This is a genomic window from Burkholderia sp. MSMB1459WGS (assembly GCF_001534535.1).
In the GTDB taxonomy this organism is placed as follows: Bacteria; Pseudomonadota; Gammaproteobacteria; order Burkholderiales; family Burkholderiaceae; genus Burkholderia.
Genome location: NZ_LPMU01000014.1, coordinates 1 through 57,330, shown reverse-complemented (window position 1 = coordinate 57,330; position 57,330 = coordinate 1). Strand labels below are relative to the sequence as shown.

Below are 57,330 nucleotides of genomic sequence, written 5' to 3'. Positions count from 1 at the left end.
CGCTCGACACGAAGCGGTCGCCGCTGATGATCAACCCGCCGTGTAGCGTCGCGCCGGCCAGCCCGAAGCGCTCGGCGAACTGCGCGCCCTCTTCTTCGACGAACAGCGCGCACGCAGCCCGCAAGCGGGCCGTCAGCGCCGGGTCGGTCGCGAAGCGCGTGATGCCGAGCAGCGGCACCTCGTAGCGCGGAAACAGCGGCGACGCATCGAGATCGTGCTGCAGCAGCGCATCGGCCACGACGACGTCGCCGACCCGCACCGTGCGCGACACCCCGCCCGCGACGCCGGTGAACACGACGCCCGACACGCCGAACACGTGGATCAGCGCGCTGACCGTCGCGGCGGCCGCGACCTTGCCGACCCGCGCGAGCGTGACGACGCAGGCCGCACCGTGCACGGTGCCGACGTGATAATCGCGGCGGCCGAGCGTGACCGTCTTCATCGCGCCGTCGGCGCGCATCGCGGCGATCAGGTCGCCGAGTTCCTCGGGCAGCGCGGCCAGAATGCCGAGCGGCCGGGCGGCAGGCGTAACGGCCATGTCGACGTCCATCATTCCACCGCCTGCAGTTTCGCGACCGCGAGCGCGAGCCATTTCTCGCCGTGGCGCTTGAACTTCACCTGCGCCTTCGCATCGGTGCCGTTGCCTTCGAGCGCGGTCACCGTGCCTTCGCCGAATTTCGTATGGAACACCTGCTGGCCGACCCGGAAGCCGGTGTCGGCCGCGCGCTGCTTGTCCGCGAACGCCGGCAGCGGCGCGGACACGGCCGCATCGACGAACTGCTCGCGGCTGCCGCCGCCCGGCCGCGCGAACCAGTCGCGCCCGTAACCGGCATTGTCCGAACGGCCGCCCCAACGCGACCCGGCCTCGACCTTCGGCGTCAACCACTTCAGCACGTGCTCCGGCAGTTCGTCGAAGAAGCGCGAGCGCACGTTGTAGCGGGTCTGGCCGTGCAGCATCCGGCTTTGTGCGAACGACAGGTAGAGCCGCTCCTTCGCGCGCGTGATCGCGACGTACATCAGCCGGCGCTCTTCCTCGAGGCCGTCCGATTCGAGCACGCTGTTCTCGTGCGGGAACAGCCCCTCCTCGAGCCCCGTGATGAACACGGCCGAGAACTCGAGCCCCTTCGCCGCGTGCACCGTCATCAGCTGCACGGCGTCCTGGCCGGCCTGCGCCTGGTTGTCGCCGGCCTCCAGCGACGCGTGCGACAGGAAGCCCGCGAGCGGCGTCATCGTGTCGGGGTTCTGCGCGGGGTCGGCGGGCGAAGTCGGATCGAGCACGTCGAGCGCCGGATCGTCCGTCGCGGCGCTCAGCTCGGGCGCCGCGATCGCGCCCGCGCGCAGCGGAATCGAGCGGGCCGGCGTGTCGAGTCCGTAACCTTCCTCGGCGATGAACGCGGTGGCCGCGTTCACGAGTTCCTGCAGGTTTTCGAGGCGATCCTGGCCTTCGCGCTCGCCCTGGTAGAAATCGGCGAGGCCGCTCGCGCGCACGATGTGCTCGACGGTGTCGGGCAGGTTCATGTGCTGCGTGTCGGCGCGCATCTTCGCGATCAGGTTCGCGAACCCGCCGAGGCTCGTGCCGGCCTTGCCGGTCACGTACGGAATCGCGGCGGCCATCGAGCAGCCGTACAGGCGCGCGGCGTCGGCCAGTTGCTCGACCGAGCGCGCGCCGATCCCGCGGGTCGGAAAATTGACGACGCGCGCGAATGCCGTGTCGTCGTTCGGGTTGTCGATCAGGCGCAGGTAGGCGAGCGCGTGCTTCACTTCCTGCCGCTCGAAAAAGCGCAGGCCACCGTACACGCGATACGGAATGCCCGACGACATCAACGTGTGCTCGATCGAGCGCGACTGCGCGTTGCTGCGGTACAGGACGGCCACTTCGCTGCGCGCCATCCCGGTGTTGATCAGCGAACGGATCTCCTCGACGATCCAGCCGGCCTCCTGCGAATCGGTGCTGGCTTCGTACACGCGCACGGGCTCGCCGTGGCCCGCATCGGTGCGCAGGTTCTTGCCGAGGCGGTGCGCGTTGTTCGAGATCAGCTGGTTCGCCGCGTCGAGGATGTTGCCGTGCGACCGGTAGTTCTGCTCGAGCTTGATCAGGTTGCGCACGCGGAATTCATCTTCGAAGTCGCGCATGTTGCCGACGTTCGCGCCGCGGAATGCGTAGATCGATTGATCGTCGTCGCCGACCGCGAAGATCGCGTTCTCGCCGCCGGCGAGCATCTTGAGCCACGCGTACTGCAGCTTGTTGGTGTCCTGGAACTCGTCGACGAGAATGTGCCGGAAGCGCGCCTGATAGTGCGCGCGCAACGGCGCGTTGTACGCAAGCAGCTCGTAGCAACGCAGCAGCAGCTCGGGGAAATCGACGACGCCTTCGCGCTGGCACTGCTGGTCGTACGCCTGGTACAGCTCGACGAACTTGCGGTTGAAGTTGTCGGTCGCGTCGACCTTGTCCGGGCGCAGCCCCTGCTCCTTCGCGTTGTTGATGAAGTACTGGACGTTTTTCGGCGGGTACTTTTCGTCGTCGACGTTCGCCGCCTTCATCAGCCGCTTGATCGCGGACAGCTGGTCGGCCGTGTCGAGGATCTGGAAGGTCTGCGGCAGGCCGGCATCGCGCCAGTGCGTGCGCAGCATCCGGTTGCACAGGCCGTGGAACGTGCCGATCCACATCCCGCGCGTGTCGATCGGCATCATCGCCGACAGGCGCGCCATCATCTCGCGCGCGGCCTTGTTCGTGAAGGTGACGGCGAGCACGGTGGGCGGCGACGCATAGCCCTGCTGGATCAGCCATGCGATGCGCGTGATCAGCACGCGGGTCTTGCCGCTGCCCGCCCCTGCGAGGATCAGCGCCGGTTCGTTCGGCAACGTGACGGCGGCGAGTTGTTCGGGGTTCAGATTGGCGAGCAGATCGGGCATGGAGCGGCAGCTGACGGGCGAGAAAAATGCGGACCCGCCATTATAAGTCGGCCGCGCGATACCGTTTCCGATCCGTTCGGCCGCACGTCGCACGCGCATCGCAGGCCCGTTGCGGCCGCGCCCCGACGGGCCTGCACCGGCTGCGCGATGGCTGGCCGATGGGCATCCATTTATAATTGTCAGATTCGGCATCCAATTCACGCATTTTTCGGCAGATTTCCAACATGAGCGACAACACGCTTGCGAAGAGCTTCGAGCCCCATACCATCGAGTCCCAATGGGGGCCGGAGTGGGAAAAACGCGGCTATGCCGCCCCGGCATTCGATCCGTCCCGCCCCGATTTCGCGATCCAGTTGCCGCCGCCGAACGTGACGGGCACGCTGCACATGGGCCACGCGTTCAACCAGACGATCATGGATGGCCTCGCGCGCTATCACCGGATGCTCGGCGAGAACACGCTGTGGGTGCCCGGCACCGACCACGCGGGCATCGCCACCCAGATCGTCGTCGAACGCCAGCTCGACGCGCAGGGCGTGTCGCGCCACGACCTCGGCCGCGAGAAATTCGTCGAGCGCGTGTGGGAATGGAAGCAGAAATCCGGTTCGACGATCACCGGCCAGGTCCGCCGCCTCGGCGCGTCGACCGACTGGTCGCGCGAATATTTCACGATGGACGACAAGATGTCGGCCGCCGTGCGCGACGTGTTCGTCACGCTCTACGAACAGGGCCTGATCTACCGCGGCAAGCGCCTCGTCAACTGGGATCCGGTGCTGCTCACCGCGGTGTCGGATCTCGAAGTCGCGAGCGAAGAGGAAAACGGCCACCTGTGGCACATCCGCTACCCGCTCGTCGACGGGTCGGGCTCGCTCACGGTCGCCACCACGCGCCCCGAGACGATGCTCGGCGACGTCGCCGTGATGGTGCACCCGGAAGACGAGCGCTACGCGCACCTGATCGGCAAGCTCGTCACGCTGCCGCTGACGGGCCGCGAGATCCCGGTGATCGCCGACGACTACGTCGATCGCGAGTTCGGCACCGGCGTCGTGAAGGTCACGCCCGCGCACGATTTCAACGACTACCAGGTCGGCCTGCGCCACCAGCTCGCGCCGATCGAGATCCTGACGCTCGACGCGAAGATCAACGACAACGGCCCCGAGCAGTATCGCGGCCTCGACCGCTTCGACGCGCGCAAGGCAATCGTCGCCGACCTCGACGCGCAGGGCTTCCTCGACTCGGTGAAGCCGCACAAGCTGATGGTGCCGCGCGGCGACCGCACGGGCGTCGTGATCGAGCCGATGCTGACCGACCAGTGGTTCGTCGCGATGACGAAGCCGGCGCCGGAAGGCACGTTCAATCCGGGCAAGTCGATCACCGAGACGTCGCTCGACGTGGTGCGCGACGGCCGGATCAAGTTCGTGCCGGAGAACTGGACGACCACCTACTACCAGTGGCTCGAGAACATCCAGGACTGGTGCATCTCGCGCCAGCTGTGGTGGGGCCACCAGATTCCGGCGTGGTACGGCGAAAACGGCGAGGTGTTCGTCGCGCGCAACGAGGAAGACGCACGCGCGCAGGCTGCCGCGAAGGGTTACACGGGCGCGCTGAAGCGCGACGAAGACGTGCTCGACACGTGGTTCTCGTCGGCGCTCGTGCCGTTCTCGTCGCTCGGCTGGCCGAACGAAACGCCCGAACTGCAGCACTTCCTGCCGTCGTCGGTGCTCGTCACCGGCTTCGACATCATCTTCTTCTGGGTCGCCCGGATGGTGATGATGACCACGCACTTCACGGGCAAGGTGCCGTTCCATACCGTCTACGTGCACGGCCTCGTGCGCGACGCGGAAGGCCAGAAGATGTCGAAGAGCAAGGGCAACACGCTCGACCCGATCGACATCGTCGACGGCATCGACCTCGAAGCGCTGGTCGCGAAGCGCACGACGGGCCTGATGAACCCGAAGCAGGCCGCGACCATCGAGAAGAAGACGCGCAAGGAATTCCCGGACGGCATCCCCGCGTTCGGCACCGACGCACTGCGCTTCACGATGGCGTCGATGGCGACGCTCGGCCGCAACGTGAACTTCGACCTCGCGCGCTGCGAAGGCTATCGCAACTTCTGCAACAAGCTGTGGAACGCGACGCGCTTCGTGCTGATGAACTGCGAAGGCCACGACTGCGGCAACGACAAGCCGGACGTGTGCGGCGCGGGCGACTGCGGCCCCGGCGGCTATCTCGACTTCTCGGCGGCCGACCGCTGGATCGTGTCGCTGCTGCAGCGCACCGAGGCCGACATCGCGAAGGGCTTCGCCGATTACCGCTTCGACAACATCGCGACGAGCATCTACAAATTCGTGTGGGACGAGTACTGCGACTGGTATCTCGAACTCGCGAAGGTCCAGATCCAGAACGGCACGCCGGAACAGCAGCGCGCGACGCGCCGCACGCTGCTGCGCGTGCTCGAAACGGTGCTGCGCCTCGCGCACCCGGTCATCCCGTTCATCACCGAAGCGCTCTGGCAGAAGGTCGCGCCGCTCGCCGGCCGCTATCCGCAAGGCAAGGCCGACGGCGAGGCGTCGCTGATGACGCAGGCGTATCCGGTCGCGAACCTGCAGAAGATCGACGAGGCGTCCGAGCAGTGGGCGGCCGACCTGAAGGCGATCGTCGACGCATGCCGCAACCTGCGCGGCGAGATGAACCTGTCGCCGGCCACCAAGGTGCCGCTGCTGGCCGCCGGCGACGCCGAGCGCCTGCGCTCGTTCGCGCCGTACGTGCAGGCGCTCGCGCGCCTGTCGGAAGTACAGATCCTCGCCGACGAAGCGGCGCTCGACCAGCAAGCGCACGGCGCGCCGATCGCGATCGTCGGCCCGAACAAGCTGGTGCTGAAGGTGGAAATCGACGTCGCGGCCGAACGCGAGCGCCTGTCGAAGGAAATCGCGCGCCTGACGGGCGAGATCGCGAAATGCAACGCGAAGCTCGGCAACGAGGCTTTCGTCGCGAAAGCGCCGCCGGCCGTGGTCGAACAGGAGCAGAAACGCGTCGCGGAATTCCAGAGCACGCTCGAAAAACTGCGCGCGCAGCTCGATCGGTTGCCTGCGTAACAAACGGTAAGGTCGTTTGCGTTCACTATAATGCGAACGTGAACATAGACCGTCTGACAAGTCGATTACAGGAATAAAGGTTCGATCATGTTGAAAGTCACCAAGGCGGTATTCCCCGTTGCCGGCCTCGGCACGCGGTTCCTGCCGGCAACGAAGGCGAGCCCGAAGGAAATGCTGCCGGTCGTCGACAAGCCGCTGATCCAGTACGCGGTCGAGGAAGCGATCGCCGCGGGCATCACCGAGATGATCTTCGTGACCGGGCGCAGCAAGCGCGCGATCGAGGATCACTTCGACAAGTCGTACGAAGTCGAGGCCGAACTCGAGGCACGCGGCAAGGAAAAGCTGCTCGAACTCGTGCGCAGCATCAAGCCGAGCCATGTCGACTGCTTCTACGTGCGCCAGCCGGAAGCGCTCGGCCTCGGCCACGCGGTGTTGTGCGCGGAAAAGCTGGTCGCCGACAATCCGTTCGCGGTGATCCTCGCCGACGACCTGCTCGACGGCAATCCGCCGGTGATGAAGCAGATGGTCGACGTGTTCGACCACTATCACAGCTCGGTGATCGGCGTCGAAGAGATCCCGCCGTCGGAGACGAAGTCGTACGGGATCGTCGACGGCAAGGAATGGGAGGAATCGATCGTCAAGATGTCGGCGATCGTCGAGAAGCCGGCGCCGGAAGTCGCGCCGTCGAACCTCGGCGTGGTCGGCCGCTACATCCTGAAGCCGCGGATCTTCGAGCACCTGCGCGCGCTGAAGCCCGGCGCGGGCGGCGAACTGCAGCTCACCGACGCGATCCAGGCACTGCTCGCCGACGAACAGGTGCTGGCCTACAAGTACCAGGGCACGCGCTACGACTGCGGCAGCAAGCTCGGCTACCTGAAGGCGACGGTCGAATTCGCGCTGCGCCACCCGGAAGTCGGTGCGGAATTCGATGCGTACCTGCGCACGCGCAACGGCGCCCAACCCGCCGTCTGAATGCGGCAAGGGCGTGCCCCGGCGGGCTCGCCCTCACCTTCCGGCCACCGCTCAGCGCGCGTCGGCCGGCTTCACCGAGACGACGCCCGGCATCCCGCCCGCGTCGTCTTTTTTCGTCTTGACGAGCCAGCCGCCGCCGTCGCCGAACGGCAGCTTCGCCAGCGCGCTCTTGACGAGCGCCGGTGCGGCCTGCTGCGTGCCCGGATCGCGATCGCGCAGCGACGCCGACACGCGATAGACGTCGGCGCCCGATTGCGCATCGACGAAACGCAGCGTCAGCACGTGGCGGTATACCTTGCCGGCGAACGGCAGCGCGAACGGCGCCGGCCCGTCGACCGTCACGCATGCGCTGCTGGCCGCGCCGCACCGGTCGGCGCTCGTCGCGACCGCCGCCGGCTGCGTCGCATACGCGATCGACAGCCGGTAACGCGCGTCCTTGAGCGGCTGCGCATCGAAGCCGCGGCGCGCGAGTTCGTCGCGTACGAGCGACTCGATCTGCCGGTACTCGGCGTCGTCCCGCTGCGCGGCCGTCCGTACGAAATCGTAGCCGTGCGCGCCGGATGCAAATGCATTCGGCTGCCCGACCGCACTCACGCCGCTCGTCACGCCGGCGCAACCCGTCAACAGCGACGCCGCCAGCGCGATCGCCGCCCATTGCTTTCTCATGACTTTCCCCAAATGCCTGCCGCCGCGCCCGGCCCTGTCAGGCGGACGGCTCGTCGATCGCAGGCAGCGACACCGTCACCGCGGTGCCGACACCCACTTCGCTGTCGACCGACACGCTGCCCCCATGGCGCGTGACGACCGTCTTCACGAAAGCCATGCCGAGCCCGGAACCCGGGATGTCGGGCCGCTCGCCGGCATGGAATCGCTTGAAACGCTCGAACAGATGCCGCTGATCTTCCGGCGCAATGCCGTACCCCTGATCGCGAATCGTACAGAACATCCGCTTCGATGCGTGCTCGACCGTCAGCGTACACGTGATCACCGTGTCGGACGGACTGTATTTGACCGCATTGTTCAACAGGTTCACGAATGCGCGCGTAATCAGCGAGCGATCCGCGCGCACCCAGCACATGTCGGCGCCCACGTCGGACTCGATGCGAATGTGCTTCGCCTGCGCCTGCGGCCACACCTCGTCGCTCGCATCGATCAGCACGTCGACGAGGCTCGTCACCTCGAGCTGGTACGCCTGCGACTCGGCGCGCGCCAGTTGCACGAACTCGTCGGCAAGTGACAGCGCGCGGTGCGCATAGCGCTCGATCCGCGCGAGCAGGCTGCGCATCGCGTCGCTCTCGACGCGATCGCGCTCGATCTCGACGAGCGCAAGGATCGACGACTGCGGCGAACGCATGTCGTGCGACAGGAGGTGCAGCGCCTCCTCGCGATGCCGTTCGGCCGCATGCAGGTCGGTCACGTCGACGAGGCCGGCGATCCAGCCCGTCACGCGCCCTTGCGCGTTCGTACATGCCGCGTAGCGTAGCAGATGGTCGAGCCCGTCGCGATCGCGCACTTCGATGCCGCGCGCCATCGCGTCGTGCTCGGCCTCGAGCGTCGGGTCGAGCGCGGCCGGCCAGCGCTCGCGGATCGCCGCGTCGTGCTCGGCGTTGCCGTCGACGGTCTTCATGAACGTCAGCTCGCCGAGCGCGGTGCGCAGCGGCCGCCCTTCTGGCAACGGCAGCGCGAGCCGCGACCCGTAGCGTTTTGCCGCGTGGTTCGCGATCAGCACGGTGCCGGCGAGGTCGGTCACGAAGATCGGCTCGGGCATGCTGTCGAGGCTGTCCCACACGAAGCGCTTCATGTCCTGCACGCGCTGCGCGGCCTGCGCCATCAGCGCCATCTGCCGCTCCAGCACGTCGCCGCCGACGCTGCGCGTGCGCGGCGCCTCGGGCAACAGGTGCGGCTCGTCGGCGAGCCGCTGCAGCTCGCGGCGCAGATACGACATCGTCATTTCCAGCCGCCGCCAGTTCCAGATCGGGTAGACGGCGATCAGCCCGAAGATCGCGGGCGCCGGCGTCAGCCAGATGCGCGCCTCGAACAGCAGCGCCATGCTCGCGACCACGGCGAGCGCGGCAAGGCTCAGCGTCAGCAGCAGCGCGCGCCACGGCGACAGCATCAGGAAGCCGCCCAGCAACACGGCGAGCGGCAGCAGCGACGCGACGAACAATCCCGCGCGCGACGCGGGCGAGATCGCGCTGCCGGTCGCCAGCATGTCGAGCACGTTCGCATGGATATACACGCCGGCCAGCGGGCCGAACTCGCCGGACACCGGCGTCGCGAAGCGATCGTACAGCCCCGATGCCGTCACGCCGACGACGACGATCTTGCCGCGCAGCGCGTCGGGCTTCACGCGCCCTTCGAGCACGTCGTCGAATGACAGCGTCGGATACGCGGGCGTGTTGCGGCTGAACGGAATCAGGTAGCGGCCGTCGCCCGCCGCATCGCGCGACAGGTCGTGCGCGTTCGCACCGGGCACGCCGCCGACCGGGTGCAGCCGGCCGGCCTGGATCGCGCGGTACACGGGCACCATCAGTTGCGGCCAGCGCACGCGGCCGTCGCTTTCGAACAGCGCGACGCTGCGCACGATGCCGTCGCGATCGACCTCGAGATTGATATGGCCGAGCCCCGTCGCGCGCGCGGCGAGCGCGGCGACCGGCGGATCGACCGACCGCGTGCCGTCCGCCTGCTCGGGGCTCAGCAGCACCGGCAGGAAAGTCGGCACGCGGCTCATCGCGTTCGCGAACGTGCGATCCTCGGGCGACGGTTCGGTAAACAGCACGTCGTAGACGACGGCGGCCGGCTGCGCGCGCGCGAGCGTGTCGAGCAGCCGCGCATGCACGTCGCGCGGCCACGGCCAGCGGCCGAGCGCGGACACGCTCTGGTTGTCGATGTCGACCACCACCACGTCGGGCGACAGCGGCAGGCTGCGCAGCATCAGCAGCCGGTCGTAGATCAACCCGTCGACGCTCGACGACAGGCGGCCGAGCGCGCACGCAAGGATCACCGCGATCCCGAGGCAGCCGATCGCGATCCATTCGATCAGGAAGCGGCGGCCGAGGCGCCGCCGCGGGGAAACGGAGTCGAGTTTCATGCGCCGCGGGTCAGCGCGACAACGTGAACGCGCTGACCGGACTGGTCTTCTCGTAGAACTTGCCGCCTTCGAATTCCTCGACGGTCACGGCCCAGAAATACTCGCCCGCCGGCAGGTGCGCGACGGTGATCTGGCGCGCGTGCAGGCCGACCTGGTCGACGACCGGCGCGCTCAGGTCCTTCGAACGCGACAGCACGAACCGGTAACGGGCATTCTTGCCCGACCCGTTCGGCGACCAGCGGAACTCGTAACCGCCCGCGCCCTGCGACGCGCTCGCGTCGAGCCCCATCACGCGGCGTTCGAACGCATAGGTGCGCGGCTGCCCCTCGAGGCCGTTCGCATCGATCGCGGCGATCCGCACGAAGTAATTCCCGTTCGGCACGTCGCGGAATACCGCGCGCGGCGAATCGGTGCGCGTTTCGCGGAACAGGTCGAGCAGCCCCGCGTCGTGCGCGAGCTGCACGCGATACGCATGCGCCTGCGCGAGCGGCGTGACGTCGAATGCGACGTCGGGCTCGTCCTGCACCTTGTCGGGATGCGCGAGCGTGGGCGCGCCCAGCAGTTCGACCGGTGCGCCGACCGCGCCGGACGATGTCGCGACACTGCCGAAGTTCGCATGCACGAGCGTCGCGCCGGCCGGCTGCCGGGCGCCCGCGACGCCGACGGTGCCGTCGAGCACTTCGACGCGCGTCGACGCGGTGCCGGCCGCGTCGTAGTTCACGCGAAAGCGTGTGCCGCGCACGCCGGCGACGACCGACGGCGAGCGGATCTGGAAGCGATCGTCGCGTTTCTTCAGGTGGGTGACTTCGCTGTCGACCGAGCCGCGCGTGAGTTCGAACTCGCGATCGAGCGTGCCGGTCAGCACCGTGCGACGCAGCGACTTCAGGTCGAGCTGGCTGTCGGGCGGCAGGCTCATGTGCGTGCCGTCGGCCAGCTCGATCGTCACGAAGCCGTTCGGGCCGGTGCGCACGCGGTCGCCCTCGGCGAGCGTCGCATCGTTCGCGAGCGGCGCGAACGGGGTGCCGGACGTGGCGCCCGACGCGCGCTCGGCCGTGCCCTGCACCGCGATCACGCGTGCGGTGAGCTTTTCCTTGCGCAGCCGCGCGACCGGCAGCTTCAGCGCGACGCCGGGCTGCAGGCGCTTCGGCGCCGGCACGCCGTTGATCTGCTGGAGCAGTTGCCAGTCGTCCGCGCCTTGCAGGTAACGCGCGGCGACGTCGTACAGCGTGTCGCCCGCCTGCGTGCGATAGACGACCGTCTTGCCCGCGGCGGCGGGCGGCTGCGCCGTGGCCTGCTGCGCGGCGAACGCGAACGCGACCGCGCAGGCCGCGCGCAGTGCCGCCGTGCACAGGCTGGCCGTGCGCTGCGTGATTCGCGCGGTCACTCCGGTTCCCCCTGGCCGACCCGTTCGAGCCGGTAGCCGTACCCGTAGATCGGCGCGAGACGGTAGCCGTTTTCGGGCCGCAGGCCGAGCTTCGTGCGCAGCATCGAAATGTGCGTATCCATCGTGCGCGACGGAATGTCGGTCGCCTGCTTCCACACGAGGTCGAGAATGTGCGCGCGCGACAGCGGCCGGTCGAGATGCTGGAACAGCAGCAGCGCGAGCTCGAATTCCTTTTGCGTGAGGCTCACGGCCTTGTCGCCGACGTACGCCTGCTTCAGGTTCACGTCGAAACGGAACTGATCGAATTCGCGGACGGTCGCCTCGGCGTTGACCGGATACGCGCGGCGCAGCAGCGAGCCGATGCGCGCGCGCAGGATCGGGCCCGACACGGGCTTGACCACGTAATCGTCGGCGCCGGCGTTGAGGATCTGCGTGATCCCCGCCTCGTCGTCGCGGCTCGTCATGAAGATGATCGGCAGGCTGTGCTCGGTCTGGTTGGCGCGCACCCACTTGAGCACTTCCTCGCCGGACATGTCGGGCACGTTCCAGTCGAGCACCAGCAGGTCGAACGTCTCGCGCTGCAGGCGCTTCTTCAGGGCCTTGCCTTCCTTGAACGCATAGCACGTGTGGCCGACGGCCGTCAGCGTTTGACTGACGAAATCCGTCTGGGCCGGATCGTCATCCAGTACAGCAATTCTCATAGCACCCCGCAAATCGAAGTCGATCCGTCCATTCGGCTCCCGCACCTGCCCCGGCCGCGCAGCCTGCGCGCGGCGCCGGATACCGGCCGGCGAGCCGTCGTTCGCCGCTCGCGCCTCCTGCGCAAATTGGCGACCCCGGCCAAATATCTCAAAAACGGGGCACGGACGAACCGGCGATTTCATCATAGTAGTATGAAATTCGCCAAGAAATTGCGCGGACTATCGCCCTTTCTTCGAATAATCCTTTCTGCTGCGCAACCGGACGCCTATTTGGCGCCCGCGATGCCGGCCACCGGCTCGGCAAAATCGCCTGTCGGCACGCCCGGCGAGGGCCGCTCCGACAGCGGCCGTTGCGCAAGCATCCGCTGCAACTGGTCGCGCACGCGCTCCCATGCGCCGGCCGCATAGTCGGGCTGGCCTGCCGCCCATGCCTGCGCCAGATCGAACACGCGTTCGATCGTCGCACCGCAGTAGGTCGGGCCCGCGCCGTCGTCCCGCGCGGCATCGCGCAGCCGTTCGTCGAGCCACTCGGCCAGCCACGGCATCTCGGCCGCTGCCGAATCCGCATAGGCTTCCAGCGCGGCACGCGCGTGGCGGTCCTGTTGCGGATCGAGCTCGATCCGGTTCAATTCCGAGGTGCGCACGGGCGCAATGCTTTCCGCTCCGGACGGACTTCGAAGGGTCCCTGGTCTGAAGGACATGTCCTCTCCCCGTTGTACGACGGTAGCGTCAGGCATGGCCCCCGAGCCCGCCGTGCGACGTACCGTGGCCGGCGCCTCCGCTGGGAGCGGACGACCGGCCGCGTCAGTATACGCAGCCGGTCACGCAACGAGGTTTAAGAATTGTCAGACAGGCGCGGCAAGCGCTTTCCAATGGACCAGGAGCCTGAGCGAGGGCCTGCGCCGGCTCCGGTGTTGCGCTTTTGGCGCGTTTCCAATGCAAATGAGCCCGTTGTCGGCCCTGGCCGGCCAGACGCGGCCGGCCGGGAGCGTGGCGCGGCGGAACGTGCGATGCGCGCCTTCAGCGGCGGCGCATCAGGAACACGAAGATCTTGTCCTGGGTCGTCGACTCGACGATCTCGTTGCCCGTCTGCTTCGCGAACGCGGCGAAATCGCGCTGCGAGCCCGGATCGGTCGCGAGCACCTTGAGGATCTGCCCGCTTTCCATATCGGCAAGCGCTTTCTTGGCACGCAGGATCGGCAACGGGCAATTGAGCCCGCGCGCGTCCACTTCCTTGTGAATCTGCATCGGCTGTCGACCTTCGAATGACGCGCCGCACACGGCGCGGATGGAAGCCGCGATTTTACCGCAGCGCCGCCGCGCCTGCCCGGCCCGCCCGCCGCCCGGCTCACGCGCCGGAGAAACCGCCCGCGAGCCGCTCGCGCAGGTGCCGCACGAGCGCGCGCACCGCGCTCGGCACGACCGGGCTGTACGGGCGGATCGCGAAAATGTGGTCGCCGAACGCGCCCGACGGCCGCCAGCCGTCGAGCAGCGTGACGAGCCGGCCGGCGTCGAGGTCGCGCCGCGCGCTGAAATCGGGCAGCAGCGCGATGCCGAGCCCGCCGAGCGCGGCTTCGCGCATCGCCTCGCTGTTGTTCGCCGCGAAACTGCCGCGCACCGGCACGCTCACGCGCTGGCGCCGGCGGCCGTCCGGCTCGAAGCTCCACGCGGCCGGCTCGTGCTCGCGCAGGTAGCACAGGCAGCTGTGATCGACGAGTTCGCTCGGGTGGCGCGGCGCGCCCCGCGCGTCCAGATAGTCGCGGCTCGCGACCAGCAGCGAACGCGTGTCGCACAGCTTCCATGCGACATGGGTCTGCGGCGCGGTGGTCGTATGGCGGATCGCGAGATCGAAGCCCTCCTGCGTCAGCGAATGCAGGCGGTCGGACAGGTCGAGCTCGATCTGTACGCCCGGATGCTGGCGCAGAAAATCGGGCAGATGCGGCACGATCTGCTGGCGCCCGAGCGCGACCGGCACCGTCAGGCGGAGCAGCCCGCGCGGCTCGCCGGCGAGATCCTTCACCCGTGCGAAATGCTGACCGATCGACTCGAACGCGTCGCGCGTGCTGTCGACGAGCGTCTGGCCCGCATCGGTGAGCCGCACGCTGCGCGTGGTGCGCCGCACGAGCGGCACGCCGGCCGCCTTTTCGAGATCGGCGATGCGCTGGCTCATCGCGGCCTTGCTGATGCCGAGCCGCTGCGCGGCAGCCGTGAAACTGCCCGCCGCGGCCAGCACCGTCAGCGAATGGATGTGCGGCCAGAGCGCCTGGACATTTTGCTGATTCATTCATTGATTATTCAGAATTCTGAACAGTGAATCAAGTTTCGCGGCCTTCTCCGGCCCTGCCGGTTTCCCTAGACTAGGCGCTGTTCCCCCTCATCCTCAGGAGACACGATGAATCCGGTTCCCGCGTACACGTCCGACGCAGACGTCGGCCACTATGTCGACGGCGCGCCCGTCGCCGGCCGCAGCGGCCGTTTCCAGGACGTCCTCAATCCGGCGCTCGGTCGCGCGGTGCGCCGCGTGGCGCTGGCCGACGACGGCGAAGTGCGGCAGGCCGTCGCCTCCGCCCACGCCGCGTTCCCGGCCTGGGCCGCGACGCCGCCGATCCGCCGTGCGCGCGTGCTGCACCGCTTCCTGCAACTGATGAACGAGCACCGCGACACGCTGGCGGCGATCATCACGGCCGAACACGGCAAGGTGTTCTCGGACGCGCAGGGCGAAGTCGCGCGCGGCATCGACATCATCGAATTCGCGTGCGGCGTGCCGCAACTGCTGAAGGGCGACTTCACCGACCAGGTCAGCACCGGCATCGACAACTGGACGATGCGCCAGCCGCTCGGCGTCGTCGCGGGCATCACGCCGTTCAACTTCCCGTGCATGGTGCCGTGCTGGATGTTCCCGGTGGCGATCGCGACGGGCAACACGTTCGTGCTGAAGCCGAGCGAGCGCGACCCGTCGGCCGCGCTGTTCATCGCCGACCTGCTCACGCAGGCTGGCCTGCCCGCCGGCGTGTTCAACGTCGTCCAGGGCGACAAGGGCGCGGTCGATGCCCTCCTCGACCACCCGGACGTGCAGGCCGTCAGCTTCGTCGGCTCGACGCCGATCGCAGCCTACGTGCAGCAGCGCGCGGTGCAGTCGGGCAAGCGCGTACAGGCGCTCGGCGGCGCGAAGAACCACCTCGTCGTGATGCCCGATGCGGACATCGAGCAGGCCGTCGACGCGCTGATCGGCGCCGCATACGGTTCCGCCGGCGAGCGCTGCATGGCGATCAGCATCGCGGTGCTGGTCGGCGACGTGGCCGACAAGATCGTGCCGGCGCTCGCCGAGCGCGCGCGCAAGCTGGTGATCGGCGACGGGATGTCGCCGGAAGTCGAGATGGGGCCGATCGTCACCGGCGAAGCGCTCAAGCGCATCGAAGGCTATATCGAGCAAGGCGTAAACGAAGGCGCGCAACTGGTGGTCGACGGCCGCGGTCTGCGCGTGCCGGGCCGCGAAGCCGGCTTCTTCACCGGCGGCACGCTGTTCGATCACGTGCGCCCCGACATGCGGATCTACAAGGAAGAGATCTTCGGGCCGGTGCTCGGCTGCGTGCGCGTGAAGGATTTCGGCGAAGCGGTCGACCTGATCAACGCGCACGAGTTCGGCAACGGCGTGTCGTGCTTCACGAGCGACGGCGGCATCGCGCGCGAATTCGCGCGGCGCATCCAGGTCGGCATGGTCGGTATCAACGTGCCGATCCCGGTGCCGATGGCATGGCACGGCTTCGGCGGCTGGAAGAAGAGCCTGTTCGGCGACATGCACGCGTACGGCGAGGAAGGCGTGCGCTTCTACACGCGCCAGAAGTCGGTGATGCAGCGCTGGTCGTCGAGCATCGGCAAGGGCGCCGAATTCGCGATGCCGACCGCGAAGTAAGCCGGCCGGTGCGCCATCCGCCGATCCGTCCGGCGGGCGGCGCACCGGCAGTCGGCATCAACCGGCTTTCGTGCCGTGCGCGCCGTCGGCGGTCGGCATATAGGACAACTCGAGCCGGTACGCGAGCGCGACGAACAGGCTCTGCGCGAGGCCCATCGTGGCGGTCAGCGCACGAAAGCCGAACGTCGCGCTCTCCTGCACCATCAGCGTCACTTCCGCCTCCCGCGCGAGCGGGCTCATCCGGCTGTCGGTGATCGCGATCAGCCGCGCGCCGCGCTGCGCGGCCTGCTGCGCGACCTGCACGGTCTCGTCCGCATACGGCATGAACGAGATCGCGATCATCACGTCGCCCGCGCGCACCGACCGGATCTGGCCGAGATGCATGCTGCCGAGCGCGCTGAACAGGCCGATCCGCTTGTCGGTGTGCTGCAGCGCATAGTCGAGGTATGCGGCGATCGGAAACGCGCGCCGCGACCCTGCGATCCAGATCGCCTGCGTATCGGCGAGCAAATCCACGGCCTGCGCGAGCGCCTGCGAATCGAGCGTCTGCCGCAACTGCTGCATCCCGGCAATGCTGCCCTTGATGAATTCGTCGGCGATCTGCTCGGGCTGCAGGCTCGACGAGCCGGCTTCGATCACGTCGCGCAGCCGCAAGCTGTACGCGCGCCCCGGCGCGATCTGCTGCGCGAGCCCCTCGCGGAACAGCCGCTGCATCTCGGAGAACCCGGAGAAGCCGAAGTGCTTCGCGAAGCGCACGACGGCCGACGGCTGGACGCCGCAAGCCTCCGCGAGCGACTGGATGCCTTCCAGCCCAAGCTGGTCCCGATGCGTTTCCACGTGACGCGCAATCACCTTCAGGCGATTGCTGAGACCGTCGTACTCCTGCGTCAGATGCTGCAGGAACTGCTCGACGGTGGCGGGAGGTTTCTCGGATGAACTCATCGGATAGCGCGAAGTTGACGGCCCCGATGCGCGCGCGATGCTGGCGGACACGGCCCGGGGCTCGACTGGATACATGCATGAAGGGCGAATTTAATCACGTTTGCGGCGCGGCCCGCGCCGCCTGCTCGCTCCCACGCGCTCGATCATCGCTTGCATACGCTCCACGGCAAGACTGGGAGCGATTGTCCAACGCACTCGCGGCGTCGTAAAGATCAGGGTGTCTACCAAGCCGGCCGTCGCGACCGAGCGCGACGATCCGCGGCGCAGCCGGCCCGCCCCCTCGCTCAACGATAGTCGACCCACACGCCGCCCGCATCGGCGGACCGCACGCAGTTCTCGACCCACCGCACGCCTTCGACGCCCGCATGGACGTCCGGAAAGCGGATCTGCTTCAACGTCTGCACGTCGCCGCGATCGGCCGCATCCATCGCGAGCGCGAAGCGCGCGTACAGGTTCGACCACGCTTCGAACAGCCCTTCCGGATGCCCGGCGCCGATGCGGTCTTCGCGCGTCGCGTTCGGGTGCAGGTACGGCATCCCGCGATCGAGCACCTGCGCGGGCTGCCCCTGGATCTCGTAGCGCAACTGGTTCGGATGTTCGTCCCACCATTCGACGCTCGCCTTCGAGCCGATCACGCGCACCTTCTGCCCGTGCATCGAGCCGGCGTTCACCGCGCTCGACCACACGTAGCCGATCGCACCCGTGTCGTATTCCATGATCGTGAACGCGTTGTCCTCGAGCGGCGCGCGGCTCTTCACGAAGCTCTGCCGCGAACACATCAGCCGTTTGATCTTCAGGTCCGGCGCCATCACTTCGGAGATGTACAGCGGGTGCGTGCCGATATCGCCGAGCACGTAGCTCGGCCCCGCGAATTTCGGGTCGACGCGCCAGCGCGCGGCGGCGCTCGCGGCTTCGACGCCGTCACTGTGAAAGCCGTGCGCGAACTGCATCTGCACGATGCGAATTTCGCCGAGATCGCCGCGCGCGATCATTTCGCGCGCCTGCTCGATCATCTGGTGTCCCGAATAGCCGTACGCGACGCCGACGATGCGGTTCTTCTCGACCGACAGACGCTGCAGCGCCTCGGCCTCCTCGGTCGTGAAGCACAGCGGCTTCTCGCAGACCACGTGCAGCCCCGCGTTCAGCGCCGCGCGGCAGATCTCGAAGTGCGTGTTGTTCGGCGTCGCGATCGACACCGCGCGGATGCCGTCGGCACGCTTCGCCTCGGCGTCGAACATCGTCCGGTAGTCGGGATAGCAGCGGTCCGCCGCGACGCCGAGCTTCACGCCGAACTGCCGCCCGCGCTCGGCATCGATGTCGAACGCGCCGGCAACCAGCTGGAAGCTGCCGTCGCGCAACGCGGCCGACCGGTGGCTGTAGCCGATCTGGCTGCCGAGCCCGCCGCCGACCATGCCCCAGCGAATCGAATGTCCGAGCAGAATCTGTCCGTCGATCATGATTGTCGTGTTCCTGTCCGTGTTCAGTGTTCAGAGTGTGTGCAAGGGGTCGGGCCGACGGCCGATCACGCGAACCCGGCCGATGCGAGAAACGCGCGGCTCGCGGCAACGTCGCGCAGGCTCGTGCCGGCATTGCGCGGGTCGCGCTCCTGCTCGATCGTGATGTAGCCGGCGTAGCCGATCTCGTCGAGCGCGTGGCGAATCGCGCGGTAGTCGAGCACGCCGGTGCCGATCGGGCACATCACGCCGCGCGCGCAGGCCGCGAAGAATGCGATGTGCTCGCCCATCACCGCGTCGTACACGGCCGCGTCGATATCCTTGAAATGCACGTAGTCGAGCCGCGCCGCATGGCGGCGCAGCCACGTTTGCGGGTCCATGCCCGAGTAATGCAGGTGGCCGGTGTCGAGACACAGGCCCGCCGTCTCGGCCGGAATGTCGGCGACGATCCGGTCGATCTCGTCCGCGAATTCGATGTAGCCGCCCGCATGCGGATGGATCACCGCGCGCACGCCGAACTCGTCGCGCGCGAGCGTCGCGATCTGCCGGATATGGTCCACCATCCGCGCCCAGCGCTCGTCGGACAGCCGCGGCGCGCGATCGCCGTGACCGGCCGCATAGTCGCGCTCCTCGTGGCCCCAGTCCATCACGACCAGGTACGGCGCCGCATGGCGCTGGCCCGGCTGCGTCGGCAGCTTCGGCAAGCGCGTGATCAGCGCGCAGATGTCGCGCGTCTGGCGCAGCAGGTTCGGCAGGTTCTCCGGCGACACCAGGTCGTCGAAGATCGTGCCGGCAGTGATGCTCAAGCGCTGACGCTCGAGCTCCGCGCTCACCACGTCGAGCTCGAGCGGGATATAGCCGTACGGGCCGAGCTCGATGCCCGAATAGCCGGCCAGTGCGGCTTCGGCGAGCACGTGCCGCCACGGCGGCAGGTGCGGATTCTTCACGTCGTCGACGCCCCAGCAGCACGGCGCGCAGCCAATCTTCATCGTCATGTCGGTCAGTCCATCAGGAAAGCGGTGCGTGGCCGCGTGGTCACGCGGCCCGATGTCAACGTGTCCGGCCTGTTCAGCCGCGATAGAACGCCGGGCGTTCGGCCATCGCGATCGGCTCGACCGCCCCGCTCTTCTGCGCGCGCACGCACGCATCGGCCGCGACCGCCGCCGCATAGCCGTCCCACGCGGACGGGCCGGTCAGCGCGCCCTGCCGCACGCCGTCGACGAACGCCTGCAGCTCGACGTCGTACGACGCGATGAAGCGCTCCTTCCAGTCGGTCATGATCTCGACCGACTGCCGCGCCGCATGCTTGAGCCCGACCGCGGGCGGATCGGGCAGCTTCGCGATGCCGTTCTCGCCGACCACCTCGCACTGGATGTCGTAGCCGTACTGGCAGTTCACGAAGATCTCGACGTCGATGCGCACGCCGCTCGCGGTTTCGAGCAGCACGATCTGCGGATCGGCGAGATGCGCGCTCGCATGGCGCGTCTTCTTCGGGTAGACGACCTGCGCGCTCGTGTAGTCCTCGCCGAGCAGCCAGCGCAGCACGTCGAGCTCGTGAATCAGCGTGTCGGTGATCGCCATGTCGGTGGTATAGCGCTCGCCGACCGACTGGTTGCGGTGCGCGCAATGCAGCATCAGCGGCGCACCGATTTCGCCGCTGTCGATCACGCGCTTGAGCGCACGATAGCCTTCGTCGTACGGACGCATGAAGCCGACCTGCACGAGCCGCTTGCCGTGCGCGATCTCGGCCTCGACGATGCGCATGCAGCCGTCAGCGGTGACCGCCAGCGGCTTCTCGCAGAACACCGGCTTGCCGTGCGCGATCGCGTCGAGCACGAACGCTTCGTGCGTCGGCCCCCACGACGTGACGAGCACGGCCTGCACGTCGACGGCCGCGACCACGTCGTGACCGTCGCCGTAGATTTCCGCGTCGAGCCCGTACTTCGTCACCGCATCGCGCGCCTGCTGCGGGTCGATGTCGTTGACGGCTACCACGCGTGCGCCGGACAGCGTGCGCGTAAGCCTGCGGATATGGTCCTGGCCGATCGCGCCGCAGCCGATCACACCGATTTGCAACGTCATCCGAATATCTCCAGTCGTTCGTTCATCAGCGGCGCGGCCCGTGCCGCGCCGGTCAACAATGGTTCCCAAACGGCTCAGCGCGCGGCCGCCCGCTCGAAATGGCGTTCGACGTAGCGCTGGATCGTGTCGCGCATGTAGCGCGACGACGCTTCCGCGCGGTCCTCCCACGCGAACACGCACGACGACATCACGCCGTCGAAGCCGGCGCTGCCGAGCGCGCCGAAAAACACGTCCCAGTCGATCTCGCCCTGCCCGATGTCGAGATGCTGGTGCACGCGGATCTGGTTCGAGCCCGGCGGGTTCACGATGTAGCGCAACTGGCTGCTCTTGCGGTGGTCGAAGGTGTCGGCCACGCGCACGTGCGCGAGAATCGGCGCGGCGGCCGCGATCATCGCGGCCATGTCGTCGCCGTAGTAGAACGTGTGCGGCGCGATGTACGACAGCTTCAGCGACGGCGAGCCGATGTTCGTGACGATGTCGATCGCCGGCTGCAGCTGCTCGATCCAGTCTTCCGGATGCGGCTCGACCGACAGCACGATGCGTTCGCGCTCGAGGATCGGCAGCAGCGTGTCCATCGAACGGAACCACGCGGCTTCGCACAGCTCCTTCGGGTTCGCGCCCGGCCGCTCGCCGACCGAACGCTCCGGCGACGCGCCGCGCCCGAACTCGGACACCATCAGCGGGCACTCCATCTCCACTGCGACCTCGATCGCCTTCTGCCAGCAGCGCACGGCCCATTGCCGCTCGTCCTCGAACGGGCTCGCCCAGCGGTACATCGGCTGCAGCGACGCGAGACCGACGCCGCTCGCGCGCATCGCCTGGCGGAACGCGGCCATGCGCTCGCGCGTCGCGCGCGGCATCACCCACCAGTCGAGAAAGTCGCTGCGCGGCGACAGCTCGATCTGGTCGTAGCCGAGTTCGGCGACCGCGTGCGGCAGCCGGTCGAGCGGCAGGTGGCGAATCATGTAGGGATCCAGAGCGATCTTCATCTTCTTCCTGGAAAGTTGCGTGGTGTCGGCCGCGTCGGAATCGGTCAGCGACGCGACTTCTTGTTGCGGTACTGATCGGCGATCACGGCCGCGACGATGATCGCGCCCTTCACCATCTCCTGGTAATACGCGTCGATGCGGATGAACGTGAAGCCCGACGTCATCACGCCGAGGATCAGCACGCCGATCACGGTGCCCGTCACGCGCCCGAGGCCGCCCGACAGCGACGTGCCGCCGATCACGACGGCCGCGATCGCATCGAGCTCGTACATCACGCCCATGCCCGACTGGCCGGAAATCGCGCGCGCGGCCGTCACGGTGCCGGCGATCCCGCTCAGGAGGCCCGCGATCGCATAGACGAAGATCAGGTGTCGCGTGACGTTGATGCCCGATACGACGGCCGCGTGGCGGTTCGCGCCGATCGCATACGTGTACTTGCCGAAGCGTGTGTAGCGCAGCACGACGTGGAAGATCGCGGCGATCACGAGAAAGACGATCACCGGATTGGCGCCCGCGCCGATCGCCGCGAACGAGTCGGTCAGCATCGACACCGGCATCCCGTTGGTGAACCACTTCGCGAAGCCGCGCGCGGCGACCATCGTGCCGAGCGTCGCGATGAACGGCGGGATGCCCGTCATCGCGATCAGCGTACCGTTCAGCAGGCCGACCAGCAGCCCGACGCACACGCCGGCGAGCACCGGCCAGATCACCGGCAAGTCGGTCAGGTGCGGAAACACCGCGCGCGGGAAGTCGGACACCTGCGCGAGGCTCGCCGACACGACGGCGGCCGCCGCGACCACCGACCCCGACGAGAGATCGATCCCGCTGGTGATGATCACGAGGTTCACGCCGACCGCGATGATGCCGATCACGGCCATTTGCAGCACGATGATTTCGAGCCGCTCGGCATTGAACAGGAAGCTCTGGCCGACGACGATCCAGCCGAGGATCTCGAAGAACAGGCTGATGCCGACCAGCACGAGGAAGATGCTCAGTTCGGGCGGCCACTTCGTATGCCGCGACTTGAGTGTCATGGTCTGCGCATCCGCGACCGGGTTCAGGTTGCCCATTTCAGTTGTCTCCAATCTTGTTTCGGCTCAGCGTGACGCGAGATCCATGATGCGGACCTGGTCGGCGTCCTTGCGATCGACGATGCCGGTCATGCGCCCTTCGTGCATCACCATCACGCGATCGCTCATCCCCAGCACTTCCGGCATTTCCGACGAGATCATCAGCACCGCGACGCCCTTGGCGGCAAGCGCGCTGACGAGCCGGTGGATCTCGGCCTTCGCGCCGACGTCGATGCCGCGCGTCGGTTCGTCGAGGATCAGGATGCGCGGCTGCGTGAGCAGCCAGCGACCGATCAGCACCTTCTGCTGGTTGCCGCCCGACAGGTTCTGGATTTCCTCGTGCAGCCCGGGCGACTTCACGCGCAGCATCCGGCTCATTTCCTCGCAGTCGCGCCTCAACTGCGCCTGCTGCACGAAATTGAACTTCACGTAGCGGCGGCTGAGCACCGCCGCTTCCATGTTCGCGAGCAGGTCGAGATTCAGGAAGCAGCCGGAGTCCTTGCGGTCCTCGGTGAGGAACGCCATCCCGTGTTTCATCGCCTGCGCAGGCGTCGCGATCCGCACCGGCTTGCCGTCGATGCGGATCTCGCCCGACGTGGCCGGCACGACGCCGAACAGCGCCTCCGCGACGTTCGAGCGCCCCGAGCCGACGAGGCCCGCGACGCCGAGGATCTCGCCCGCGCGCAGCTCGAAGCTCACGTCGCGGAACACGCCGTCGACGCAGAGATCCTTCACCGACAGCACGACGTCGCCGATCGGCACCTCTTCCTTCGGGAACATCTGCGTAATCTCGCGCCCGACCATCATGCGGATGATGTCGTCGCGCGTGACGTCGCTCGACGCATGCGTGCCGATGTACTTGCCGTCGCGGAACACCGAGAACTCGTCGGCGATCTCGAACAGCTCGTTCATCTTGTGCGTGATGTAGACGATGCCCTTGCCCTGCTCGCGCAGCTGGCGAATGATCCGGAACAGGTGCGTGACTTCCTTCTCGGTCAGCGCGGAGGTCGGCTCGTCCATGATCAGCACGTCCGAGTCGAACGACACGGCCTTCGCGATCTCGACCATCTGGCGGCTCGCGACCGTCAGCGTGCGCACGTCGGTTTCCGGGTCGATGTCGATCGACAGCCGCTCGAACAGCGCGGCCGTGCGGCGGCGCAGCTCGGCGTGATCGATCAGGCCGAAGCGGTTCTTCGGTTCGCGGCGGATCCAGATGTTCTCCGCGACCGTCATGTACGGCATCAGGTTGAGCTCCTGATGGATCATCGCGATGCCGCGGTCGAGCGCATCGAGCGGGCCGTTCAGCACGACCGGCTCGCCGTTGATCAGGATTTCGCCCTGGTCGGGCGTGTAGACGCCGGCGATGATCTTCATCAGCGTGGACTTGCCGGCGCCGTTCTCGCCCATCAGCGCATGAACGGTGCCGCGCCGCACGCGGAACTGCACGCCGTCGAGCGCGACGACGCCGGGAAAGGACTTGCCGACGCCGCGCACCTCGAGCACGCAGTCGGCCATGGCCGCACCGGACGAGCCGGGCGCGGCGGACGAGGCGGCAGGCGCGCTTTCGCTGGCCATCGAGCGCGCGATCCTGGCTGTAAACATGGACGTTCCTCGAAAGTCGCGCGCGAACCCGGCCGTGCCGGGCCCGCGCAGTTCAGCGGAAAAACCGGTCAGTGCTTCGCGTACTGGTTCATGTTCTCCGGCGTCACGAGCTCGAACGGCACGTTCACGTAGCGATCGACGGGCTGCTTCTTCGCGAGCTTCAGCGCGGTGGCGACGGCCTGCGCGCCCTGCCCGGTCGCGTTCTGGTACACGGACACCTTCAACTCGCCGGCCTTCATCGCCGCGAGGCCGTCCGGCGTCGCGTCGATGCCTGCGACGACCGTTTTCGGCGTCAGCTTGCGCGCGGCCTTCAGCGCGTTGATCGCGCCGATCGCCATTTCGTCGTTGTTCGACACGATCGCGTCGAACTTGGTCCCGGAGCTCAGCCAGTTCATCGTGATGTCCTGGCCCTGCGTGCGGCTCCACTTGCCTTCGCGCTTGTCGACGATCTTCATGCCCGCGCAATCCTTCGTCGCGATCACGTCCTCGATGTCCTTGGTGCGGGCGCGCGCCGATTCGTTGGACAGCTCGCCCATCAGCACGAGGATGTCGCCCTTGCCGCCGAGCAGCTTGCACACCTGGCGCGCCTGCAGCGTGCCCGACTGCTTTTCGTCGGAGGCGACGACGGCGACGCCGGCCGGCAGCTTGTCGAAATCGACCGGCTTGCGGTTCACGTAGACGAGCGGGATCTTCGCCGCGGTCACCATCTTCGTGATCTTCGGCGTCGCGTCGGTATCGACCGCGTTCACGATGATCGCGTCGACTTTCTGCGCGATCATGTTCTGGACCTGGCTCAACTGCTTGCCGACGTCATTGCCGCCGTCCTCGATCTGCACCGTCGCGCCGTCCTTCTTCGCCGAATCGGCGATGCTGTTGCGCAGGATGGTCAGGAACGTGTCGTCGAACGATGCCATCGTCACGCCGATCTTCTCCGCATGCGCGAGCGGCGCAGCCAGGATCGCGGCGGCCGCGACGGCCATCAGCTTGGTCTTCATGATCAATCTGTCTCCTCATCTCCGGGGGGCGGAAGACGGCGCATTGCGCGCCGCCGGGCCGAGTCCGATCTGTCCGATCGGGACTGAAGCATCCGGATGAAACTGTAGATCACTTCCTCGAGAATTTGGAAATTTATTTCTACGTGATTTCACCTAGGGAACTGGATTTCCAAAAAGTCTAGACTGCGTCCGTAGCCCGAATCCCGGCGGCAGGTAGCCTCGCGTCGTGCGGCACATGCCGCGGACAGCCGCCGCCGGATCGGTCCCCTAATCCGCCGGCAGCGCCGAACGCCGGCCGCGAGCGTGACACGTGATATGAGCCTGCTGAACTTTCCGAGTGACCGCCCCATCGATCTCGCCTGCCTCGGCCGTGTGGCCGTGGATCTCTATGCGCAGCAGTACGGCAGCCGCCTCGAAGACGCGCGCAGCTTCCAGATGTATCTCGGCGGCTCGTCGGGCAACGTCGCGTTCGGCGTCGCGCGGCTCGGGCTGAAGACCGCGATGATTTCGCGCGTCGGCGACGAGCAGATGGGCCGCTTCCTGCGCGAGACGCTCGAGCGCGAAGGCTGCGACACGAGCCAGCTGCAGACCGATCGCGAGCGCCTCACCGCGCTCGTGCTGCTCGGGCTGAAGGATCGCGATACGTTCCCGCTGCTGTTCGTGCGCGAGAACTGCGCGGACATGGCCGTGCGCGCCGACGAGATCAGCGAGGACTTCATCGCCGGTTGCCGCGCGCTGGCGATCACCGGCACGCATCTGTCGACGCCGGGCACGCGCGAGGCATCGCTGACCGCGCTCGGTTACGCGCGCCGCCACGGCGCGGTGCGCATCCTCGACATCGACTACCGGCCGGTGCTGTGGGGGCTGACCGCGCGCGGCGCCGGCGAGAACCGTTACGTACCCGACGCGCAGGTAACGCGGCAACTGCAGCAGGTGCTCGACGAATTCGATCTGCTGGTCGGCACCGAAGAGGAATTCCTGATCGCGGGCGGCGTGCCGCACGATCTGATCGCGTCGTTGCAGGCGGTGCGCGCGATCACGAACGCGACGCTGGTCGTCAAGCGCGGCGCGCTCGGCTGCTGCGTGATCGAAGGCGACGTTCCCGCGCGCATCGACGCCGCGCCGACCTTCGTCGGCGAACGCGTCGAGGTGCTCAACGTGCTCGGCGCGGGCGACGCGTTCCTGTCGGGCCTGCTGTCGGGGCTGCTGCGCGGGCGCGACTGGGCCGAATCGACGCGCATCGCGAACGCATGCGGCGCGATCGTCGTGTCGCGCCACGCGTGCTCGGCCGCGATGCCGACGCCGGCCGAGCTCGCGCACTGGTTCGGCGGCAGCCGCAATCCGGCGGTCGATGCCGACCGTACGCTCGCGCACCTGCATCGCGTGACGGTGCCGCGCCGCGAATGGGACGACCTGTACGTGATGGCGTTCGACCATCGCAGCCAGTTCTACGAGCTCGCGGTGCAGGCCGGCGCGGACGAAGCGCGGATCAGCACGTTGAAGCGCCTGCTCGTGCGCGCGGTCGAACAGGTCGAACGCGATCGCGGCATCGCCGGCCACGTCGGCGTGCTGATCGACGGCGGCGCGTACGGCGGCGACGCACTCGCATCGGCCACCGGGCGCGGCTGGTGGGTCGGCCGGCCGGTCGAGCTGCCGGGCTCGCGGCCGCTGCGGTTCGACGAGACGCGTTCGGTCGGCTCGTCGCTCACGCACTGGCCGACCGAACAGGTCGTGAAGTGCCTCGTTCACTATCACCCCGACGACGCCGTCGATCTACGCGTCGAGCAGGAGCAGCGCGTGCTCGAACTGTGGGAAGCCACGCGCGCGAGCGGCAACGAGCTGCTGCTGGAAATGATTCCGCCGCGCGCGGTCACGCCGGCCGGCACCGAGGACGACGCGGTGCTGCGCACGGTCGCGCGCTTCTACAACCTCGGCGTGAAGCCCGAATGGTGGAAGCTCACGCCGCTGAGCGCCGACGGCTGGGCACGGCTCGCCGCGCTGATCGCCGAGCGCGACCCGTACTGCCGCGGCGCGGTGATCCTCGGGCTGAACCAGCCGCTGCAATACCTCGTCGACAGCTTCCGCTCGGCGACCAACCCGATCGTCAAGGGCTTCATGGTCGGGCGCACGCTGTGGGCCGATGCATCGCTGAACTGGTTCGCGGGCCGGATCGACGATCAGGCGCTGATCGACGAAGTGGCCGGCAACTTCGCGCAACTGGTCGACGCGTGGCTGGGCCGCCGGGCCGCCGCGCGCGCCGCCGCAGCAGCCTGATGCCCGTGTTCGCGACGACCACCCGACTTCTCTCTATCGACCGACGATGACCACCACCGTAAGACTGACCGTCAGCCAGGCGCTCGTGCGCTACCTGGCCGCCCTGCGCGCCGAAGTCGTCCAGCCCGACGGCCGCACCGAAATCCTGCCGTACTGCGGCGGCGTGTTCGCGATCTTCGGCCACGGCAACGTGGCCGGGCTCGGCGAAGCGCTGCATGCCGAGAAGGACCGGCTGCCGACGTTTCGCGCGCACAACGAGCAAGGGATGGCCAACGCGGCCGTCGCGTTCGCGAAAGCGAATTTCCGCCAGCGGATGATGGCCGCGACGTCGAGCATCGGCCCCGGCGCGACCAACATGCTCACGTCCGCCGCGCTCGCGCACGTCGGCCGCTTGCCGCTGCTGCTGCTGCCCGGCGACGTGTTCGTGTCGCGGCTGCCCGACCCGGTACTGCAGCAGGTCGAGGATTTCGAACAGGGCGACGTCAGCGCGAACGACTGCTTCCGGCCGGTGACGCGCTACTTCGACCGCATCGCGTCGCCCGAGCAACTGCTCGTCGCGCTGCCGCGCGCGATCCAGGTGATGACCGATCCCGCGCAGTGCGGCCCCGTGTGCCTCGCGCTGCCGCAGGACGTACAGACCTTCGCGTACGACTGGCCCGAGGATTTCTTCGCGCCGCCGGTGATCCGGATGCGCCGGCCGCCGGCCGACCCGCTCGAACTCGCCGATGCGCTCGACGTGCTGAAGGCCGCGAAGAAGCCGCTGATCGTCGCCGGCGGCGGCGTGCTGTACAGCCAGGCGTGGGACGCGCTGCGCACGTTCGCCGACACGCATGGCGTGCCGGTGGCCGAATCGCAGGCCGGCAAGGGCAGCCTTGCGTGGGACCACCCGCTGAACCTCGGATCGATCGGCGTGACGGGCTCCCCCGCCGCCAATCGCGCGGCCGCGCAGGCCGACGTCGTGTTCGCGGTCGGCACGCGGCTGCAGGATTTCACGACCGGCTCGCACGCGCTTTACGGCGACGCAACGTTGTTGAGCCTGAACGTGCAGCCGTTCGACGCGGGAAAGAAACGCGGCCGGCAACTGGTTGCCGACGCGCGTACGGGCCTCGGCCAGCTGTCGGCCGCGCTGGCCGGCTGGCGCGCCGACGCGGCGTGGACGGCCGCGAACCGCGACCAGGCCGCCGCATGGAACGCGCGCGTGACGGAGCTGACCACCCGGATTCCGACCGACACGCTGCCGTACGACGCGGAAGTGATCGGCGCGGTGCGCGATTCCGCGGCCGACGCGGGGCGCGACAGCGCGCGCGACGACCTCGTCGTCTGCGCGGCCGGCACGCTGCCGGCCGAACTGCACAAGCTGTGGCGCAGCGGCGTGCCGGGCAACTACCACATGGACTATGCGTATTCGTGCATGGGCTACGAGGTCGCGGGCGGCCTCGGCGCGAAGCTTGCACGCCCCGGGCGCGAAGTGATCGTGATCGTCGGCGACGGCTCGTACATGATGCTCAACGCGGAACTCGCGACCTCCGTGATGCTCGGCCGCAAGCTGATCGTCGTGATCCTCGACAACCGCGGCTACGGCTGCATCGAGCGGTTGCAGCTCAACTGCGGCGGCGCCAGCTTCAACAACATGCTCGACGACTGCGTGCCCGAAGGCGGCGAACGCTCGACGATCGACTTCGCGATGCATGCGCGCGCGATGGGTGCGGACGCCGTGCACGTGCGCGACGTCGGCGAGTTGCGCCGCGAAATGAAACGCGCGCGGGCGGCGACGAAGAGCCAGGTGCTCGTGATCGACACCACGCACCGTCGCACCACCGACGACGGCGGCGCGTGGTGGGAAGTCGCGGTGCCGCAGGTCTCCGCACGCGCCGGTGTCGAACGCGCGCACCAGGCGTATCTCGACGCGAAAACCCGGCAGCGGCGCTGATCGCGCACGCTGCGCCACGAACATGCCCCGCCCCCCATCATCCGAATCGAATCGAGGAAGCAAGACATGAGCTGGAACGTCCGCATCGGCATCAATCCCCTGTCGTGGATGAACGACGACCTGCCGTCGCTCGGCGGCGAGACGCCGCTCGAGACGGCGCTGAAGGAAGGCGCCGAAATCGGCTATGCGGGCTTCGAGCTCGGCAACAAGTTTCCGAAGACGGGCCCCGAACTGAAGGCGAAGCTCGCCGAATTCGGGCTCGTGTGCGTGTCGGGCTGGTACTCGGGCTTCCTCGCGGAAGTCGCGCCGGGCATGACCGACGCCGATGCCGTCGCGGCGGAAATCGAGCGCTGCCGCGCGCACATGACGAAGCTGCAATTCAACGACGTGACGGTCGTCGTGTACGGCGAATGCGCGGGCACGATCCAGGGCAGCATCGACACGCCGGTCGCGAAGCGCCCGCGTTTCGTCGACGACGAAGCGTGGCGGCGCTACGCGGCGCGCCTCGACGCGTTCGGCGCGCATCTGCTCGACACCTACGGGATCCGGCTCGCCTACCATCACCACATGGGCGCGTACGTCGAATCGCCGGACGACGTCGACCGGCTGATGGCGCTGACCGACCCCGCGAAGGTGTTCCTGCTGTTCGACACCGGCCACGCGTATTTCGGCGGCGCGGCCGACCCGGTGGCGCTGCTGAGGAAACACGTATCGCGCGTGGCGCACGTGCATTGCAAGGACGTGCGCCCGCGGGTCGTCAACCAGGCGCGCAACGACGGCTGGAGCTTCCTGAACGGCGTGATCAACGGCACCTTCACGGTGCCGGGCGACGGCGCGCTCGACTACGACGCGACGCTGCGCACGCTGAAGGACGCCGGCTACGAAGGCTGGCTCGTCGTCGAGGCCGAGCAGGATCCGGCCGTCGCGCCGAGCTATGCATATGCGAAGAAGGGCTACGAGTCGCTGCGCGCGATCGTCGACCGGTTGAGCGCGTGAACCCGCGCGCGACCGTCTGAGCGCTCGAGCCCCACCCTATTGCGGAGACCCACTTCATGACGATTTCTCCCCTGCTGGTCAAGGCATCCGCCGACCGCGAAATCTGCAACGTCACGCCCGAATCGGCCGGCTGGAAGCACGTCGGCTTTCGCGCGCTGCGCCTGAAGGCCGGCGACGCCGAGACGCTCGACACGGGCACGCGCGAACTGTGCGTCGTCGTGCTGACCGGCACGGTGCGCGCGGACGTCGACGGCGAAACCTACGACGCGCTCGGCAAGCGCGACAGCGTATTCGAAGACGTATCGCCTGACGCGCTGTACGTGCCGGGCGGCAAGCGCGTCACGCTGGTCGCGACGCGCGATGCGGAAGTCGCGCTGTGCACCGCGCCGTATGCGAGCGGCGACAAGCCCGTGCGGCGCCTCGACGGCGAACGGATGCGCCGCTCGGTGCGCGGGCAAGGCACCAACACGCGCTACGTATGCGACATCCTGATGGGCGACAACCCGGCCGCCGAGCGCCTCCTCGTCGTCGAAGTCGTCACGCCGGCCAGCCATTCGAGCAGCTATCCGCCGCACAAGCACGACCGCGACGCGGCGCCCGACGAAACCTCGCTCGAGGAAACCTACTATCACCGGATCGATCCGCCGCAGGGTTTCGCGTTCCAGCGCGTGTACACCGACGACCGCACCCTCGACGAGGCGTGCGCGGTCGAGAACCACGACGTCGTGATGGTGCCGCGCGGCTACCACCCGGTCGTGGCTCCTCACGGCTACAACCTGTACTACCTGAACGTGATGGCCGGGCCGAGCCGCGCGTGGGCGTTCAAGAACGACCCCGCGCACGAGTGGATGCTCGACGCGGCGCCGAAACGCTGACGTGCCGAAGCGCCGAAGCACTGAACGGAAGACGGGCCCACGCGGCCCGTGACGATGCGACGCCCGGCCCGCGTATCGAGCCGGCAACGCCACGGAGCCCGCCATGGTGACGTCCCCCTTTCGCCTCGAACCCCACGCCTTCGACGACGATGCGTCGACTCCGGCGCTGCCGCACTTCGATGCAGCCGTCGCGCGCCGCGTGGGAGAAATCGCGGTCAACCTCGCGTCGCGACGCGGGCTGCCGATTGCGGTCGGCATCGTCGGCGAGCAGGCGCTGCTGTTCTACTGCGCGCTCGACGGTAGCGGCGCGCACGACGGCGATGCGATCCGCCGACGGCAAAACACGGTCCTGCGTTTCGGCCAGAGTTCGCTCGCGGTCGGCGCGCGCTTTCGGCGTGCCGGCTGGTCGCTGGGGTCGCAGGGCCTGTCGGACGACGACTACGCGCTCGACGGCGGCGGCGTGCCGTTGCGGATCGCCGGCGCCGGCCTCGTCGGCGCAATGGCGATCGCGGGCCTCGGCTCCGAACGCGATCACGCGCTCGTCGTCGAATGCTTGCGGTGGCACGTCGGCGCGAATGCGCTGGCGATGAGCGCGTAGCGCGTCGCCCCCGCTCGCGGCCGATGGGCAGCGGATCGCGCAGCCCCTCGGCATCCCTCTTTCATTCGACGCGAAACGCAAACGGAACCCGAACGGGCCGCAGCGTGTCGAGATTCACGCCGGCGAGCCCTGTTCGCCCCTTTGCCAGCAGCGTATCGTCGCGATAGACCTCCTGCTGGAACGCGAGACGTACGCGAGTGAACTCGGCGAGTGTCGTGCGGATCGTCAACGGTTCGTCGTGATGCGCCGGCGACAGGAACTCCGTCTCGATACGGCAGACGATAAGTCCGGTTCGCAGCTCGGCCATCATGTGCGCGAGATCGATGCCGTTGGCGCGATACCATTCCATCCTGGCCTGATCGAACCAGCGCAGGTAGTTCGCGTGATAGACGACGCCGCCGAGATCGACATCCGCGAACGGCACGCGCAGCGAAAGATGATGACTGCGATGGCAGGGAGCAGCGTCCATGTCGAGACCTCCAGGAGAAATCGGCAGTTCGGAAAAAGGCATGCGGCAGCGCGCTATTGCGTCTGCGCACAGTAGGCGTTCGTCATGACGAGGGTCGCATTGACGCCGCCGAAACCGAAACTGTTCGTCATCACGGTCGTCAGTTTCCGCTGCGTGGTCGCAGTGACGATGTCGAAGCCACGTGCGCCGTCGTCGAGCTGCTCGATGTTCATGCTCGGTGCAATGAATCCCCCGCTCATCATGAGCAGTGCATAGATAAATTCGTGCACGCCGGCCGCACCCTGCGCGTGGCCGGTCGTCGACTTGGTCGACGACAACGGCGGCGCGGCCTCGCCGAACACATTCCGAATCGCGCGGAGTTCGCGGATGTCGCCGACGGGCGTAGACGTGCCGTGCGTGTTCAGATAGTCGATCGGCAAATCGATACCGAGCAACGCGAGCCTCATGCTGCGCTCGGCGCCTTCGCCGGACGGCAGGACCATGTCGATGCCGTCGGTCGTCGTGCCGTAGCCGATCACTTCCGCATGCACGCGCGCGCCGCGCTCGATGGCATGGTTCATTTCCTCGACCACGACGATCCCTGCGCCGCCCGAGATCACGAAGCCGTCGCGAGCCGCATCATAGGTGCGCGACGCACGCATCGGCGTATCGTTGAAGCGGGTGGACAGTGCGCCGATCGCATCGTACTGGCATGCGATTTCCCAGCCCAGTTCTTCAGCGCCGCCGGCGAACACGATGTCCTGCGTGCCCGCCCGGATCAATTCGACGGCATGGCCTATGCACTGTGCGGATGCGGCGCACGCGCCACAGATCGCATAGCTCACGCCGCGTACGCCGAACGCGACGGCAAGGCACGCGGCATGCACGGACGGCATCGAATGCACGATGTCGTACGCGCCGACGCCGCGCACTCCGCGCGTACGCATGGCATCGACCGCATGGACGTATCCGAGCGACATCCCGCACGCGTTGCCGACGATCACGCCGGTGCGCTCGTTCGATACCAGACGCGGAGGCAGCCGCGCGTCGTCGATCGCCTGTTGCATGCATGCGAACGCCTGCAGCGCGGCAGGGGTCATCCATCGGAGATGCCGGCGATCGACGCGGTCGGCAGCGGGCACCTCGACAGGTGCCCAGACGTGGCTGCGCAATCCCGCGTCCCTGAACGATTCGGAAAACACGACACCGCTGCGACCCGTGCGCAACGCTTCGCGCACGGTCGGGACATCGCTGCCGATGCTGGACGCAATGCCGATCCCCGTGATGACCGCACGTCTCATGCCCCGCTTCCCCAAAGACGAACCATGTCGGCGTCGGCAGCATGCCGACGGTCGCGCCGCCTATGTGCACCCGGCCGGCCAGCGATGTGTGCCGTCTGCGTCCGGATTCGAATCCGCCGGATCAGTTCAGAGGAATTAAATATCGAAATTCGCGTTTTCGCAAACCCGACCGAATCCGCGCAGCGGAGGTGCGGGGCAGCAGGGCCTGCGACGCTGCAGTCGCGGGGGCACGTTGCCGCGCGCACGGCCCCCTAATGTCGACTCAGTTCAACCCGCCGCTCACGACAAGGTGTTCGCCGGTCATCCAGCGTGCATCGTCCGATGCGAGGAACACGGCGACCGACGCGATGTCGTTCGGCTCGCCGAGGCGGCCGAGCGGCGTCTGGCCGAGCACCTGCGCTTCGAGATCGGAACCGATGATGCCCGCGCTGTGCGTGCCTTCGGTCACGATCATCCCCGGGTTGATCGCGTTCACGCGGATCTTGCGCGGGCCGAGTTCGAGCGCGAGCACGCCGGTGATCGCGTCGACCGCGCCCTTCGTGCCGCTGTACACGGCGCTGGCGGGCGGCGTGATGCTGGTCACCACCGAGCTGATGTTGATGATGCTCGCGCCTTCGCCGAGATGCTTGACCGCCGCCTGCGTGGTCAGCAGCACGCCGAACACGTTCGTGTCGAACTGCCGGCGGTAGTGTTCTTCGGTGATCGCTTCGATCGGCGCGAATTCGTACACGCCGGAGTTGTTGACGAGCACGTCGAGACGACCATACGTTTCGATGGCGGTATCGACGATGCGTTGCGCGTCGGCGGCCTTCGACACATCGCCGCCGACCGCGACCGCGCGGCCGCCCGCTTCCGCGATCGCGCTCACGACCGCATCCGCGCCTGCCTTGCTGCTCGCGTAGTTGACGACGACCGATGCACCTTCGCCCGCCAGTGCCTTCGCGATTGCCGCGCCGATGCCCTTCGATGCGCCCGTGACGATCGCTACCTTGCCTGCCAGCTTGCTCATGATTTCATTCCTCAGTCAGAAGACGTTCGATGGATGGCGCCGGTTGCCGAGACGACGCGTCGATGCGTCGATGCGTCGTTGCATCGATGCGTTGCGATGACGACCGGCCTGACAGGCAATGTACGGTGCGGCACCGCGGCGATAAAGCGGCCCAAAGCGAATTGACTGGCGGAGTTTGCCGAACAATCGACTGGATGCCGTCAGCCGGCGCTCAGCCACGCGTGGGCAACCTCGCCGCCCAGCCCGTCGAGCCCACCGTCGTAGACGATCCGTCCGCGCCCCATTACCGCCGCGCGCCGCGCGAGCCGCGGCGCAAGCTGCAACCGCTGCTCGATCAGCACGATCGACACGCCGTCGGCCTGCAGCGCGGCGAGGCACGCACCGACTTCGTCGACCGCGAGCGGCGCGAGCCCTTCGGCCGGTTCGTCGACGATCAGCACGCGCGGCCGGCCGGCGAGTGCGCGCACCAGCGCGAGCACCTGCTGCTCGCCGCCCGACAGCCGCCCGGCTTTCACGCCCGCGCGCGCGGCCAGCAGCGGAAAACGCTCGAACAGGCGGTCGAGCGCCGCGCGTTCGGTTGCGCCGCTCGCGCCGCGCAAACCGAGCCGCAGGTTATCGCGCACGGTCAGCAGCGGAAACACGTCGCGGCTTTCGGCCACGTAAGCGACGCCGCGCCGCGCGATCTCGAACGTCCGCGCACCCGCGCATTCGGCGCCGGCGATGCGCACCGAGCCGGCCGTGCGCACGAGCCCCATCACGGCCTTCGCGAGCGTCGAGCGCCCCGAGCCGTTGCGGCCGAGCAGCGCGAGCGTCTCGCCCGGCGCGAGCGCGAGATCGACGCCGTCGAGCACGGGTTGCAACCCGTACCACGCACGCAGCCCGCGAATATCGAGCACGGCGCTCATGCCGCGCCCTCGCCCAGGTAGGCGGCCCGCACGCGCGAATCGGCGCGGATCGCGTCGGGCGCGCCGGTCGCGACCACCGTGCCGCGCACGAGCACGGTGATGCGTTCGGCGAAACCGAACACCGCGTCCATGTCGTGCTCGATCATCAGCACGGTGCGGCCCTGCGTCGTCGCGCGGATCAGCGCGATCATCCGCGCCGCCTGCGCGCGGCTCATGCCGGCCGTCGGCTCGTCGAGCAGCAGCGTACGCGCGCCGCTCGCGAGCGCGATCCCGAGATCGAGCGCGCGCTGCTCCGCATAGCTCAACTCGGCGGCCGGCGTGTCGCGCCGCGCGTCGAGGCCGATGTCGTGCAGCACGCGTGCCGCCGCGCGATCGATCGACGCCGATTCGCGCAGCCGGTTCCACCAGCGCCGCCGTTCGGCCGGCGCATGCAGCGCCGCGCAGCGCAGATTGTCGAACACCGTCAGGCGCGCGAACGCGCTCGTCTGCTGAAAACTGCGGCCGATGCCGAGGCGGCTCGCGACGACCGGCCCGCGCCCGCGCAGCTCGACGCCGTGCAGCACGACGCGCCCGCGCGTCGGCCGCGTCGCCCCGGCAATCACGCCGAACAGCGTCGATTTGCCCGCGCCGTTCGGCCCGATCAGCGCATGGCGCTCGCCGGCCGCGATGCTCAAGTCGACCCCGTCGAGCACGGTCTGCGCGCCGAAGCGCTGCACGACGCCGTGAAGCGCGATCGCGTTGCCGTTCATCGCGCGTCCTCCTGCGTGGCCACCGCCGCGTCATGCGCGAGCCGCGCGCGCCAGCGCCACAGCAGCGTGCCGATGCCGGCCGCCGAGCACGCGACGGCCCAGCCGGCCGGCGTATCGGCGTCGATGCCCCACGCGCCGAACGCGAGGCCCGTGCCGTCGTCCTGCGCGAAGCGCCATGCATAACCGAGCTCGGCCGCGCAGACGATCGCGACGCCCCAGAACGCGCACGCACCGACGGCGCACAGCACGCGCCACCGCTCGACGGCCGGCGCGCCGCGCCGCAGCGCAGGCGCGAGCGCCCGCACAATGCCCGCGATCCCGCCGGGCGCGGCCACGACGATCGCGACGAACAGCACGCCGAGATACAGCGCCCACGCGCGCGACACACCCGCGACGACGATACTCAGCGCGGTCAGCACGGCCGCGCCGGCCGCCGGCCCGAAGAATGCGCCGGTGCCGCCGATCACCGCGGCGATCAGCACGGTCGCCGAGCGCGCCATCGACACGCTGTCGGGCGTCGCGATCTCGACGTCGATCAGCGTCAGCGTGCCGGCGATGCCGGCGAAGAACGATGCGCAGGTGACCATCGCGAGCCGTACACGGCGCGGATCGGTGCCGAGCGCGGCGACGCGCGCCGGGTTGTCGCGCACTGCGTTCGCGAGCCGCGCGAGCGGCGTGCGCGTCAGCGCATGCATCGCCCACGCCGACACGACGCACCACGCGGCGATCAACGCATACGCGTGCGCCGGCGCGCCGAAATGCGCGTTGCCCCACGGCGCACCGCTCGCGCGATCGATCGGCACGCCGCCGAGACCGCCGAACCACGCGGGCACGCTCCACGCGGCGGCGGCGACGCATTCGCCGAGGCCGAGCGTGATCATCGCGAACGCGGTGCCGGAACGACGCGTCGCCAGCAGCCCGGCGACGAACCCGAAGCCCGCGCCGGCCACGCCGCCGACGAGCGGCAACAGCGGCAGCGGACCGCCGATATGGTTGAACCAGTGGGCTGCCGCGAACGCGCCGAGGCCTGCGAATGCCGCATGTCCGAACGACAGCAGCCCGGTCGTGCCGAGCTGCAGGTTGTACGACAGCGCGAGCACGACGAGCGCGGCCGTCTGCGCGAGATAGCCGAGCACCGCGCCATGCGGCCACAGCCATGCGGGCAGCGCGACGCACGCGGCGAACAGCGTCCAGCGCACGCATCCGGCCAGTGCGCGGCTAGGCATCGGCACGCTCGCCGAACAGCCCGCGCGGCCGCGCGACCAGGACCGCAACGAGCAGCAGGTACGGCACCAACGGCGCCAGTTGCGCGATCGACACGGTGGCCACGCTGTCGGGCAGCGCGATGCCCGTCCATTGCGCGAGGTCACGCAGCGACGTGTCGCTCGCGGCCGTGAAGGTCTGCGCGAAGCCGACCGCGAGCGACGCGACGAACGCGCCGCCGAGCGAGCCCAGGCCGCCGATCACGACGACCGCGAACACGACCGACCCGACCGTCTCGGCGAGCGCGGGCTCGATCACCGCGAGCGGCGCGCCGATCACGCCGGCCAGCGCCGCGAGCGCGGTGCCCGCACCGAACAGCGCCGTCATCACACGCGGCACGTCGTAGCCGAGCGCCTCGACGGCCGCGCGATGCGTGAGCGCCGCGCGCACGACGAGCCCGATGCGCGATGCGCGCAGCAGCCCGCCGAGCGCGACCAGCATCGCCGCGGACATCGCCATCATGAACAGCCGGTAACGCGGCAACGCGAGACCGAACACGGTCACGGGCGCGCCGTCGAACAGCGGCGGCACGGGCGCCGGCAGCGGCGCGAGGCCCCACGCGAGTTTCGCGCCCTCGCCGATCAGGTACGCGAGACCGAAGGTCAGCAGCAGTTCGCTCGTATGGCCGCGCGCCTGCACACGGCGCAGCAGCACGCGTTCGCAGCCGGCGCCGAGCAGCCCGACCGCCAGCGGCGCGAGCACGAGCGCGGCCCAGAAGCCCGCCGAGGCCGCGATGCCGTAGCCGACATACGCACCGAGCATGTAGAAGCTCGCATGCGCGAAGTTGAGCACGCCCTGCACGCTGAAGATCAGCGTGAGGCCGGCCGACAGCATGAACAGCAGCAGGCCGTAGCTGAGGCCGTTGAAGGCCTGGAGCGCGAACGCGTGCACCGCGTATCGTCAGGCGGCGAGCGGTTCGAGCGCGGCGCGCAGCGCGTCGGGCAGCGGCACCGGGCGGCGCGTGCCGCGATCGACGTACACGTGCACGAAATGCCCCTGCGCGGCGGGCAACGCATCGCCTTGTGCGAACAGCCCGACTTCATAGCGCACGCTCGACGTGCCGAGCTTCACGACGCGCAGGCCCGCGTCGACCGATTGCGGGAACACGAGCGGCGCGAAGTAGTTGCACTGCGTCTCGACGACCAGCCCGATCGTCTGCCCGTGCTCGACGTCGAGCACGCCCGCGCGGATCAGGTACTCGTTCACGACGGTGTCGAAGTAGCTGTAGTAGACGACGTTGTTCACGTGCCCGTAGACGTCGTTGTCCATCCAGCGGGTCGTGATCGGCAGGAAGTGGCGATAGGCGTCGCGCGGACGCGGCTGCGGCTTGTCGGACATGGCGATGGCGGTCAGGACGATGGAAGCGGAGGAAACGACGGGGACGACGCGTGACGGCCGCACGACGCGGCGCGCCGGCCGGCGACGAAGCGCCGCGACGCGATCGCGCGCGCCACGGCGGACGGCATGCTGCGGGCAGGCCGGTGCGTCACTGCCCCGGCCGGTCGACGAATTCGAAATCGAGGCCGCGCGCGCGCATCCAGTCGGCGAGCGCGACGCCCGTGCCGGCGCGCCACGGGCGCAGCAGCGGCGGATCGACGAGCTTGTATTCGAGCAGTTCCGGCGACAGCGACACCGTGCCCGACGCCCGCACGTGGTACGCGATGATCAGTTCGTTCTTGCGCATGAATTCGTACACGCCGACGAGCGATACGTGCTCGGCCTTCAGCGCGGTTTCCTCGAATACCTCGCGCGCGATGCCGTCCTCGGGCGTCTCGCCGTTTTCGAGGAAGCCGGTGATCAGCGCGAACATCCCTTCGGGCCACGCCGCGTTGCGCGCGAGCAGGATCTTGCCGTCGAGTTCGACGATCGCGGCGACGACGGGCAGCGGGTTGTTCCAGTGCACGTAGCCGCAGGACTCGTCGGGGCAGGCCTGGCGGATGCGGCCGCCCTCATGGTCGGGATCGGCCCGCTCGGTCAGCGGGCTCGCGCAGCGCGGGCAAAAGCGATAGTCGGCGGTGGTCATCGATGGAAATCTGGCGAGCGCCGGACGGCCGTCTGCCGGCTGCCCGCGCACCCGCTCGGCGCGGGAAAGGCTTCATTCTAGCGAGTTTGCCCGCGCCCGAGACGATCCGGCCCCACCGGCTTCAGGATGACCGGCGCCCGTGTGCGGCGCTCGCCGCGAAGCCTGCGGCGCCGATCAGCAGCGCGGCCGCCGCGACCCACAGCGCGGGCGTAAACGACCCGAAGCGCGCGGCGAGCGGCGCCGCGACGAGCGGCCCGAGTATCTGCCCGACGCCGTAGGACGCGGTCGCATAGCCCATCAGCCCGGCCGCACGCTCGCCGTGCAGGCGCCGCGCCTCGCGCATCGCGAACAGCGTGATCGCGGTGAACGGCAGGCCGAGCAGCGCGCTGCCGATCGAGAAGCCGGCCGCGTTCGGCCACACGATTCCGGCCGCGATACCGAGCGCCTGCGTCGCGCAGCCGGCCGCGAGCAGCAGCCGGTTGTCCCAGTGTGCGGGCAGCCGCGCGGCGCTGATCGCGCCGACGATCAGCGCCGCGCCGAACATCGGCCAGAACAGGTCGGGCCACGGCGAACCGGCCGGCAGCGCGGCGCGGGCGATCACCGGCAGGAACGTCGCGGTGACGATGTAACCGAAGCCCGGCGCGCCGTACAGCACGACGAGCCACGCGGCGGCCGCGCGACGGCTTCGCGTGGCGGCCCGCGCCGCCGGGGCGGCGGGCGCCCCTGCGGCCGGATGCGGCGCGGCGGCCGGCGGCGCCGCCTGCGCGTGCGCCGAGGCCGACGCCGCACCGAACGTGCGCCAGATCGCTGCCGACAGGACGGCCGACAGCACCGCGAAACCGAGCCAGCCCACCGCCGCACGCTGCCCGGCCAGCGCACTGCCGATCAGCCCCGTCACGACGATGCCGACGCCCGGCCCCGCGTAGATCACCCCGCTCCATTCGGGCGCACTCAGCTCTGCCAGGCGCCGCAATCCCCATTGCGACATGAACACGAACGTCCATGCGCTGACGACGCCCGCGACGAAACGCACGACGAGCCACGCCGGCAGCCAGTGGCCGGCACCCATCGCGGCAGTCAGCAGCACGGTCGCGACGAGCCCGACACGCACCATCCGCGCGGGCGCGACGCGCAGCGCCGCGCAACTGACCGCACCGACGAAGTAGCCCGCGTAATTCGCCGACGCGAGCCAGCCGCCGGCTTTCAGGCCGATCGAGCCGTCCGCGAGCATCAGCGGCAACAGCGGCGTGAACGCGAAACGGCCGACGCCGAGCACGACGGCCAGACCGATCATGCAGGCGAGCGCGGCCGCGCGGGCGCGGCGGTCGGCGTGGTCGGACGAAAGCACGCGCGTGGCGGCGGTCGGAGCATCGAAGCGGGACATGGCGGCATGGGCCGACGCGTCGCACGCCGGCCGGATCGGGAATCGGAACGTGTCCATCCTAGCTTGACCAAACGTTCTCTAAAAATGAATAATTGAGAATCAAGTCATCCCGTGGAGAGAATCATGGACCTGGCGGCGCTGGCGATCTTCCGGGCGGTCGTGCGCGAGAACGGCGTAACGCGCGCAGCGGCCAAGCTCAATCGCGTGCAGTCGAACGTCACGACGCGCATCAAGCAGTTGGAGGAGGAGCTCGGCGCGGCGCTGTTCGTGCGCGACGGCCGCCGGCTCGTGCTGACGCCGGCCGGGCATACGCTGCTGCCGTATGCGGAGCGCCTGCTCGCGCTCGCCGACGAGGCGCGCGACGCGGTGCGCGAGGACACGCCGCGCGGCCGGCTGCGGCTCGGCACGATGGAAAGCACGGCCGCGAGCCGGCTGCCGACCCTCCTCGCGCGCTATCACCATGCATGGCCCGACGTATCGCTCGAACTGCTGACGGGCACGACGGGCTGCCTGATCGACCGCGTGCGCGACTTCGAAATCGACGCCGCGCTGTTCGCGCGCCCGCCCGAGCCGGACATGCTGCCCGACACGTTCGAGACGGTGCCGATCTTCCGCGAGGATCTCGTGCTGCTCACCCCGCGCGGCCATCCGCCGGTGCGCACGCCGCGCGACGTGCTCCTGCCGACGCTGATCGCGTTCGAGCGCGGCTGCGCGTATCGCAAGTACGTCGAGCAGTGGTACGCGGCGCACGGTGCGAAGCCGGCGCGCGTGCTCGAGCTCGGCTCGTATCACGCGATCGTCGCGTGCGTCGCGGCCGGCGCGGGCATCGCGGTCGCGCCGCGTTCGGTGCTGAATCTGCAGCCCGAGCCCGGCAACATCGCCGCGCACACGATTCCCGAACTGGAAGGCATCGACACGCTGCTCGCGTGGCGGCAGGGTTATGCGTCGGCGGCGCTCGCCGCGCTGCGCGATGCGCTCACCGACGCCGCGCGACAGCCCGGCGACGCGGCGAAGCCGACCGTGACCATGCCGGCCTGACCGGGCTCGCGCGTCGCCGCATCGAGCGACGCGCCGGTACGGCACAAACGAAACGACCCGACCGGCACATCTGCCGATCGGGTCGTTTTTCGCTTGACGCGATGCCGTCGGTACGACGACATCGCATCGGTCGTGCAACGATCAGAGCCGTTCTTCGACCCAGCCCTTCACGCCGGCCAGCGCGCCGGGCAGGTTCGCCGGCTCGGTGCCGCCTGCCTGCGCCATGTCCGGACGGCCGCCGCCCTTGCCGCCGACCTGCTGCGCGACGAAGTTCACGAGCTCGCCGGCCTTGACCTTCTTGCTCGCATCCGGCGTGACGCCCGCGATCAGGCTGACCTTGCCGCCTTCGACGGCCGCCAGCACGATCGCCGCGTTCTTCAGCTTGTCCTTCAGCTTGTCGACCGTCTCGCGCAGCGTCTTCGCGTCGGCGCCGTCGAGCGTCGCGGCCAGCACGTACACGCCGCCGACTTCGACGGCCTGCTGCGCGAGCTCGTCGCCCTGGCTCGACGCGAGCTTCGACTTCAGCGCGCCCAGTTCCTTCTCGAGCGACTTCACCTGGTCCTGCACCTGCGCGATGCGCTGCGTGAGTTCCGACGGCTGCGCCTTCAGCGCCGCCGCCGCTTCGTTCACGCGCGCGTCGAGCTCCTGCACGTAGCGCAGCGCGTTGTCGCCGGTGATCGCTTCGACGCGGCGGATGCCGGCCGCGACGCCGCCTTCGACGACGATCTTGAACAGGCCGATGTCGCCGGTGCGGTGCACGTGCGTGCCGCCGCACAGTTCGCGCGAGAAGCCGAGGTCGAGCACGCGCACTTCGTCGCCGTACTTCTCGCCGAACAGCGCCATCGCGCCGCCCTTCACCGCTTCGTCGTACGGCATCACGCGCACGATGCCCGGCGCGTTCGCGAGGATTTCGGCGTTGACGATCTGCTCGACGCGACGGATTTCGTCGTCGGTCATCGGCGCGTTGTGCGCGAAGTCGAAACGGGTCTTTTCCGCGTCGACGAGCGAACCCTTCTGCTGCACGTGCGCGCCGAGCACTTCGCGCAGCGCCTTGTGCATCAGGTGCGTCGCCGAGTGGTTGCGCTGCGTGCGGGCGCGGCGCTGCGCGTCGATTTCCGCGCGCAGCACGTCGCCGACCTTGAGCGTGCCCTGCTCCAGCGTGCCGTGGTGGCCGATCACGTCGGCCTGCACCTTCAGCGTGTCGGCCACCGCGAAGCGCGTCGCGGCGTTCGCGAGCACGCCCTGGTCGCCGACCTGGCCGCCCGATTCCGCGTAGAACGGCGTGTGGTCGAGCACGACCACCGCATCCTGGCCGGCCTTCACTTCATTGACGGCCGAACCGTCGACGTACAGCGCGACGACCTTCGCGTCGTCGAATGCGATTTCCTCGTAACCGTGGAACGTGGTCTTCGCGCCCGTGTATTCGAGGCCCTGCGTCGCCTTGAACTTGCCGGCCGCGCGCGCCTGCTCGCGCTGGCGCGCCATCGCGTCGTCGAATGCCGGCTCGTCGACCGTCATCCCGCGCTCGCGGCACACGTCGGCCGTCAGATCCAGCGGGAAGCCGTAGGTGTCGTGCAGCTTGAACGCGAGCTCGCCGTCGAGCACCTTGCCGCCCTTCGCGTCGACGTCGGCGAGCGCGGCCTCGAGGATCGACATGCCGTGCTCGATGGTTTCGAAGAAGCGCTCCTCTTCCTGGCGCAGCACGTCGGTCACGCGCTGCTCGGCTTCCTTCAGCTCCGGATAGGCCGTGCCCATCTCGGCGACGAGGTCGGCCACCAGCTTGTGGAAGAACGCGCCCTTGCGGCCCAGCTTGTAGCCGTGGCGGATCGCGCGGCGCACGATCCGGCGCAGCACGTAGCCGCGGCCTTCGTTGCCGGGGATCACGCCGTCGACGATCAGGAACGAACACGCGCGGATGTGATCGGCGATCACCTTCAGCGAGTTGTTCGTGAGGTCGCTGATCTCGGTCACGCGCGCGGCGGCCTTGATCAGGTTCTGGAACAGGTCGATCTCGTAGTTGCTGTGCACGTGCTGCAGCACCGCGGCGAGACGCTCGAGGCCCATGCCGGTGTCGACCGACTGCTTCGGCAGGCGCGTCATGTTGCCCTGCGCGTCGCGGTTGAACTGCATGAACACGAGGTTCCAGATCTCGATGTAGCGGTCGCCGTCTTCTTCAGGCGACCCCGGCGGCCCGCCCCACACGTCCGGGCCGTGGTCGTAGAAGATTTCGGTACACGGGCCGCACGGGCCGGTGTCGCCCATCGTCCAGAAGTTGTCCGACGCGTAGCGCGCGCCCTTGTTGTCGCCGATCCGGATGATCCGCTCGGTCGGCACGCCGACTTCCTTCGCCCAGATGTCGTACGCTTCGTCGTCTTCCTGGTAGACGGTGACCCACAGTTTTTCCTTCGGCAGCTGGTAGACCGTGGTCAGCAGCTCCCACGCGAACTTGATCGCGTCGTGCTTGAAGTAGTCGCCGAACGAGAAGTTGCCGAGCATCTCGAAGAACGTGTGATGGCGCGCCGTGTAGCCGACGTTCTCGAGGTCGTTGTGCTTGCCGCCCGCGCGCACGCTGCGCTGCGCGGTGGTGGCGCGCGAGTACGGGCGCGGGTCCGTGCCGAGGAAGACGTCCTTGAACTGGACCATGCCCGAGTTCGTGAACATCAGCGTGGGATCGTTACCGGGCACGAGGCTCGACGAGCGGACGATCGTGTGGCCCTTCGATTCGAAGAATTTGAGGAATTTCTCGCGGATTTCGGCAGCTTTCATGGCGTGCGGGGACAGTCTGGCAAAGACGGCTTCAAACGCCGGCGCCCCAGGCGGGGCGCGCGGCGGCATGGATTCGGAAACGATCGATTATACGATACAGACCGCCCGCCCAAGCGGCAGCGGCCCGCTGCGCCGGACGACCGGCCTGGGCCACCGGCGCGGCCGATTCGCCTTAAGATGCTCGGCATGCCAATCGGCCGTGCCCGGCAAGGCAGGCCAGCCATGAAAGGAGACGTTTCGACGATGGGCGCCCTGAGCCATATCCGCGTGCTGGATCTCACCCGCGTGCTCGCGGGCCCGTGGTGCGCGCAGACCCTTGCCGATTTCGGCGCGGACGTGATCAAGGTCGAGCGCCCGGGCGCCGGCGACGACACGCGCCACTGGGGCCCGCCGTACCTGAAGGACGCTAACGGCGCGGATACCGCCGAGGCCGCGTACTACCTCGCGGCGAATCGCAACAAGCGCTCGGTGACGATCGACATCGCGACGCCGGAGGGCCAGCAGATCGTGCGCGAGCTCGCCGCGCAAAGCGACGTCGTGCTCGAGAACTACAAGGTCGGCCAGTTGAAGAAATACGGGCTCGATTACGATTCGCTGCGCGCGGTGAAGCCCGATCTCGTCTACTGCTCGGTCACCGGCTTCGGCCAGACCGGCCCGTACGCGCATCGCGCGGGCTACGATTTCATCGTGCAGGGGATCGGCGGCTTCATGAGCATCACCGGCGAACGCGACGGCGAACCGGGCGGCGGCCCGCAGAAGGCCGGCGTCGCGATCGCCGATCTCGCGACCGGCCTCTATTCGACGATCGCCGTGCTCGCCGCGCTCGCGCACCGCGACCGCACGGGCGAAGGCCAGTACATCGACATGGCCCTGCTCGACGTGCAGGTCGCGCTGCTCGCGAACATGAACACCAACTTCCTCGCGAGCGGCAAGCCGCCGGTGCGCTGGGGCAACGCGCATCCGAACATCGTGCCGTACCAGACGTTCCAGACGCGCGACGGCTGGATCATCGTCGCGGTCGGCAACGACGGGCAGTTCCGCAAGTTCGTCGAGGCCGGCGGACGGCCCGAGCTGGCTGACGACGAGCGCTTCGCGACGAATCCGTCGCGCGTGCGCCATCGCGACACGCTGGTGCCGATCCTCGCGGAGATGGTGAAGGCGCGCGACAAGGCCGACTGGATCGGCGCGCTCGAAGCGGCCGGCGTGCCGTGCGGGCCGATCAACGATCTCGACGAGGTGTTCGACAACGAGCAGGTGGTCGCGCGCGGGATGCAGGTGTCGCTGCCGCACCCGTGCGGCGCGGACGTGAAGCTCGTGCGCAACCCGATCCGGATGAGCGCGACACCGCCCGACGCGCGCACGGCCCCGCCGCTGCTCGGCGCTCAGACGGATGACGTGCTGCGCGACATGCTCGGCTACGACGACGCGCGGATCGCCGCGTTGAAGGCGAAACAGGCGATCTGACGCGGTTCGGGGCGACGGCGTCGCGGCGCCAGGCGCACGTGACGACAACGGTCGAATCGAACAGCCGCGACTCGCGCGCGACGCGCAGACGAACTAACGTGCGAGCGCATCGAGCCAGCCGCGCGCTTGCGGCCAGTCGCCGAGCCCGCTGTCCGCGTTGATGTGGCCGCGCGGGCCGAGCTCGTGGAACGTGCTGCCCCACGCGTTCGCGCAGCCGCGCGCGAACGCGAGCGAACCGTACGGATCGTCGCTGCTTGCGACGACGCAGGTCGGAAACGGCAACCGCTCGTGCGGCACCGGGCCGAAGCCGTGCGCGTCGGCCGGAAACGCCGGCCCGGTGGGATCGGGCAGCGCGACCAGCAGCGCGCCGCGCACTTTCGCGAGCGCGGCCGGCCGCGCGTAGCGGGTCGCCCACCATGCGGCGGTCAGCGTGCCGAGACTGTGGCCGGCGATCAGCACCGGCCCGCGCGCGGCTTCGATCGCCCGGTCGAGCGCGAGACACCAGCCGTTGCGGAATGCCCGCTCCCAGTCGGGCATCGCGACGCGCACGAAACGCGCGTCGGCGCGCTCCCAGCGGCTTTGCCAGTGGAACGGACCGGAGTTGCCGTAGCCCGGCAGCACGAATACGAGGGGGTCGCTCATGAAAGGATTCGTCGACGAATGAAGTCGTTATGTGGCGTCGACGAAGTGTCGCACACCCGTTCCTCCCTGATGCTGCCTGTCGAAAAATGGAAGAGGTGTGCGGGCGGGCCGTTACGCGTACGGAACGGCGTCACGCCCGGCCGGCATCGCGCGAGCACGCTCAGGCCCGCGCACGCCGGCGTGGATCAGCGCACGCCTGCGCCGACCAGGCCGCCTGCCGCCGCCCCGGCGACCGTGCCGACCGGCCCGCCCGTGATCAGGTAGCCGAGCGCGCCGCCCGCGGCCGCGCCGATACCGGCATTGCGCTGCGTATGCGTCATCGCGCATGCGCCGAGTTGCGAAAGAGCCGCGACGATCACCGCGGTACGAACGAGAAAAGTGGTCTTCTTCATCATGATTATTGGCTTCCTCCCGCCACGCAAAAATTGCGAATGGCGGCATTGAATCGGTGAAGCCATCATAGGAAAAGCCGAACGGCCCCGGCAATCCGATTTACGTCGTGTTACAGCCGACACACACTCGATATATTGCGGTACGCATCGCGAACGCAGGCCGCCCGACCGGCAGGCCGCGCGGGACGGACCCCGGTCAGGTAGAATTGCAGGATTAAACCGGCGCGACGCGCCGACACAACCCTGACGCCAACCGCATGAGCACCGAACGCAACGACGCCCCCGCGGCTTCCAATTTCATCCGCAACATCATCGACGACGACAACCGCACCGGCAAATGGGGCGGCCGCGTCGAGACGCGCTTCCCGCCCGAGCCGAACGGCTATCTGCACATCGGTCATGCGAAGAGCATCTGCCTGAACTTCACCGTCGCGCGCGACTACGGCGGCGTGTGCCACCTGCGCTTCGACGACACGAACCCGGAAAAGGAAAGCGTCGAATACGTCGACTCGATCGTCGACGCGGTGCGCTGGCTCGGCTTCGACTGGCGCAAGGACGCGGTCGATCATCAGTATTTCGCGAGCGACTACTACGACAAGCTGTACGAATTCGCCGAGTTGCTGATCCAGCGCGGCAAGGCGTACGTCGACAGCCAGAGCGCCGACGAAATGCGCGCGAACCGCGGCTCGCTGACCGAAGGCGGCAAGCCGTCGCCGTTCCGCGACCGCTCGCCCGAGGAAAACCTCGACCTGTTCCGCCGCATGAAGGCCGGCGAGTTCAAGGAAGGCGAGCACGTGCTGCGCGCGAAAATCGACATGGCTTCGCCGAACATGAACATGCGCGACCCGGTGATCTACCGGATCCGCTACGCGCACCACTACCGCACCGGCGACGCATGGTGCGTGTATCCGATGTACGACTACACGCACTGCATCTCGGATGCGCTCGAAGGCATCACGCATTCGCTGTGCACGCTCGAGTTCGAGGATCACCGCCCGCTGTACGACTGGGTGCTGAACGAGCTCGCGGAAGCCGGCGTGTTCACGCGCCCGCTGCCGCAACAGATCGAATTCTCGCGGCTGAACCTCACGTACGCGATCACCAGCAAGCGCAAGCTGCTGCAACTCGTCACCGAAGGCCACGTCGACGGCTGGGACGACCCGCGCATGCCGACGATCGTCGGCATTCGCCGTCGCGGTTTCACGCCGGAGAGCATTCGCCTGTTCTGCGAGCGGATCGGCGTGACGAAGATCGATTCGTGGATCGACATGAGCATCTTCGAAGGCGCGCTGCGCGACGACCTCGACGAAAAGGCCGCGCGAACGGTCGCGGTGCTCGATCCGCTGAAGCTCGTGATCGACAACTATCCGGAAGACCTCGAGGAACCCTGCACGGCGCCCGTGCATCCGCATCATCCGGACCGCGGCGTGCGCACGTTCCCGATCTCGCGCGAACTGTGGATCGAGCGCGAGGATTTCGTCGAGAATCCGCCGAAGGGCTATTTCCGCCTGTTCCCGGGCAACAAGGTGCGCCTGCGCTACGGCTACGTGATCGAATGCACGGGCTTCGACAAGGACGCCGACGGCAACGTGACGGCCGTGCACTGCAACTACTTCCCGGACAGCAAATCGGGCACCGAAGGCGCGAACACCTACAAGGTCAAGGGCAACATCCACTGGGTCAGCGCGAAGCACGCGCAGCCGGCCGAAGTGCGGATTTACGATCGCCTGTTCAAGGAACCGCACCCGGACGCGGGCGGCGCGAACTTCCTCGAAGCGCTGAACCCCGATTCGAAGAAGATCGTGCAGGCGTACCTCGAGCCGGGCAACGGCGACGTCGCACCGGAAACGCGCCTGCAGTTCGAGCGCCACGGCTACTTCGTTGCCGACCGTGTCGATTCGAAGCCGGGCAAGCCGGTGTTCAACCGGATCGTCGGGCTGCGCGACAGCTGGGGCAAGCCGGCCTGACCGCCCTGCTCCGCGCGGGTGGCGTGCGGCTTCGCAAGCCGCCGTTGCCTGCCCATGAAAAAACCGGCTCCAGGGCCGGTTTTTTCATGGGCGTGCGCCGAACGGCGGCGGGCGGCAGCGCAAGCCGCGGCGCTCGTTCACGCGCCCGACAACCGCCGATGCAGCTCCGCCAGCGACAGCTTCGTGCGAAACAGCCGCGCGAGACTGCGGCTCGCATAGGCGTCGATGTCGCCCGGTACGGTCCAGCGGTACGCATCCATCTCGGGGATCATCGAGCCGTCGCGGCGGCTCGGAAACAGCGAAGTACACGTGCAGCGCTCGGGATCGATCTCGCCTTCGGCCACCTGCACCGCGAACAGGTGCAGATCCTTGTCGTGCCGGTATGCGAAGCGGCCGAGATCGAGCAACCGTGCCGGCGCGAACTCGATGCCGGTTTCCTCCAGCAGTTCGCGCAGCGCGGCGTCGGCCGGCGTCTCGCCCGGTTCGCCCTGCCCCTTCGGAATATCCCAGTGCGTGGTGTCCGTCGCGTGCGCGAGAAACACGCGGCCGGCCGCATCGAGAATCACGACGCCGCACGACACCGTGCGCGGCGCGCCGCCCCGCTTCATCACGCGCGTGCTCAGCGCTTCTGCAGTTGCCACTTGCCCGCGGCCGTCTTGCAGTAGACGGGCTTGAGCGTCATCGTCTGGCCCTTCGCGGTGATTTCGGTCGCGACTTCGCGGCAGGTCTTGCCGTCCGCCTCGGTCGTGCTCGGCGTGAGCTTCGCATCGATCTGCGTGCCGCGGCCGCTGCTCTGCCACGTCGTGGTTTCGCCGTCCTTGCCTTCGTCGCGCGCCTGCACGACCGCCTTGGTGAGCGACGCGCGGTCGGCCTTGCTGAAATAGCTGATCGGCGTGTCGTTCAGGAAATTCAGGTTGTTCTGCGCATGGGCGGGCAGCATCGCGGCTGCGCACGCGGCGCCGGCCAGCACACGCGTGACGACGGAAAGGGATGCACGCATCGACATGTTTTTTCTCCTTGGATGTTCGATCGAACGGCGCGGCGCATGCCGGCGAACCGGGAACCGGCCCTCCGGCATGCGCCACGCCCGTCAGCGAGCGAGCATAGCATGCGTGCTGTAATGATTGCCTTCTAGGGCTTGGCCGGCGCGGCCGTTTGCCGATATCCGTCAGTCAGCGTGCCGAGGAACGCGATCACGTCCTTGATCTCGGCCGCGTTCAGCGCCGGCTGCTCGCCGCGCTTGCGGTCGAACGGCGGCTCCCGGTTGATGTTCTGCCAGTAGCGCTTCGGCAAATCGTCGTAGATCTGCACCTTGCCGTGCACGACCGGGTAGAACTTCTCCGGATGAATGTCGCGTTCGACGTAGAAGCGCATCACGTCCTCGAGCGAGTGATACACGCCGTTGTGGAAGAACGTCTTGCGCAGCGCGACGTTGCGCAGCGACGGCGTGCGGAACAACCCGCAGAATTCGTCGCGCCCCTTCAGGTCGGTGCGTTCGGGGCCGCACGCGCCGAGATCGTAAAAGCGCGGGTCGCGATTGACGGGCAGCGCGCGGTTGCGCGGCACCGCGATCGCGATCAGCCCGAAATCGCTGAACTGCGGCGGGCCGCCTTCGAGCGTGCGCTGGCTGACGTGGCAGCTCGCGCAGTTGCCCTTCTTCTCGTCGTTGAACAACTGCAGCCCATGCAACTCCGCGGGCGTGAGCTGCGCGCGGCCGGCCAGATACGCGTCGTATTTGCTCGTGTACGGATCGAACAGCGCCGGCTGCTGCTGGAATGCGTCGAGCGCGCGCAGCACCGCATCGAACGTCGCCTGGTCGTCGCCGAGAACCTTGTCGCCGAATGCCTTGCGGAACGCGTCGGCATACGGTGCGGCGCGAACCGCCTTCGCGACTCGCGCGGGCGAACTGCTCATCTCGAACGGCGACGTGAGCGGAATGCGCGCCTGCGCATCGCGCGTATCGACGCGACCGTCCCAGGTCAGCCCGCCGGTCGGACCCGCGTCGATGCTTTCGTCGCCTTCGTCCGGCGAATCGTGGAAGTGCTCGCTGAACGGCGGGATGCCGCGCAGGTACTTCAGCGACGGCACCGCGCGAAAGCCGGTACGGTGCATGTCGTCGCCGCCGAGCTGCACCGACAGCGCGTTCGGCGGCCCGAACGCATGCTCGGCGCTATGGCACGACGCGCAGGCGAGCTTGCCCGAGCCGGACAGCGACGGATCGAAGAACAGCTGCTTGCCGAGTGCCGTCATCTGCTTCACGCCCTCGAACACCTGTGCACGCGTCTGCGGCTGGCCGGCCGGCGCGACCGCCGGGACGGCCGGGACGGCCGGGGCGGCCTGAGCCGCCGGGACGACGGACGCGGCCGACGCATTCGTGCCGGGCCGTGCGTCGCAACCGGCGAGCGCCGCGAGCGTGCCGGCCACCGCGAACGCCGCCGCGGCGGGAATCAGCGATCGCGCGGACGCGAAGGATTTCAGAAGGGTGTGCATCGTCGTTGTTCTAGTAGCGGTGGGCAATCGGCCGGAGCTTATGTCAGTTCCGTGACCGTTGAATGACGTTCGACCGACAGTCAATTGAAAGCGCCCCTACACCCGGCTGTCAAATCGGTTCCAGATAATGCGCGCAGCCGGGCGGTACCGCGAGGTTCGTGCGCCGGCCCTCCCGCCACCCGGTTCCCACACGCGACCAACGACGAATGAGAGAGAACATCGCATGAAGAAGCACGCCTGGATTCGCTATACGCCGATCGCCCTTGCGGCCGCGCTCAGCCTGACCGCCTGCGGCGGCGACGACGTCACGCAGCAGGGCCTGTCGGCCGTCAAGAACGTCGTCGTGATCTACGCCGAAAACCGCAGCTTCGACAACCTGTACGGCAATTTCCCGGGCGCGAACGGTCTGCAGAACGTGACGGCCGCGAACTCGGTGCAGAAGGATCGCGACGGCTCGACGATGGCGACGCTGCCGAAGGTCTGGGGCGGCCTGACCGCGACCGGCATCACGCCGGCGGTGACCGAAGCGATGACGGCGAACCTGCCGAACGCGCCGTTCGCGATCGACGATCCGAAAGGCTTCAACCAGTCGATGAGCATCGCGACGCGCGACATCGTGCACCGCTTCTACCAGGACCAGATGCAGATCAACGGCGGCAAGAACGACATGTACGCCGCCTGGACCGACGCCGGCGGCCTGACGATGGGCCACTACACGGCCGATCCGTCGAAGCTGCCGCTGTGGAAGATCGCGCAGCAGTACGTGCTTGCGGACAACTTCTTCATGGGCGCGTTCGGCGGGTCGTTCCTGAACCACCAGTACCTGATCTGCGCGTGCGCACCGTACTACCCGAACGCCGACAAGAGCCCGGCGGCCGGCAAGATCGCCGTGCTGAACGCCGACGGCAAGTCGCTGAAGGTCGCGACGAACTCGCCGGCTTCCGCGCTGAGCGGCCCGCCGAAGTTCGTCAACGACGGCGCGCTCACGCCCGACTTCTACGGCGTCAACACGATGCAGCCGGCGTATCAGCCGAGCGGCAACAAGGCGGCCACGGGCGGCGACCCGCTGCTCGCCGATCCGGCCAATCCGTCGACGATGCCGCCGCAGACGGCGACCAACATCGGCGACCTGCTGACCAATGCGGGCGTGTCGTGGGCGTGGTACGGCGGCGCATGGGGCCAGGCGCTGCAGGCGAGCCAGAACGGCACGTCGAACGTGATCTACGGCGCCGACCTGTCGACACCGAACTTCCAGCCGCACCACCAGCCGTTCAACTACTTCGCGAACCAGGCGCCGGGCACCGCGAGCCGCGCGCAACACCTGCTCGACGGCGGCGCGAACGGCGCCGAGTTCATCAAGGCGATCGATGCGGGCACGCTGCCGCAGGTCGCGTTCTACAAGCCGCAAGGGAACCTGAACGAGCACCCGGGCTACACGGACGTCACCTCCGGCGACCAGCACATCGCCGACGTGATCGCGCACCTGCAGGCCAGCCCGCAGTGGAAGAACATGGTCGTGGTCGTCACGTACGACGAAAACGGCGGTTTCTGGGATCACGCCACGCCGCCGAATGCCGACCGCTGGGGCCCGGGCACCCGCATTCCGGCGCTGATCGTGTCGCCGTATGCGAAGAAGGGTTTCGTGGACCACACGCAGTACGACACGGGTTCGATCCTGCGCTTCATCACGCGTCGCTTCTCGCTGCCGCGCCTCGCGGGCCTGCAGCAGCGCGACGACGCGCTGAAGGCGAACGGCGCGCAGCCGATGGGCGACCTGACGAACGCGCTCACGCTGTCGCCGAACCTGTAATCGCGATCGCGAACGGGGCGGGCACGCCGCCGGCTCGCTCGAACGGAGAGCGGCCCCTCGGGGCCGCTTTTTTTCATGGGCGCACGATGCCGCGCGGCGGCGTCACCATCCGTACTTCAGCTCGACGCCGACGTAGTCGGCGTTGTGCCCGCCCGCCTGCCGGATCGCGTCGCCGACCTGGAAATGCACGGCCTCGACCGCGCCGATCAGGTTCGCCGCAATCGTCCAGTCCGCACGCAACTGCACGTACATGCCCGTCCACGACCCGCCCTTGCCCGCCGTGCCCGGCACCGGGATGTTCGGCTGCTGATAGACGGCATCGCCGGTCGTCTCGCGCCACTGGAAGCCCAGCGCGCCGAGCAGCGACAGGTTCGGCGACGGTTTCAGCGTCACGGACGGCTTCACGTGAATCAGGTTCGCGTAACTCGTATAGCCGGCCAGCGTGAAGTAATAGCCGTTCGGAAACAGCGGATTGAAGGTGCCGACGCGGCCGTCGTGCGGATGCCGGTCGCCCGATGCCGCGTCGACCTGCAGCGCGATGCGCGGCGACCACGGCGCGTCGAGCTTGTAGCCGGCAATCGAACCGACGGCCCACGCGCCGATCGTCGCGTTGCCGACCGTGCCGGTCTGCAGCATCGTTTCGAGATCCCAGTCGAAGCGGCCCTGCGTGCCCGTGTAGCGCACGTCCCATACGTCGCGATGCTCGGGCCCGCTCGCATCGAGGAAACGCGCGCCGCGGCGGTTGTAGCGCGACCAGTAGCCCGACAGATCGCCTGGCCCGACCGACTGCCGCTCGAAGCGCACGCCGCTGAACGTGAGATCGCGATTCGACACGTCGTCGAAATCGGACGCGTTGCGGTTCTGCACCGGCTGCGTCGCATAGCCGATGAAGCGCCACTTTCCGTATTCGTAATCGGCCCAGACCGCATCGAACGCCAGCCGTACGTTCGGGCCGTCGCGCGCGGCGATGAAGCGCTGCAGGTCGAACGCCATCTCCTGACGGCCGACGCGGAACTTGACCGTGCCGCCGCCGAGCGCACCCGTGTAGGTCGCGAACGCCTGTTCGAGATCGAGCGGGTTCCTGTCGACCGGCGACACCGCGTTCTTGCCGAACGCGCGTGCGTCCTGCAATTGCGCGAAGAACTGCCAGTGCCGGCCGAGGTGCGCATCGGCGTGCACTTCGATGCGCTGGATCAGGTACGTATCCGATTGCGCGGAGCCGATGCCGAACAGCGGCGCGTCGTTGGTCTCCAGGCGTTCGCGCAGGTTCACGCCGAGCGACAGATAGGAGGCCGGATCGTTGCCGAGCGGGATGTATTTCAACCCGTCGAGCGGCGCATGCGGCACGCAGGGATTCGCGAGCACCGACCAGTCTTCCTGCCAGCGGTTGAACAGCATCGTCGGCCGCTTGGCTGTGCACGCCGACGCGGCGGCGGCTGCGGACGTCGACGCCGGCGCCGAAGCCGATGACGCGGTCGACATCGGCGCCGGTTCTTGCGTCGAAGCCGGCGTGATGATCGAGGGCGACGCGCCTGCCGTTTCCGCACACGCAGCGTCGGCCCCAGCGAACAGCAGTCCCGCGACGACCGACACGCGCGCGGCCCGCTCGAAGCGGCGGCCGCGGCGTCTGCCCCGTCGCTCGATCATGCGCGCTCCTGCGTGGTTGCGCCGGCCGATTGCGCCGCGCACAGCGCAAGCGTCGCGAGCGCGCCGACGGGAACCAGCAACGCCAGGAACCCGACGTAGCGGAACCCGAGCGCACCGGCCGCCGCGCCGAGCGCGAACGCGACGATCGCCGGCAGCATCTTCGCGAAGCGTGCGCGCGCGGTGGCGCGCACGCTGTCCGCCGTGCCGGGCGACAGCATGTCGACGGCATCCAGGATCGCCTGCGTGACGTTGCCGGTCATCACCGTATTCGGCACGCCGCCCGCGCGAGCGATCACCCGCGGATGCGCGTTCTGCACGCCCATCGCGAACGTGCCCACGATGCCGGCCACCAGCGCGGCGAGGCTGTCGGGCTGCGTGACGGGCGTCGCCCACACGCCTGCCGCGCAGAAGCCCAGCAGCAGCACGGCCTGCACCGCATGCAGCATGCGCGCGCCCTGCCACGCCGGCCGCGCGGACATCGACCGCGCGATCAGGCTGCTCGCGATCACGCCGCACACGAACGCCGGAAACACGCTGAGCTTCAGCACGACACCCTGGCCGAAGCCTGCGATGCCCGCACCGATCAGCACGAAGTTGCCGGTCACGTGCGCGGTGAACAGCCCGAACAGCGCGACGAAGCTCAGCGTGTCGACGAAGCCGGCCACCGCGGCAAGGATCGTGTCCTCGTGCTTCATCGCGCCGCGCTCGCGTGGATTTCGGCGACGTAGCCGCCCGGGAACTGCACGAGCGCCGCGTCGCGGCCGTCCGACTTGAACGGCGGCACGAGCACGGTCACGCCCGCGGCTTCGGCCTGCTTCAGCGTCGCGGCGAGATCGGACACTTCGTAGCCGGTCATCTCGCGCCCGAATGGATAAGGCAGATGGCCGTCCGTCACCAGCACGGTCATCCTGCCGAAGCCCGATTCGATGCGAATGCGGCGGTAGGTATCGTCCGGCCGGCCGATCTCGATGCCCGGCGCCTTCAGGTCGTCGGACACCACCTTGCCTTTCGAGAACTTGACGAAGTCGTGCACGAACTTGCGCGCGCTTTGCGGCGATACGTACACACGGTTCTCGGGGATGGTCTGCAGCGCGTCGTAATGCGGCGCCTGCGTGTGCCAGTACAGCTGCATGTTCACGCCGCCCGCCCACGTGACGATCGCGTCGCGGCCGATCGGATCGGCAAACGTGTCGACGATCACGTCGGCACCGTGCTCGCGCGCCGACTTCACGGCGACGTCCATGTCGGTCACGAGATAGCCGGTGCGCTCCGAGCAGAACGGATACGGGATCGGCGTCTTGAAACCGAATACCGAGATCGTGCCGACCGGCGTCAGCACGAGTTGCGACATCGTCTGGCTCGGCGTCGGCGTGACCTGGAACACGCCCTGCTTCGACTTCTTGCCGCCGAAGGTCGCGACGAAGCTGTCGGTGAAGCGGTCGAAGTCTTCGGGTGCGACGCACACGTGCGTCGTGTCGTACTGCGGGCCGACCGCCACCGTCGGCACCGCCGCAGGCGGCGCCGGCGGTTTCGCGAACGTCGCGGGGGCAGCGGCGAGGCCGCCCGCGAGCATCGCGGCGAGCAGCACGGAACGAAGGGATTTCATCACGGGATGTCCTGATTGTTGCATCGTCATCGAATGGAACGGCCATCATCGGCCGGTTGCCGCGCATCGTCGAGCACGGTCGCGAGCACGAGTGCCGCGATCAGCCCGAGATGCTCGAAAAAGCTGTTGAGCGCCATGAAGTGCTCGGCGCCCGAACGGTTCCAGAAATCGTTCGCCACACACATCGCAACGAGCGTCAGCATGCCGAGGCTGCCGGCGCCGAGCCACGTGAAGCGGCGAAACACCACGCACAGCGAGCCGACGATCTCGACCGCTATCGCGAGCGCTGCCCACAGCGCGGCCGGCTGCAGGCCGAAATGCGCCTGTTCCGCGACCGCGCCGTCGAAATCGAGCGCCTTCGCGACGCCGCCGAGCAGATAGGCGGACACCAGCGCGAGGCGCGCGAGCGGCAGAACCCACGGCTGCGACAGCAGCACGCCGATCCACGCGGGGGTGCCGTAAGCAGTACGCGTCGTCATGTCAGACCGCCCAGCACGAACAGCCGAACGCGCCCCAGAAGCCCTTCGCGTCCGACGTCGGCAACGCACTTGCC

At 68.4% G+C, this 57,330-nt stretch carries 49 protein-coding genes (1 of these 49 only partly in view); 12 read left to right on the top strand and 37 right to left on the bottom strand.

Annotated features, from left to right (window positions below; all coding sequences use genetic code 11):
• Window positions 1-550, bottom strand: the 5' portion of a protein-coding gene (locus WT97_RS06805) for a 5'-methylthioadenosine/adenosylhomocysteine nucleosidase (RefSeq protein WP_373557235.1). 245 nt of this gene lie to the left of the window's left edge; the window shows 550 of its 795 coding nt (coding positions 1-550); its start codon is at window positions 548-550; its stop codon lies off the left edge, out of view.
• Entirely contained in the window at window positions 550-2,913 is a 2,364-nt protein-coding gene (locus WT97_RS06800; protein WP_059505700.1) for a UvrD-helicase domain-containing protein, read from the bottom strand. The genes WT97_RS06805 and WT97_RS06800 overlap by 1 nt, the downstream gene beginning before the upstream one ends.
• A 224-nt stretch (window positions 2,914-3,137) precedes the next feature.
• On the opposite strand from WT97_RS06800, the gene WT97_RS06795 reads away from it, so the two are divergent.
• Together WT97_RS06795 and galU are read left to right on the top strand one after the other, a co-directional pair.
• Complete coding sequence (locus WT97_RS06795) at window positions 3,138-6,005, top strand: valine--tRNA ligase (RefSeq protein WP_059505666.1); 2,868 nt, start codon at window positions 3,138-3,140, stop codon at window positions 6,003-6,005.
• A gap of 87 nt (window positions 6,006-6,092) precedes the next feature.
• Complete coding sequence (galU, locus tag WT97_RS06790) at window positions 6,093-6,977, top strand: UTP--glucose-1-phosphate uridylyltransferase GalU (protein ID WP_060353188.1); 885 nt, start codon at window positions 6,093-6,095, stop codon at window positions 6,975-6,977.
• A 51-nt stretch (window positions 6,978-7,028) separates the two neighbouring features.
• Here the strand turns inward: galU and WT97_RS06785 are convergent, their stop codons facing one another.
• From WT97_RS06785 to WT97_RS06755, 7 genes are all read right to left on the bottom strand, one after another.
• Window positions 7,029-7,643 (bottom strand): DUF4136 domain-containing protein, encoded by a 615-nt coding sequence (locus WT97_RS06785; RefSeq protein WP_060353187.1) that lies wholly within the window; start codon window positions 7,641-7,643, stop codon window positions 7,029-7,031.
• Between the two features lie 37 nt (window positions 7,644-7,680).
• The gene (locus tag WT97_RS06780) at window positions 7,681-10,068 is read right to left on the bottom strand and encodes a CHASE2 domain-containing protein (protein ID WP_059792580.1); all 2,388 of its coding nucleotides are present in this window, start codon (window positions 10,066-10,068) and stop codon (window positions 7,681-7,683) included.
• 10 nt (window positions 10,069-10,078) lie between these two features.
• Window positions 10,079-11,452, bottom strand: coding sequence for a FecR domain-containing protein (locus WT97_RS06775; protein ID WP_060353186.1), 1,374 nt, complete (start codon window positions 11,450-11,452; stop codon window positions 10,079-10,081).
• Window positions 11,449-12,153: a response regulator transcription factor gene (locus tag WT97_RS06770; RefSeq protein WP_006490421.1), complete on the bottom strand. Its 705-nt coding sequence runs from the start codon at window positions 12,151-12,153 to the stop codon at window positions 11,449-11,451. Before WT97_RS06770 ends, WT97_RS06775 begins: the two co-directional genes overlap by 4 nt.
• A 266-nt stretch (window positions 12,154-12,419) precedes the next feature.
• Window positions 12,420-12,854: a hypothetical protein gene (locus tag WT97_RS06765; protein ID WP_060353185.1), complete on the bottom strand. Its 435-nt coding sequence runs from the start codon at window positions 12,852-12,854 to the stop codon at window positions 12,420-12,422.
• A 319-nt stretch (window positions 12,855-13,173) separates the two neighbouring features.
• Window positions 13,174-13,401: a sulfurtransferase TusA family protein gene (locus tag WT97_RS06760; RefSeq protein WP_059505660.1), complete on the bottom strand. Its 228-nt coding sequence runs from the start codon at window positions 13,399-13,401 to the stop codon at window positions 13,174-13,176.
• Between the two features lie 100 nt (window positions 13,402-13,501).
• Complete coding sequence (locus WT97_RS06755; protein WP_059505658.1) at window positions 13,502-14,437, bottom strand: LysR family transcriptional regulator; 936 nt, start codon at window positions 14,435-14,437, stop codon at window positions 13,502-13,504.
• Window positions 14,438-14,545: 108 nt separating this feature from the next.
• On the opposite strand from WT97_RS06755, the gene WT97_RS06750 reads away from it, so the two are divergent.
• Window positions 14,546-16,066 carry a CoA-acylating methylmalonate-semialdehyde dehydrogenase gene (locus WT97_RS06750; protein ID WP_059505655.1) on the top strand — a complete coding sequence of 507 codons (1,521 nt, stop codon included), beginning with the start codon at window positions 14,546-14,548 and terminating at the stop codon, window positions 16,064-16,066.
• Between the two features lie 57 nt (window positions 16,067-16,123).
• Here the strand turns inward: WT97_RS06750 and WT97_RS06745 are convergent, their stop codons facing one another.
• The 8 genes from WT97_RS06745 to WT97_RS06710 all read right to left on the bottom strand — a co-directional run bounded on the left by WT97_RS06745 (window position 16,124) and on the right by WT97_RS06710 (window position 25,200).
• The gene (locus WT97_RS06745) at window positions 16,124-17,008 is read right to left on the bottom strand and encodes a MurR/RpiR family transcriptional regulator (protein ID WP_059505653.1); all 885 of its coding nucleotides are present in this window, start codon (window positions 17,006-17,008) and stop codon (window positions 16,124-16,126) included.
• A 284-nt stretch (window positions 17,009-17,292) separates the two neighbouring features.
• Window positions 17,293-18,465 carry a Gfo/Idh/MocA family protein gene (locus WT97_RS06740; protein ID WP_059505651.1) on the bottom strand — a complete coding sequence of 391 codons (1,173 nt, stop codon included), beginning with the start codon at window positions 18,463-18,465 and terminating at the stop codon, window positions 17,293-17,295.
• Window positions 18,466-18,530: 65 nt separating this feature from the next.
• Window positions 18,531-19,457 carry a TIM barrel protein gene (locus WT97_RS06735; RefSeq protein ID WP_059505649.1) on the bottom strand — a complete coding sequence of 309 codons (927 nt, stop codon included), beginning with the start codon at window positions 19,455-19,457 and terminating at the stop codon, window positions 18,531-18,533.
• A 73-nt stretch (window positions 19,458-19,530) separates the two neighbouring features.
• The gene (locus WT97_RS06730; protein ID WP_059505647.1) at window positions 19,531-20,544 is read right to left on the bottom strand and encodes a Gfo/Idh/MocA family protein; all 1,014 of its coding nucleotides are present in this window, start codon (window positions 20,542-20,544) and stop codon (window positions 19,531-19,533) included.
• A 74-nt stretch (window positions 20,545-20,618) separates the two neighbouring features.
• The gene (locus WT97_RS06725) at window positions 20,619-21,533 is read right to left on the bottom strand and encodes a sugar phosphate isomerase/epimerase family protein (RefSeq protein WP_060353184.1); all 915 of its coding nucleotides are present in this window, start codon (window positions 21,531-21,533) and stop codon (window positions 20,619-20,621) included.
• Between the two features lie 44 nt (window positions 21,534-21,577).
• Window positions 21,578-22,603 (bottom strand): ABC transporter permease, encoded by a 1,026-nt coding sequence (locus tag WT97_RS06720; protein ID WP_034207066.1) that lies wholly within the window; start codon window positions 22,601-22,603, stop codon window positions 21,578-21,580.
• 27 nt (window positions 22,604-22,630) lie between these two features.
• The gene (locus WT97_RS06715) at window positions 22,631-24,205 is read right to left on the bottom strand and encodes a sugar ABC transporter ATP-binding protein (protein WP_060353183.1); all 1,575 of its coding nucleotides are present in this window, start codon (window positions 24,203-24,205) and stop codon (window positions 22,631-22,633) included.
• Between the two features lie 68 nt (window positions 24,206-24,273).
• Window positions 24,274-25,200, bottom strand: a complete 927-nt coding sequence (locus WT97_RS06710) for a sugar ABC transporter substrate-binding protein (protein WP_059505642.1) — start codon at window positions 25,198-25,200, stop codon at window positions 24,274-24,276.
• 315 nt (window positions 25,201-25,515) lie between these two features.
• On the opposite strand from WT97_RS06710, the gene iolC reads away from it, so the two are divergent.
• From iolC to WT97_RS06685, 5 genes are all read left to right on the top strand, one after another.
• Window positions 25,516-27,474, top strand: coding sequence for a 5-dehydro-2-deoxygluconokinase (gene iolC / locus WT97_RS06705; protein WP_060353182.1), 1,959 nt, complete (start codon window positions 25,516-25,518; stop codon window positions 27,472-27,474).
• 46 nt (window positions 27,475-27,520) lie between these two features.
• The gene (iolD, locus tag WT97_RS06700; protein ID WP_060353181.1) at window positions 27,521-29,404 is read left to right on the top strand and encodes a 3D-(3,5/4)-trihydroxycyclohexane-1,2-dione acylhydrolase (decyclizing); all 1,884 of its coding nucleotides are present in this window, start codon (window positions 27,521-27,523) and stop codon (window positions 29,402-29,404) included.
• Between the two features lie 66 nt (window positions 29,405-29,470).
• Complete coding sequence (gene iolE, locus WT97_RS06695; protein ID WP_060353180.1) at window positions 29,471-30,400, top strand: myo-inosose-2 dehydratase; 930 nt, start codon at window positions 29,471-29,473, stop codon at window positions 30,398-30,400.
• 56 nt (window positions 30,401-30,456) lie between these two features.
• On the top strand, window positions 30,457-31,275 hold the full coding sequence (gene iolB / locus WT97_RS06690; protein ID WP_060353179.1) for a 5-deoxy-glucuronate isomerase: 819 nt from the start codon (window positions 30,457-30,459) through the stop codon (window positions 31,273-31,275).
• Window positions 31,276-31,378: 103 nt separating this feature from the next.
• On the top strand, window positions 31,379-31,873 hold the full coding sequence (locus WT97_RS06685) for a heme-degrading domain-containing protein (protein ID WP_060353178.1): 495 nt from the start codon (window positions 31,379-31,381) through the stop codon (window positions 31,871-31,873).
• 61 nt (window positions 31,874-31,934) lie between these two features.
• Here the strand turns inward: WT97_RS06685 and WT97_RS06680 are convergent, their stop codons facing one another.
• The 10 genes from WT97_RS06680 to WT97_RS06635 form a co-directional block, all read right to left on the bottom strand.
• Entirely contained in the window at window positions 31,935-32,342 is a 408-nt protein-coding gene (locus tag WT97_RS06680; RefSeq protein ID WP_059505634.1) for a YbgC/FadM family acyl-CoA thioesterase, read from the bottom strand.
• 53 nt (window positions 32,343-32,395) lie between these two features.
• Window positions 32,396-33,622 (bottom strand): beta-ketoacyl synthase N-terminal-like domain-containing protein, encoded by a 1,227-nt coding sequence (locus WT97_RS06675; RefSeq protein ID WP_060034368.1) that lies wholly within the window; start codon window positions 33,620-33,622, stop codon window positions 32,396-32,398.
• Between the two features lie 262 nt (window positions 33,623-33,884).
• A complete protein-coding gene (locus WT97_RS06670) occupies window positions 33,885-34,631 on the bottom strand; it encodes an SDR family NAD(P)-dependent oxidoreductase (protein ID WP_059505631.1) in 747 nt (248 codons plus the stop codon).
• Between the two features lie 200 nt (window positions 34,632-34,831).
• Window positions 34,832-35,536, bottom strand: a complete 705-nt coding sequence (locus WT97_RS06665; RefSeq protein ID WP_059505629.1) for an ABC transporter ATP-binding protein — start codon at window positions 35,534-35,536, stop codon at window positions 34,832-34,834.
• Window positions 35,533-36,285, bottom strand: a complete 753-nt coding sequence (locus WT97_RS06660; protein WP_060034375.1) for an ABC transporter ATP-binding protein — start codon at window positions 36,283-36,285, stop codon at window positions 35,533-35,535. The genes WT97_RS06665 and WT97_RS06660 overlap by 4 nt, the downstream gene beginning before the upstream one ends.
• Window positions 36,282-37,511 carry a branched-chain amino acid ABC transporter permease gene (locus WT97_RS06655; RefSeq protein ID WP_060353177.1) on the bottom strand — a complete coding sequence of 410 codons (1,230 nt, stop codon included), beginning with the start codon at window positions 37,509-37,511 and terminating at the stop codon, window positions 36,282-36,284. Before WT97_RS06655 ends, WT97_RS06660 begins: the two co-directional genes overlap by 4 nt.
• On the bottom strand, window positions 37,504-38,439 hold the full coding sequence (locus WT97_RS06650) for a branched-chain amino acid ABC transporter permease (RefSeq protein ID WP_060353176.1): 936 nt from the start codon (window positions 38,437-38,439) through the stop codon (window positions 37,504-37,506). Before WT97_RS06650 ends, WT97_RS06655 begins: the two co-directional genes overlap by 8 nt.
• A 9-nt stretch (window positions 38,440-38,448) precedes the next feature.
• On the bottom strand, window positions 38,449-38,886 hold the full coding sequence (locus tag WT97_RS06645; RefSeq protein WP_059505621.1) for a thioesterase family protein: 438 nt from the start codon (window positions 38,884-38,886) through the stop codon (window positions 38,449-38,451).
• Between the two features lie 148 nt (window positions 38,887-39,034).
• Entirely contained in the window at window positions 39,035-39,571 is a 537-nt protein-coding gene (locus WT97_RS06640) for an NUDIX domain-containing protein (protein ID WP_059505619.1), read from the bottom strand.
• Window positions 39,572-39,692: 121 nt separating this feature from the next.
• The gene (locus WT97_RS06635) at window positions 39,693-40,955 is read right to left on the bottom strand and encodes a YbfB/YjiJ family MFS transporter (RefSeq protein ID WP_060353197.1); all 1,263 of its coding nucleotides are present in this window, start codon (window positions 40,953-40,955) and stop codon (window positions 39,693-39,695) included.
• A gap of 123 nt (window positions 40,956-41,078) precedes the next feature.
• On the opposite strand from WT97_RS06635, the gene WT97_RS06630 reads away from it, so the two are divergent.
• The gene (locus WT97_RS06630; RefSeq protein WP_060353175.1) at window positions 41,079-41,993 is read left to right on the top strand and encodes a LysR family transcriptional regulator; all 915 of its coding nucleotides are present in this window, start codon (window positions 41,079-41,081) and stop codon (window positions 41,991-41,993) included.
• 141 nt (window positions 41,994-42,134) lie between these two features.
• Here WT97_RS06630 and alaS read toward each other — a convergent pair whose 3' ends face one another.
• Window positions 42,135-44,759, bottom strand: coding sequence for an alanine--tRNA ligase (gene alaS, locus WT97_RS06625; RefSeq protein ID WP_060034388.1), 2,625 nt, complete (start codon window positions 44,757-44,759; stop codon window positions 42,135-42,137).
• 243 nt (window positions 44,760-45,002) lie between these two features.
• Here alaS and WT97_RS06620 point away from each other — a divergent pair, with 243 nt between their 5' ends.
• A complete protein-coding gene (locus WT97_RS06620; protein ID WP_060353174.1) occupies window positions 45,003-46,223 on the top strand; it encodes a CaiB/BaiF CoA-transferase family protein in 1,221 nt (406 codons plus the stop codon).
• 93 nt (window positions 46,224-46,316) lie between these two features.
• Here WT97_RS06620 and WT97_RS06615 read toward each other — a convergent pair whose 3' ends face one another.
• Window positions 46,317-46,865 (bottom strand): alpha/beta hydrolase, encoded by a 549-nt coding sequence (locus WT97_RS06615; RefSeq protein ID WP_060353173.1) that lies wholly within the window; start codon window positions 46,863-46,865, stop codon window positions 46,317-46,319.
• A 185-nt stretch (window positions 46,866-47,050) separates the two neighbouring features.
• Complete coding sequence (locus WT97_RS06610) at window positions 47,051-47,260, bottom strand: ornithine acetyltransferase (RefSeq protein ID WP_006497729.1); 210 nt, start codon at window positions 47,258-47,260, stop codon at window positions 47,051-47,053.
• 254 nt (window positions 47,261-47,514) lie between these two features.
• Between WT97_RS06610 and WT97_RS06605 the strand changes: the two genes are divergently transcribed.
• The gene (locus tag WT97_RS06605; RefSeq protein WP_059505610.1) at window positions 47,515-49,224 is read left to right on the top strand and encodes a glutamine--tRNA ligase/YqeY domain fusion protein; all 1,710 of its coding nucleotides are present in this window, start codon (window positions 47,515-47,517) and stop codon (window positions 49,222-49,224) included.
• A 137-nt stretch (window positions 49,225-49,361) separates the two neighbouring features.
• On the opposite strand, the gene WT97_RS06600 is transcribed toward WT97_RS06605, so the two are convergent.
• The 3 genes from WT97_RS06600 to WT97_RS06590 all read right to left on the bottom strand — a co-directional run bounded on the left by WT97_RS06600 (window position 49,362) and on the right by WT97_RS06590 (window position 51,714).
• Window positions 49,362-49,832 (bottom strand): NUDIX hydrolase, encoded by a 471-nt coding sequence (locus WT97_RS06600; RefSeq protein ID WP_059505608.1) that lies wholly within the window; start codon window positions 49,830-49,832, stop codon window positions 49,362-49,364.
• Between the two features lie 11 nt (window positions 49,833-49,843).
• Window positions 49,844-50,230, bottom strand: a complete 387-nt coding sequence (locus WT97_RS06595; protein ID WP_059505606.1) for a hypothetical protein — start codon at window positions 50,228-50,230, stop codon at window positions 49,844-49,846.
• Window positions 50,231-50,355: 125 nt separating this feature from the next.
• Window positions 50,356-51,714: a cytochrome-c peroxidase gene (locus WT97_RS06590; protein ID WP_060353172.1), complete on the bottom strand. Its 1,359-nt coding sequence runs from the start codon at window positions 51,712-51,714 to the stop codon at window positions 50,356-50,358.
• A gap of 223 nt (window positions 51,715-51,937) precedes the next feature.
• Between WT97_RS06590 and WT97_RS06585 the strand changes: the two genes are divergently transcribed.
• Window positions 51,938-53,524 (top strand): acid phosphatase, encoded by a 1,587-nt coding sequence (locus tag WT97_RS06585; RefSeq protein ID WP_059505602.1) that lies wholly within the window; start codon window positions 51,938-51,940, stop codon window positions 53,522-53,524.
• 102 nt (window positions 53,525-53,626) lie between these two features.
• Here the strand turns inward: WT97_RS06585 and WT97_RS06580 are convergent, their stop codons facing one another.
• The 4 genes from WT97_RS06580 to WT97_RS06565 are packed head-to-tail and all read right to left on the bottom strand — an operon-like array spanning window position 53,627 to window position 57,256.
• Entirely contained in the window at window positions 53,627-55,171 is a 1,545-nt protein-coding gene (locus WT97_RS06580) for an alginate export family protein (RefSeq protein ID WP_060353196.1), read from the bottom strand.
• The gene (locus tag WT97_RS06575) at window positions 55,168-55,866 is read right to left on the bottom strand and encodes a YoaK family protein (RefSeq protein WP_059505600.1); all 699 of its coding nucleotides are present in this window, start codon (window positions 55,864-55,866) and stop codon (window positions 55,168-55,170) included. The genes WT97_RS06580 and WT97_RS06575 overlap by 4 nt, the downstream gene beginning before the upstream one ends.
• Window positions 55,863-56,777, bottom strand: coding sequence for a VOC family protein (locus tag WT97_RS06570; RefSeq protein ID WP_059505599.1), 915 nt, complete (start codon window positions 56,775-56,777; stop codon window positions 55,863-55,865). Before WT97_RS06570 ends, WT97_RS06575 begins: the two co-directional genes overlap by 4 nt.
• Window positions 56,778-56,803: 26 nt before the next feature.
• Window positions 56,804-57,256 (bottom strand): DoxX family protein, encoded by a 453-nt coding sequence (locus tag WT97_RS06565; RefSeq protein WP_059505597.1) that lies wholly within the window; start codon window positions 57,254-57,256, stop codon window positions 56,804-56,806.
• Window positions 57,257-57,330: the final 74 nt, after the last annotated feature.

Bases quoted from the DNA above. Each gene is read 5' to 3' on its own strand.
- WT97_RS06585 (WP_059505602.1), top strand. From the start codon at position 51,938: ATGAAGAAGCACGCCTGGATTCGCTATACGCCGATCGCCCTTGCGGCC.
- WT97_RS06610 (WP_006497729.1), bottom strand. From the start codon at position 47,260: ATGATGAAGAAGACCACTTTTCTCGTTCGTACCGCGGTGATCGTCGCG.
- iolC (WP_060353182.1), top strand. From the start codon at position 25,516: ATGAGCCTGCTGAACTTTCCGAGTGACCGCCCCATCGATCTCGCCTGC.
- iolB (WP_060353179.1), top strand. From the start codon at position 30,457: ATGACGATTTCTCCCCTGCTGGTCAAGGCATCCGCCGACCGCGAAATC.
- iolD (WP_060353181.1), top strand. From the start codon at position 27,521: ATGACCACCACCGTAAGACTGACCGTCAGCCAGGCGCTCGTGCGCTAC.
- WT97_RS06595 (WP_059505606.1), bottom strand. From the start codon at position 50,230: ATGTCGATGCGTGCATCCCTTTCCGTCGTCACGCGTGTGCTGGCCGGC.
- WT97_RS06655 (WP_060353177.1), bottom strand. From the start codon at position 37,511: ATGCCTAGCCGCGCACTGGCCGGATGCGTGCGCTGGACGCTGTTCGCC.
- WT97_RS06675 (WP_060034368.1), bottom strand. From the start codon at position 33,622: ATGAGACGTGCGGTCATCACGGGGATCGGCATTGCGTCCAGCATCGGC.
- galU (WP_060353188.1), top strand. From the start codon at position 6,093: ATGTTGAAAGTCACCAAGGCGGTATTCCCCGTTGCCGGCCTCGGCACG.
- WT97_RS06755 (WP_059505658.1), bottom strand. From the start codon at position 14,437: ATGAATCAGCAAAATGTCCAGGCGCTCTGGCCGCACATCCATTCGCTG.
- WT97_RS06740 (WP_059505651.1), bottom strand. From the start codon at position 18,465: ATGATCGACGGACAGATTCTGCTCGGACATTCGATTCGCTGGGGCATG.
- WT97_RS06665 (WP_059505629.1), bottom strand. From the start codon at position 35,536: ATGAGCGCCGTGCTCGATATTCGCGGGCTGCGTGCGTGGTACGGGTTG.
- WT97_RS06725 (WP_060353184.1), bottom strand. From the start codon at position 21,533: ATGAAGATCGCTCTGGATCCCTACATGATTCGCCACCTGCCGCTCGAC.
- WT97_RS06745 (WP_059505653.1), bottom strand. From the start codon at position 17,008: ATGAGTTCATCCGAGAAACCTCCCGCCACCGTCGAGCAGTTCCTGCAG.
- WT97_RS06720 (WP_034207066.1), bottom strand. From the start codon at position 22,603: ATGGGCAACCTGAACCCGGTCGCGGATGCGCAGACCATGACACTCAAG.
- alaS (WP_060034388.1), bottom strand. From the start codon at position 44,759: ATGAAAGCTGCCGAAATCCGCGAGAAATTCCTCAAATTCTTCGAATCG.
- WT97_RS06710 (WP_059505642.1), bottom strand. From the start codon at position 25,200: ATGAAGACCAAGCTGATGGCCGTCGCGGCCGCCGCGATCCTGGCTGCG.
- WT97_RS06750 (WP_059505655.1), top strand. From the start codon at position 14,546: ATGAATCCGGTTCCCGCGTACACGTCCGACGCAGACGTCGGCCACTAT.
- WT97_RS06660 (WP_060034375.1), bottom strand. From the start codon at position 36,285: ATGAACGGCAACGCGATCGCGCTTCACGGCGTCGTGCAGCGCTTCGGC.
- WT97_RS06590 (WP_060353172.1), bottom strand. From the start codon at position 51,714: ATGCACACCCTTCTGAAATCCTTCGCGTCCGCGCGATCGCTGATTCCC.
- WT97_RS06760 (WP_059505660.1), bottom strand. From the start codon at position 13,401: ATGCAGATTCACAAGGAAGTGGACGCGCGCGGGCTCAATTGCCCGTTG.
- iolE (WP_060353180.1), top strand. From the start codon at position 29,471: ATGAGCTGGAACGTCCGCATCGGCATCAATCCCCTGTCGTGGATGAAC.
- WT97_RS06715 (WP_060353183.1), bottom strand. From the start codon at position 24,205: ATGTTTACAGCCAGGATCGCGCGCTCGATGGCCAGCGAAAGCGCGCCT.
- WT97_RS06600 (WP_059505608.1), bottom strand. From the start codon at position 49,832: ATGAAGCGGGGCGGCGCGCCGCGCACGGTGTCGTGCGGCGTCGTGATT.
- WT97_RS06680 (WP_059505634.1), bottom strand. From the start codon at position 32,342: ATGGACGCTGCTCCCTGCCATCGCAGTCATCATCTTTCGCTGCGCGTG.
- WT97_RS06615 (WP_060353173.1), bottom strand. From the start codon at position 46,865: ATGAGCGACCCCCTCGTATTCGTGCTGCCGGGCTACGGCAACTCCGGT.
- WT97_RS06770 (WP_006490421.1), bottom strand. From the start codon at position 12,153: ATGAGAATTGCTGTACTGGATGACGATCCGGCCCAGACGGATTTCGTC.
- WT97_RS06570 (WP_059505599.1), bottom strand. From the start codon at position 56,777: ATGAAATCCCTTCGTTCCGTGCTGCTCGCCGCGATGCTCGCGGGCGGC.
- WT97_RS06670 (WP_059505631.1), bottom strand. From the start codon at position 34,631: ATGAGCAAGCTGGCAGGCAAGGTAGCGATCGTCACGGGCGCATCGAAG.
- WT97_RS06605 (WP_059505610.1), top strand. From the start codon at position 47,515: ATGAGCACCGAACGCAACGACGCCCCCGCGGCTTCCAATTTCATCCGC.
- WT97_RS06575 (WP_059505600.1), bottom strand. From the start codon at position 55,866: ATGAAGCACGAGGACACGATCCTTGCCGCGGTGGCCGGCTTCGTCGAC.
- WT97_RS06620 (WP_060353174.1), top strand. From the start codon at position 45,003: ATGGGCGCCCTGAGCCATATCCGCGTGCTGGATCTCACCCGCGTGCTC.
- WT97_RS06685 (WP_060353178.1), top strand. From the start codon at position 31,379: ATGGTGACGTCCCCCTTTCGCCTCGAACCCCACGCCTTCGACGACGAT.
- WT97_RS06640 (WP_059505619.1), bottom strand. From the start codon at position 39,571: ATGACCACCGCCGACTATCGCTTTTGCCCGCGCTGCGCGAGCCCGCTG.
- WT97_RS06735 (WP_059505649.1), bottom strand. From the start codon at position 19,457: ATGACGATGAAGATTGGCTGCGCGCCGTGCTGCTGGGGCGTCGACGAC.
- WT97_RS06780 (WP_059792580.1), bottom strand. From the start codon at position 10,068: ATGAAACTCGACTCCGTTTCCCCGCGGCGGCGCCTCGGCCGCCGCTTC.
- WT97_RS06800 (WP_059505700.1), bottom strand. From the start codon at position 2,913: ATGCCCGATCTGCTCGCCAATCTGAACCCCGAACAACTCGCCGCCGTC.
- WT97_RS06645 (WP_059505621.1), bottom strand. From the start codon at position 38,886: ATGTCCGACAAGCCGCAGCCGCGTCCGCGCGACGCCTATCGCCACTTC.
- WT97_RS06765 (WP_060353185.1), bottom strand. From the start codon at position 12,854: ATGTCCTTCAGACCAGGGACCCTTCGAAGTCCGTCCGGAGCGGAAAGC.
- WT97_RS06630 (WP_060353175.1), top strand. From the start codon at position 41,079: ATGGACCTGGCGGCGCTGGCGATCTTCCGGGCGGTCGTGCGCGAGAAC.
- WT97_RS06565 (WP_059505597.1), bottom strand. From the start codon at position 57,256: ATGACGACGCGTACTGCTTACGGCACCCCCGCGTGGATCGGCGTGCTG.
- WT97_RS06635 (WP_060353197.1), bottom strand. From the start codon at position 40,955: ATGTCCCGCTTCGATGCTCCGACCGCCGCCACGCGCGTGCTTTCGTCC.
- WT97_RS06785 (WP_060353187.1), bottom strand. From the start codon at position 7,643: ATGAGAAAGCAATGGGCGGCGATCGCGCTGGCGGCGTCGCTGTTGACG.
- WT97_RS06730 (WP_059505647.1), bottom strand. From the start codon at position 20,544: ATGACGTTGCAAATCGGTGTGATCGGCTGCGGCGCGATCGGCCAGGAC.
- WT97_RS06795 (WP_059505666.1), top strand. From the start codon at position 3,138: ATGAGCGACAACACGCTTGCGAAGAGCTTCGAGCCCCATACCATCGAG.
- WT97_RS06580 (WP_060353196.1), bottom strand. From the start codon at position 55,171: ATGATCGAGCGACGGGGCAGACGCCGCGGCCGCCGCTTCGAGCGGGCC.